Origin of the sequence: Amycolatopsis sp. NPDC051106 (assembly GCF_040682775.1) — a bacterium.
Classification (GTDB): domain Bacteria; phylum Actinomycetota; class Actinomycetes; order Mycobacteriales; family Pseudonocardiaceae; genus Amycolatopsis.
The window spans coordinates 1-47,232 of sequence record NZ_JBFBBQ010000067.1 but is presented as its reverse complement, the minus strand read 5'-3'; the positions used below and the strand labels follow the sequence as shown (position 1 = coordinate 47,232).

The window sequence follows — 47,232 nt, the reverse complement described above, 5'->3', positions numbered from 1 at the left end:
CCCGCCCCTCCGCGCGCGCCGCGGCGGGGGGGGGGCGCTGCGTGAGCTCGCCGCCGACGTCCTGCCGCACACGCCGCTGGGCGCGCCCGGCGGGATCGCCTCCGCCGGGCAGCGGGCCTGGCGCTGGGAAGGCGAAATGGCCGAGATCGCCGAAGCGTGCGCGGACGCCGGGCTCTCGCCCGCGTTCCTGACCGCCGCGCAGGAGCTGTTCGGCCGCTGGCGCGAGCACCGCGACGACGACGGCGTCACGGTGCTCGACCTCCTTCAGGCGCTGGTCACCCGGCCGGGGTGACGTCGATCAGGACCTTCCCGGTCGCCCCCTCCTCGGACGCGATGTGGGCCTTCGCGGTCTCCTCGAGCGGGAAGCGGTGGACCGGCACACCGCGGTCCTCGCCGAGCCGCAGCGCGCCGTCGGCGAGCGCCGCCGAGACGTCTTCGGCGCCGGCGCGGAGCTTGTCCGCTCCCACCGTGTAGAGCACCAGGAACTGGTACCGCGCGTTCAGCCACAGGTTCGCGCCGAAGTCGAGGGTGACCTTCCCGGTACCGCGGTCGTCGCCGTAGATCGCGACCGTGCCGCGCGGGTGCAGGACCTCGGTGTGCAGCGCGGCGTTGACCCCGGCCGCGACCTCGACGACCAGGTCGACGCCGTCCGGGGCGACCTCGCGGATCCGGGCGGCGAGGTCCGGGTCGGGGTAGCGCAGCACGTGCTGGGCGCCGGCCGCGCGGGCGAGCGCGGCCTTCTCGTCGCTGCTGACGGTCGCGATCACCGTCGCGCCGGCCCAGCGGCCGAGCTGGATGGTGGCGTTGCCGACCGCGCCGGCGCCGCCGCTGACCAGCACCGTCTTGCCGTCGAGGGCGCCGGGGGAGAGCCGGGAGGGCCCGTCCTCGGCGACGGTCAGCGCCCGGTGCGCGGTCAGCCCGGGGACGCCGAACCCGGCGCCTTCGTCGAAACCGGCGCGGTCGGGCAGGGGAACGACCTTCTCCGCCGGGAGCACCGTGTACTCCTGCGCGGTGCCGGCCGCCGGGCCGTGGGTGCCGGCGAGGATCAGCCACACGCGGTCGCCGGGGGCGACCCCGGTGACGTCCGGGCCGACCGCGTCGACGACCCCGGCCCCGTCCTGGTTGGGGACCGTGTCGGGCGTCTCGGTCCCGGCTTCCGCGCCGCGGCCGAGCCGGGCCTTCCAGTCGGTGGGGTTGACCGCGGACACGACGATCCGGACGCGGACCTCGCCGGGACCCGGGTCCGCGACGGCCCGCTCCGACACCGACAGCACTTCGGGTCCGCCGTGGCGGCGGTAGACGACTGCTTTCATGCCGGGTGCAATCCGGGTTACCCCGGGGTTATTCCCGGCCGGACGGAAAATGCGGTGACGGTGAATCCGCAGCGTGGGCCACCCGATTGTTCGCCGCCGGGCGAAAACGGCGTGAAAACGGGCGCCGCGTGGGTGATCCCCCGGCCGGGCGATTTTCGGTGCTGCCCGAGCGAAATCGGCCGCCGTCGCAGAAACTGGGCGCGTGGGAGAGGAAAAGCCCGGTCCGGGGGACGAGCGGCCGAAGCGCGACGACGGGGAACCGACGCCGATCTTCGAGGCGGTGTTCAGCGCCACGCGTGCGCGGGCCACTGCGAAAAATCCGCCGGGGGAGCCGGAGAAAACGGGACGCTGAATCGCTTTCGGCGGCGGGGGGAGGGACAGCCAGCGTGCGCGAGGGGTGGGCGTGGCGGGGCTTGGCCGTGACGTTCGCGGCGGTCTCGGCGGCCCAGGCCTACCTCGCGGCGGCGATGGACGTGGCGTGGGCGGCGGCCCTGGCGGTGCTGTTCCTGGCGGCCGCGATCGCGTGCGGGTTTGCCGCCCGCTGACCTGAGGCACATTGTTCGACCTCCGCAGCGAACATGTAGCATGTCGCCCGCACGGGCATCTGCGGTTGAGGAGTGAAGACGTGGCCGGGGTCGTGAACAGCATGATCGCCGCCGAGTACGCGGCGGGCGCCACGATCTCGGAGCTGGCCGAACGCTGGGGCATCGATCCGCGCCAGGTGGTCGAGCGCCTCGCGCGGGTCGACGCCCCTTCCTGAGGGCCGTCGCGAGCCTCAGATAGCGCGTTCTCCCTTGCCCAGCACCACGATCCCGCCTTCGCTGACGTGGTAGTGCCCCCGGTCCCGGGCCAGGTCGACCCCGATGTGTGCTCCGGGCGGCACCACGACGTTCTTGTCCAGGATCGCCCGGCGCACCACCGCGCCGCGGCCCACCCGGGCCCCGTCCAGCAGCACCGATCCCTGGACGACCGCGCCCTGCTCCACCAGTACGTCGGGGGAGAGCACCGAGTCGACGACCTGCGCCCCCGAGATGATGCAGCCGTTGCTGACGATCGACTGGTTCGCCGAGCCGCCCTCGACGAACTTCGCCGCCGCGCGCTGGCCCGGGTGGGCCAGGATCGGCCACTTCCGGTTGTAGAGGTTGAAGATCGGGTGCGTCGAGATCAGGTCGGTGTGCGCTTCGTAGTAGCTGTCGATCGTCCCGACGTCGCGCCAGTAGCCGTGGTCGCGCTCGGTCTCACCGGGCACGACGTTGCCGTTGAAGTCGTACACCGCCGCCTCGCCCGACTTGACGAGCGCCGGGATGATGTCGCGGCCCATGTCGTGGTGCGAGGCCGCGTTCTCGGCGTCCGCGTGCAGCGCCTCGAGCATCACCTTCGTCGTGAAGATGTAGTTGCCCATCGACACGAACGACTCCTCGGGGGAGTCGGGCAGGCCCGGCGGGTCGGCGGGCTTCTCCATGAACGCGTCGATCATCAGGCCGTCGGTGGTCCGGATGACGCCGAACGAGCTCGCCTCCGCGCGCGGCACCCGGATCCCGGCGACGGTGACGCCGGCGCCCGAGGAGATGTGGGTCTCCAGCATCTGCCGGGGGTCCATCCGGTAGATGTTGTCCGCGCCGAACACCGCGATGTACTCGGGATCCTCGTCGTAGACCAGGTTGAGGCTCTGATGGATGGCGTCGGCGCTGCCCTGGTACCAGCGCGGGCCCAGCCGCTGCTGCGCCGGCACCGGTGTGACGTACTCGCCGGTCAGCGCCGAGAGGCGCCACGTCGTCGAGATGTGCCGGTCGAGCGAGTGCGACTTGTACTGCGTCAGCACGCACAGGCGCCGGAACCCGCCGTGCACCAGGTTCGACAGCACGAAGTCGACCAGCCGGTGCACACCTCCGAAGGGCACGGCGGGTTTGGCGCGGTCGGCGGTGAGCGGCATCAGCCGTTTGCCCTCGCCACCCGCGAGCACGATGCCCAGCACGTCGGCTCCAGTGTTCACGACGACCTCCCGCACGCTTCGTAGAGGGCGACCGTCCGCTCGGCGATCGCCTTCCAGCCGAACTCGCCGACCGCGCGCTCGCGGCCGGCGGTACCCATCGCGGTGGCCCGGTCCGGGGACCCCACCACCTCGTTCAGCGCGGCGGCCAGGCCCGCTTCGAACCCGCGCGCGTCTTGGTCGTCGTAGTGCACGAGCAGCCCGGTCCGGCCGTCGTCGACGACCTCCGGGATGCCGCCGACGTCACTGGCCACCACCGGCGTGCCGCACGCCATCGCCTCCAGGTTCACGATGCCCAGCGGCTCGTAGACCGACGGGCAGGCGAACACCGTGGCGTGGGTCAGCAGCTGCACGACTTCGGGGCGCGGCAGCATCTCCGGGATCCAGCGGACGCCGGTGCGCGTCTTCTCCAGCTCGGCGACCAGCCCGCGGAACTCCGCGTCGAGCTCGGGGGTGTCCGCGCCGCCCGCGCACAGCACGAGCTGGGTGCCGGGGTCGAGCGACGCGGCCGCGCGGACCAGGTGCGGGACGCCCTTCTGCCGGGTGATCCGGCCGACGAACAGGACGTACGGCCGGTCGGGGTCGACTCCGTGCTTCGCCAGCGCGTCGGTGCCCGGGTCCGGGCGGTACAGGGTGGTGTCGATGCCGTTGTGGATCACGTGCACCCGCTCGGGCGGCACCGCCGGGTACGCGTCGAGGACGTCGCGGCGCATGCCGCCGCTGACCGCGACGATCGCGTCCGCGGCTTCGTAGGCCTCGCGTTCGATCCACGACGAGACGCGGTAGCCGCCGCCGAGCTGTTCGGCCTTCCACGGCCGCAACGGCTCCAGCGAGTGCGCGGTGACGACGTGCGGGATGCCGTGCGTCATCTTCGCCAGGTGCCCGGCCAGGTTCGCGTACCACGTGTGGCTGTGCGCGAGGTCGTGGCCTTCGAGGGCGTTCGCCATGGACACGGCGATGTCCATCGTCGTGAACGCCGGCTGGCGGTAGCCGTGGGGATCCGTGTGCCCGGTGGCGTCGGGGCGGTCCGCGCCCCAGCAGTGCACGTCGAGATCGACCAGCGGCCGCAACTCCCGGGCGAGGAACTCCACGTGAACTCCGGCGCCGCCGTAGACCTCCGGCGGGTATTCCCGGGTGAGCAGGCCGACCTTCATGACCGAACCCTATGGCCTTCCCGGCCTCCGGCGCAGTCTGGCGTCCAGGCGAATTTCCTTGATCGCTCGGATGAGCAGGGCTCAGAGGCCGTACAGGCGCGTCCAGTTCTCCCGCGAAGTCAGCTCCGGCACGGCGCTCAGGTACCGCTCCTGGACCGCGGCTCCCTCCTTGCGCAGCCGCTGGATCACCCGGATGCCGCGTTTGGCCAGGTCCAGGGTCTTGGCCCGGTCGTAGGACCGGACGCGGACACCGTCCTGGTTCGCGTCGGTGACGACCACGGTGCCGAACAGTGAGGTGTGCCACCAATGGGCTTCGTCGGCGGGGACGGCGCCGAGACCGTACCGGTGGCGGCCCCTGGTCTGGTCGAGCAGCCGCTTGATCAGCACCACGGCGGTCCGGCTCGGCGGCGGCGCGCTGTTGATGATGCCGATGTCGTTGGACGCGATGCCCGGGACGTCGGTGGCCTTGTGGCGCTTGGTCTCCGGGTACTGGTCCCGGATCCGGCGGATCTCCTGCATCGCCTCCACACCACCGTCACGCAGGATCTCCGGCCCTTCGAGGAAGTCCTCGACCGCCTTGATCAGCGTGGCCGACAGCCCGTACTGCATGCCGAGCAGATACCGCACCAGCTGGGCCAGCAGCACCCGGGAGAGCAGATTGAGGTTGAACGGCGAGTGCAACGCCGCGGTGATGATCGAGTTGCGCAGGTTGAAGTACCGGTGCCACTCGTCCCAGTCCTTCATGTGGAAGTCCGCGTGCCACACCCCCGCACCCGGCAACGTCACCGTCGGGAAGCCGTGCGCGCGGGCCCGGTAGGAGTACTCCGCGTCGTCCCACTGGAAGAAGAACGGCATCGGATACCCCGTGGCCTGCACCACCTCATACGGGATCAGGCACGACCACCAGCCGTTGTACCCGGCATCCAGCCGCCGCTCCTGCCGGTTCGGCTTCAACGTCTCCTCGTCCACCCCGAGCAGGTCAGCGGTGGTCAGGGAGTGCTCGACCGGCTGGCCGGGCTCGAGGGTGTTGAGCCGGGCGTATTCGGCGCCGACGTGCAGCTGGTTGGGGTGGAACAGGTTCAGCATCTGCCCGCCGACGATGATCGGGTTGGCGGCGCGGTTGGAGAACGCCGTCATCCGGATCACCAGGTCCGGCTCCAGCAGCACGTCGTCGTCCATGAACAGCACGTTGGCGTGTTCGGTGGCGGTGTGCCCGGCCACCTCGTACAGCCCGCGGGTGAACCCGCCGGCACCACCGAGGTTGGGCTGCTTGATGTAGTGCAGCTTGTCACCGAGGTCCTTGGCGACCTGCTCGAACCCGTCACGAGACTCGACGAGGTCGGTGCCCTGGTCGGCGACGTAGATCGCGTCCAGGGTTTCCAGCGACGACACGTCCGCGGCCAGGGCTTGGAGGTTTTTGAGGCAGTCGTCGGCGCGGTTCATCGTGCAGATGGTGACCGCGGTCGGGCGGATCTTCTCCGGCGCTTCGACCGTCCAGCGGACCTGCTCCACCCGCAGCGTCTGCCCGCCCTCGGTTTCCAGGTCGAGCCAGAGGGCGCCGCCGTCGTAGAACTTGTCCAGTTTCGCGGTCAGCGTGACCTTCGCCTGCTTGGCGTTCGCGACCTGCTCGGCCTCGACCACCCGCGGTTCGCCTTCGACGTCGGAGGCGCCCAGCGACAGCAGGCCGGTGCCGGTCACGACGGCCTCGACCGACACCTCGGTCACGGTGGACCAGCGCTGCCAGTAGGAGGCCGGGAACCGGCCGAAGTACGTGTTACCCGACACCTTCGTGCCCGGCTCCAGCCGGATCGCGTCGCGGTCCCGGACCGCCGCGCCGGTGTGCACCTCCGCGTAGAGGTCCTTGCTGACGATCGGCGCCGGGCCCGTGAACAGGCCGCGCTGCGCGGTGAGGCCGGTCATGCTCAAGCTCCGCTTCCGTTGCCCCGGACGAGATGCAGCTGCTGGGTGCCGGCCCACGGCGACGTCAGCGTCCAGCGGGCCAGCGCACCGGGTGGCGGATCGCCGCGCACCAGGGCGTAGTCGGTGACGATCGGCCGGTCGCCGAAGTCGAAGAACCGGAAGTTGACGTCGACCAGCGCCCGCCCGAGCGCGCCGAGGTGGGCCTCGCGCTCGGTGATGGCCGGCCCGACGGCGCCGCGGTCGTCGAACAGGTCGACGATCGCGCAGCCGCAGCTGTAGGCCAGCACGCCGATCTCACCGCCGCTGCGCACGGTGCCACCGCCGACCAGCCGGCCCAGCTCCGGGCCGATCCGCTCGTAGTCCGCGGTCGCGGCGTGGTTGGACATCAGGGGCGCGAACCGCCGCGGCAGGCCACCGGCCGCGTAGGCGCCGACACCGATCACCAGGACGCCCGCGACCGCGACGGCGGCCGCCACCAGGGCCGGCACGCGCACCGCGGCCGTCGCGGCGGCCGCGAGGAAGAGCGTCGCCGCGACCAGGCTCGGCCCGTAGTACCAGTGGTACGGCGGGACGTGCAGCCGCGCGTAGGCCAGGTAGTGCGCGATCCCGGCGGGCACCAGCGGGGCGAACGGCCGCACCCGGGCCCACAGCGGGCCTCCCCGGGCCGCGTCCGCGACGCAGAGCGCGAAGGCGAGCAGGGCGAGCGCGGCCGGGAGGAACGACGCGACGGTCGCCCCCGGGAAGACGTCCGCGTAGAGCCCGGGGCCGTTGCCGAAGTCCCACTGTCCCCAGGACTTCTGCAGCGTCTTGATGATCACCGTGTCCGGCACCGCCGACCCGAGCACCACCCAGCTGAAGGCGAACCAGGGGAGCGCGACCGCCGCGGCGGCGAGCACCGACTGCCACGCCTTCTCCCAGAACCGGCGCCGCAGCGCGAAGAGCACCAGCGCGACCACGACCAGGTCGAGGCGGACGAGGGCGAGCAGCCCGGTCAGGACGCCGACGGCGGCCGGCCGCCGTTCCGCCGCGAAGACCAGAAGCCACGCGACGCCGGCCGCGCCGAGCTCGACCTCGAGCCCGATCGACGACAGCAGGAGAGGGTTCACCGTCAGCAGCGCGACGGCGACCGGCGCGAACGAGGACGGCAGCCCCGCCCGGTCGCCGGCCCGGCGCAGCGCGAGGACGAGCGCGACCTGGCACAGCACGAACAGCGCGCCGGCGGCGAGCACCGCGTCGCGCACGACCAGGGTCAGCGTGGCGAGGAGCAGGACGTTCAGCGGCGACGTCGCGGTGTTCGACGTCTCCGCCGCGATCAGCCCCCAGTGCCCGTGGAAGGCGAGGTTGCGCGCGTAGGCCAGCGTGATGAACGTGTCGTCGACGAGGTGCGGGCGCACCACCGCGAAGACGAGGGCGGACCCCACGGCCACGGCGGCGGGCAGCACCCAGCGCCGCGGCCGGGACTCCGGGGCCGCGATCGCCCGTGCCGTTCGGTCGCGCCGCTGCGCCACGGTCACGGTTCGCGGGTGAGGGTGAAGTGGCCGACGCCCTTCGCCGCGGACTCCACTTGCCAGCTGTCGGGTCCGGTGGCCGGACCCGAGGCGTACTGCAACCGGTAGTCCGGTTTGCGGGGGGTGATCGAGCGGTCCAGCCAGTGGTAGTTCACCCGCAGCGCGAGGCTCATCAGCGGGTTCGCCGTCGCGATCCGCTGCTCGACCAGCTGCTTCGCGTGGCCGCGGTCGGAGAACTCGTCGATGATGGCGCACTCGCAGTAGTACGCGAGGGTGCCGATCTCCCCGGGGCTGGCCACGCTCGCGCCGTCGAGCCGCGCGCCCAGGGCCGTGCCGACGCGCGCGTAGTCCTGCGCGCTGGCCCAGTTCCCGAAGATGACCGGCGACTTCCACGGCAGTCCCTGTGCGGCATCGACAGCGGCCGCGCTGAGCACCAGCACCCCGGTCAGCCCGAGCGCCAGCAGCGGGGGACCGGTGCGCAGCGCCGTCCGTTCGCGCGCTTGGCCGTACCAGGCACCGAAGGCCGCTACGGCGAACGTGCCCACCGTGGTCGTCGGAGCCACGTAGTACCAGTGGAACGGGCCGACGCCGATGAACGAATAGGCGACGAAGTAGAGGATTCCGCCGGCGCCGAGCGCCGCGACCGGGCCGAGCGCGGGGAACTCCGGCCAGCGCACGGAGAACCGCGCCGCGGCCCATACGGCGAGCGCGACCGCGCCGAGCAGCGCCGGGACGAACGTCACCAGCACGGTGCCCGGGTAGCCGAGGTAGTACATCACCGGCCCGGTGGTGTAGGTCCACGGCGCGAACAGCCCCGCCTGCGTCTGCTTGATCGCCAGCGTGTCGGGCACGAACGAGCCGAAGGCGACCCAGCTGAAGACGAACCACGGCGCGGCCGTCAGCACCGCGGAACCGGCGGCCGGCAGCAGCCGCCGCCGGATCGCGGGCGCGCTGAGCGCGATCACCACGACGAACACGACGAGGTCGAGCCGGGTGAGGACGGTGAGCCCGGCGGTGACGCCGAACAGGATCGGCCGTCCTTCGAGCGCGAAGACCGTCAGCACCAGCAGGACGGCCGGGATCAAGAGGACTTCGAGACCGATCGCGGACAGCACGAACGGGTTGACCAGGACCAGCGCGACCCCGAGCACCCCGGCCGCGGGCGGCAGCGCCAGCGTCCGCCCGATGCGTTGCCAGGCCCAGCCGAGCGCACCGCCGCACAGGACCGTCAGGATCCCGAGCGCCACGACCGGGTGCGGATCGCCCGTCACCCGCGTCACCAGCGTCAGCGCGGCGAGGAGCAGGACGTTCAGCGGTGACGTCGCGGAGTTCGCGGGCGAGCCGGGGATGATGCCCCATTCGCCGTGCACGGCCAGGTTCTTCGCATAGGCGAGGGTGATGTAGCCGTCGTCGGTCAGACTGCCGCGCACCACCAGGAAAAGGGCGGCGCCCAGCACCGCCCCGAAGACGGGCAGCCACCGGCCCCGCGCGTTCTGCTGCTGCGTGTTCGTTTCCGGAAGCACCTTTTCACCCTGGGGAAGCGCCGTCGGCGCCGGATCCGTCATCTGCCCGATCGACATGCCCCGGGGACCGTAGTGACGATTCATTACAGCGGTGCTACGTCACGGTTATGTCCGCGGGCTCTGTCGACCATCACCCGATCGTGGCATGCCCGGGGTGGGCCCGCAGTGTGACGGGACTCCACTGTGGACGACGGCCGGGGAGTCCGCCGGCGGTCAGGAGACGCGGGTGGCCGTGGCCCCGGTGATCGCGGCGTGCGCTGCGGCGAGGTCGGCGTGCAGGGGCAGCACGCGGTCCAGGCCGAGGATGGCCCAGGGCCGGGCGACCGCGATCTCGGCCGCCGCGATGGCGAAGGGGATGTCGTGCGCGCGGGCTTCGCGGTAGGACTCGACCAGGACGCTGAAGACGGTCGAGTCGCAGTAGGTCGTCTCGGTGAGGTCGGCGACGACCGCGGCCGCGCCGCCGCGGAACGGGCTCAGCAGCACGTCACGGAGCCGGGTCGTGGTGGCCAGGTCGAGATCGCCCGCGCAGCGGACGGTCACGACCCCCGCTTCGTTCGTCGTCGCGAAGCGGGGCTGAGTGCGGTTCTCGGTCATCGGGTCCCTCCTGCACCGCGAAGTACCCACCGCGGCCCGGAATGACGCGCCGCGAGGGCGAATCCTTGGGGCATCCGAGGGATAGCGATGCACAAGCGTTGCGAGCGGGTATAGCGTAGTGGTGCGGCACCTCGCCGCGCAGGACTGGGCAGGCCGTGGCGGGTTGCCACACCCCGCGGCCGTCCGGATCCGGTCGACGCGGGCCGGATCCCCGGCGCCGGGCGGCGCCGAGGGGGACGCGGCAGGCCGACGCCCCGCCGCCGCGTCCCCCGTGGCGCCGGGCTGTTCCCGGTGCCCCGCGCCGGTGTCGCCGGTCCGGCTTCGTCGCGTGACGGTGGGCCCCGGCGGCCGTGGCCGGCCCGCTGATCTCCGGACCACCGGCCGGCGATCTCCGCGCCGGCGGCGATCACCGTGTCCCCGCCGGTCAGGTGGCCCGGCCGTCGCTAAGCTGCCCTGAGCGAGGCGAAGGGGAACGGTGGATCCGAAGAACGTCGAGACGGGTGCCTGGGCGCCGGGCAAGGTGGCCGAGCTGCTCGGCGTCTCGCCGGTGACGCTGCGCAGCTGGAGCGCGCGGTACGGGATCGGCCCGTCGGCCGCGGCCACCGGACGGCACCGCCGCTACTCCGACGCCGACGTCCGGCGGCTGCAGCACATGCAGCGGCTCGTCGCGCGGGGGATGCCCGTGCGGGAAGCGGCCGCCACGGCCTTCGCGGCCACGCCCGCCGACCCGCCCGAGGTGCCCGCCGCCCGCCGGGTGCGCGAGCTCGAGGACGCCGCTGAGGAGCTGCGGTCCGCGTCGGTCGCGGGGCTGCTTGACGAGACCCTCGGCACGCTCGGCCCGGCCGCGGCCTGGACCGACGTTTTCGCCCCGGTCCTGCGCGGCCTGGGCGACCGCTGGCAGCGCGGCGACGTCTGCTTCGCGTCGGAATGGGCCCTGACGACGGAGATCTCGCTGGCGTACGAGCGGTTCAGCCGGCGCTTCCCGGCGGCCGTCCCGGGCCGGCCGGTGCTGCTGGCCTGCTGCCCGGCCGAGCGGCACTCGCTGCCGATGGAGGCCCTGCGCGCGACGCTGGCCGAGGCCGGGATCCCGGTCGCCTACCTCGGGCAGCTGGTGCCGGCCGAGACGGTCGCCGACCTGGCGGCGCGCCTCGATCCGGTGCTGGTCCTGCTGTGGTCCCTGGCGGCCCCGACGGCCGACGACCTGCTCGCGGCGCGGGTGCGCGACCTCGGCCGCGTCGTGGGCACGGCCGGGCCGGGCTGGCAGCACCTGGGCGACCGCGGGTTCGCCCGGGTGAACGATCTGGCGTCGGCGGTGGAGCTGGCCGTGGAGCACGCCGAGGGGTAGGGGCGGCGCGGAGTCGCTTCGACGAGGCGGGGAACGCTCAGCCCAGCCCCTCCAGCGCCCGCTTCAGCTCCGGCACCACCGCGTCCCCGAGCCGCTCGAACTCGCGCTTCAAGAAGGGGCTCGCCAGCCTCGCCCACCCGTGGAACACGATCGTGGCGCGGTAGCGGACCATCGTGCCGTCCGGGCCCGCCGACAGGCCGAAGTCGTCCGTCGAGGTCGCCGTCTTGTTCTCGCCCACGAACGTCACGCGGCCGGCGTCGCGCCGGGTCAGGTGGTAGTCCAGCTCCGTCCGCCGGCCGCGGAACTCCGAGACGTTGTGCCATCCGGTGCCGACCGTGATCGGGCCCGCGTCCGTGCGGGTGCACGACACTGTGCCCGGGTCCCAGTCCTCCGTGTGCGCGAAGTCCGCGAGGTACTCCGCGACCCGCGCGACCGGCGTCCGCACGGTGACGGTGCGTTCGACCTGGACCATCGGACCTCCCGGAGCGTTCGTTGCGCAGCCGTTGCAACCGTAACGGGCACCGCTCGGTGGGGCACGGCGAGCCGGTCGCCGACATCGATGTCAACTATTCCGAATTCTTGTCCTCCTTGTCGTCTTGACGCTTCCGAGGCGCACGGCGGAAGCTTCCTGGCAACGTTGTCACCCTCTCTCCGCGGCGCCACCCCGCCAGGTCCGGCCGCCGCTTGCAGATCGGAGTTCGCATGGCGGAGGAGTACGGCATCACCGCGGATGTCGAGCCCGCGGAGGTGTCCGCCGTTTCGCGGCGGCACGTCCTGGCCGCCGGGACCGGGCTGCTGGCCGGGTTCGGCCTCGCGGCGGTCCTGCCCGGGGTCGCGTCCGCGGCACCCGCCGTCGCCGACGGCCGCGCGCCGAAGACCGACCTGGCCCTGTTCCGCCCGGTCCAGGTGTCCTCGACCGACTACGCCGCCACCCCGGCCGAGTTCGCCGTCGACGGCCTCGCCCAGGTCGGCGTGCGGGGCTCCGGCTGGCGCGCCACCCCCGGCGACGGCCAGTGGATCGTCGTCGACCTGCAGGGGGAGTGCCGGATCGACTCGGTCGTGCTCACCTTCGAGGCGCGGCCCGGCGACCCGGCCATCGACGCCGCCGCGTCCCGCTCCCACACGAGCGGCTTCGAGATCCTGTCCAGCTACGCGACGGCGTTCGACCTCGACGTCTCGGGCGACGGCAAGGCCTGGCGCACCGTCCACCACACCGACGCCGGCACCGGCGGCGTCGTGACGATCCCGCTCAGCGCCGTCACCGCGCGCTGGGTCCGGTTCACCGCGTCGAGCCGCTCGACGACCAACCCGCTGGGCCTCAACGGCTTCCAGGTGTTCGGCACCGGCCCGCAGAACCGCCCGGCGGTGCACGGCTGGACCAGCTTCCCGGTCCGCCCGCACGACGACCCGCCCGCGCTCGCCGTCGCGGCCGACGGCACCGTGCCGCTCGAGTCCGGCTGGGTCCTCACGATGGACGACTGGGCGCCGGCCGGCGACGGCAAGGCTCTTTCCGGCGCGGAGGTGGACACCCGCGGCTGGCTCCCGGCGACCGTCCCCGGCACGGTCCTGGCCTCGCTGGTCGAGCAGGGCCGGCTGCCGGACCCGGTGTCCGGCATGAACAACCTGCACGTCCCGGAAGCGCTGTCGCGCCACGCCTGGTGGTACCGCCGCCGCTTCTCGCTCCCGCGCGGTCTGGACACCTCGGCCGGCCGGCACGTCTGGCTCGAGTTCGACGGCGTCAACCACGAAGCGCAGATCTGGCTCAACGGCGCCGAAATCGGCACCCAGAGCCACCCGTTCGGCCGCGGCGCCTACGACGTCACCGCGGCGCTGCGCCGCACCGGCGACCAGGCCCTCGCCGTGAAGATCTCGCCGATACCGAGGCCCGGCAGCCCCAGTGACAAGGGCTCCAACGGCAGTTCGTGGGTCGACGCCGGCAGCACGATGTTCGACAACTCGCCGACCTACCTCGCGGTGTCCGGCTGGGACTGGATGCCCGCGGTCCGCGACCGCGCCTCCGGCATCTGGGACCACGTCCGCCTGCGCTCCACCGGCGCCGCCGTGCTCGGCGACGTCCGCGTCGACACGAAGGTGCCCGACGCCGCCACCGCCGTGGTGACGCTGACCGTGCCGGTGCGCAACGCGGCTTCGACGGCCCAGCGCGTCAAGGTCATCGCCGCGTTCGGCCCGGTGACCGTGTCGAGCACGGTCACCGTCCCGGCCGGGCAGACCACCGACGTCGCGTTCCCGGCACAGCAGGTCAAGAACCCGAAGCTGTGGTGGCCGAACGGCTACGGCGAGCCGAACCTCTACGACCTGACGCTCACCGCGGCGATCGGCGCGTCGACCAGCGACCGGCGGACCACGAAGATCGGCCTGCGCCAGATCGGCTACCAGTACGACCTGCCGATCGTCATCGCCGACGGCCGGGCGACCCAGTCCGTCGACCTCGCCCCGCAGAACGCCCGGTTCGTCCGGATGCAAGGCCTGAAGCGCGCCACGAGCTGGGGTTTCTCGCTCTGGACGATGTCCGTCGTCGACAGCTCTGCGCCGGACACGGACCTCGCGCAGGGCAAGACCGCGGCTTCGCAGTCGGTGGCCGACGGAAACCCGCCGGAGCGGGCCTTCGACGGGGACCCGAACACCCGCTGGACGTCGGCTTACGAGGACAACCAGTGGCTGCAGGTCGACCTCGGCACCGCGACCGCGTTCGACCGGGTCGTCCTGACCTGGGAGACCGCCTACGCCGCGACCTTCAAGATCCAGGTGTCGCAGGACGGCGGCACCTGGACCGACGCCGCGTCGGTCGACAACAGCCCGAAGCCGCTGACCTTCCTCGTCAACGGCGTCAAGGTGTTCGCCCGCGGCGGCAGCTGGGGCTGGGACGAGCTGCTGCGCCGGATGACGCCCGAGCGGACCGACGCCGTCGTCGCGATGCACCGCGACATGAACTTCACCCTGATCCGCAACTGGGTCGGCTCGTCCTACCGGCAGGAGCTGTTCGACGCCTGCGACAAGTACGGCATCCTGCTGTGGAACGAGTTCTGGGACGGCTGGTCGACCGACCCGGCCAACCACGACATCTTCCTGGCGCAGGCCAAGGACACGGTGCTGCGCTACCGCCACCACGCGTGCGCGACGGTGTGGTTCGGCTGCAACGAAGGCACGCCGCCGCCGGTGATCGACAACGCGCTGCGGGACATCGTCCACGACCACACCGACCTGCTCTACCAGGGCAACTCGGCGGGTGGCGTCATCACCGGCGACGGACCCTATTACTGGCAGGACCCCAAGCGGTACTTCACGGGTGAGGCGACCGGCGGGAAGTACGGGTTCTGGAGCGAGATCGGGCTGCCGACCGTGTCGGTCGTCGAGAGCATGCGCAACCTCGTCGGCGAAGGCGACCCGGGCTGGCCGATCGGCGCGCCGTGGTTCCTGCACGACTGGTCGACGAACGGCAACCAGTCGCCGCAGAGCTACCTCGCGGCGATCGACGCGCGGCTCGCGCCGTCGACGAGCCTCGCGGAGTTCTGCCGCAAGGCGCAGTTCGTCAACTACGAGAGCATGCGCGCGATCTTCGAGGCCTGGAACACGAAGCTGTGGGCGGACGCCACCGGCGTGCTGCTGTGGATGTCGCACCCCGCGTGGCACAGCACGGTCTGGCAGACCTACGACTACGACCTCGACGTCAACGGCAGCTACTACGGCGCACGCAAGGGCTGCGAGGCCCGGCACGTCCAGGCCGACCTGACGACGTGGCAGATCCGGGTCGTCAACCACACGCCGGCCGCGTTGAGCGGGGTGACGGTCACCGCGCGGCTGTTCTCGTTGGATGGCGCGGCCCTCGCGCCGGCTCAGCAGCAGAAGCTCGACGTGGCCGCGAACGTCGGCGCGACGGCGTTCACCGTGCCCTTCGACGCGGCGCACCCCGATCTGCACCTGCTGCGGCTGACCCTGACCGACGCCCACGGCGCGGTGCTGTCGGAGAACACGTACTGGCGCTACCGCAGCGACACGGCCATGCGCGCGCTCAACCAGCTGCCGGGAGCGCGGCTCACTTCGTCGTTGAAGGCCGACGGCGACGCGTACACGGCGACCGTGCGCAACGACGGCAGGACGGTCGCGGCGATGATCCGGCTGTCGCTGCGCGAGCGCAACGGCACCGACCGCGTCCTGCCGACCCGCTACGGCGACAACTACTTCTGGCTGCTGCCGGGGGAGAGCCGCACGGTCCGCGTCGAGCCGCGGCGGCGGGTGCCGGGCGCCCGGCTGCAGGTGGAGGCGTACAACGTGGCGGCCAAGCTGATCTAGCCGCGGTTTTTGTCGGACCCCGCCGCTAGGCTCGGGGCTCCGCGAGCGAGGAGTACCGGTGCGTGGCTGTGGGTCGCGATTCCGGAGCGAGTGGAGGAGTGCCGCGCGTTCTCCTCACCGTCCGCCGACGACCAGCCCGGAGCCGATCCGGGTCTCGGTTCTCCTCGCTCGCGGGCCTGAAGTGGGGGAGGGGCGGTCATCGAAGAGCTGTACCGGACAGTGCTGGCGAGGGCGGCGTACCAGGACGCGTTCTTCGCCTGGCCACGCGCGGAGCGGGAGCGCTACGTCGCGCTGCTGCGGACGGCGGACCCGGCGTGGGTACCGGGTTTCCTGCACTGGCTGCGCGTGGAGACCCCGATGCGCTACCCGGCGCTCGTCGGGGCGGCAGCGTTCGTGGCCGGGCGGCTGGAGCGGGGCGAGCACGGGGTGTCGCGGCAGGTGATCGCGTCGGTGCTGCACCGCGCCGACGACCCGGGCCACGTGCTGGCGTACTGGGCGGCGACGTACGGGCCTTCGCTGCCGAAGCCGGTGAAGCGCGCAGTGGCCGACGCGGTGACGCGCTTGTACGACGAGCCGGCCCTGCTGGCGTACGACGACGGCGGGCACCACTTCGAGCTGGGCTTCGTCCGCGGTGACCTGCCCCGCCACGGCGGAATCGGCACGCCCCGCCCGCTGCGGTTCGGCGAGGTGATCAGGCTGGTGCACCCCCGGGCCCGCAACCGTGCGCAGGGTGACCTGTTCCGGTACGCACTGGCCCGGCGCCACGGGAAGGTCCGGACGATCCCGGCGACGATGCCCCTGGCGCGGAGGTGGGCCGGGGTGGCGGAGGAAGCCGGTTCGGGGCCGGTCACGTTGCCGACGGTGAGCGCGCTTCCGGAAGGCGACTTCGGCGGGCGAAGCGCCGACGCGCGGCTTTCCGCGGCCGCCGAGATCGGTGCCGGAGGTGAGGCGGCGACCGAGCCGGTGCGCCAGGGGAGTGGTACGGAGACCGAGGTGAGTGTCGGAGGTCGGGCGCCGCGCTCCAGCCGCGTGGCGCTCCCGCAAGGGGCAGTCGCCGATTCCGCCGCCCGCCAATCAGCCGCCGGGCCGCTGCATGTCCTCGCCGGGCTCAGGTCCGGCGCCGGCCACCCGCCACCCGGGCAGGCCCTCGCCCGGCTGAGGCGAGCCGTGATCCCACCGCACTCCGAAACCGTCCTGGCGGCCTTGCCCCTCGTCGACCTCTTGGCCCAACCCGGCGGCCTGGCCCGCCTGGAACCCCTGATCCCGCACCTGCCCCTCTCCGCGCTCCTCGCCCACCTGCGCCGGCTGGACGCCGCCGGGATCGGGTTCGAAACCGCCATGGCCGTCGCCGCGCGGATCGCCGATCCCGCCGAGGTGCGCGCGTCCGGGCTGGGGCCGTTGCGGTTCGCCGCGGCCTGGGGCGCGGTCGACAGCCGCCGGTGGGAACCCGCGCTGGCCGCCGGTGCCCGGCACAGCCTCGAGTCGCTCCCACGGCTGCGCGGGCGCACCCTCGTCGTCGTCGAACCGTGCAGCGACACCCGGATCGTCTTCGGGCTCGCCCTCGCCCAGCGGTGCGACGAAGCCGACCTCGTCCTCCTCGGCGGCGGCCGGTTCCCGCTCGAACCGGAAGAGTCGCCGCTGCACGCCCTGATCCGCTGGCACTCCACCGACCTCCGCACCGCCGCTCCCGTCGCCGCCGGGCACGACCGCGTAGTCCTCGTCACCGAACAGCTCGGCGAACTCCCCGACGTGCCCGCCGGAATCCCGCTCTACGTTTGGGAGACCAGGCGGCACAACAGGCACGAACACGAGCCGGACTTCGCGGCCGGCTCGGGGCGCGGGTTCTTCCGCGGACTCGGCGACGCCTCCTTCCGGATCATCCCCTGGTGGGAGGAGTTCGTCGCCGGCGACCAACTCGGATGCTGAATTCGTGCCCGCCGACGAACTAGGCTGACGGTTCCGCGCCTAGCTTCGGGAGGTGCTCGTTTCGGTGAACCTGCGCCCGCACGCCAGCCTCGGCCGCGTCCTCGACGACCTGGGCGGCACACTCCTGGACCTCGTGCTCGGCGACGGCGACCGCCCGGGCGGCATCGGCGGCGTCGCCATCCACGACCCCCTCGACGAGCCCGCCCTGCCCCAGCACGCCCTGATGCTGGGCGTCGGCCTCGCCGAACCGGACGAGGTGGTGCACCAGCTGCGGACCCTGGCCCGGCACGACGCGGCCGGCCTCGTGGTCCGCGCGCCCGTCACCGTCACCGCGGCGATCACCGCCGCCGTCGAGGACACCGGCGTCGCACTGCTGAGCCTGGCGCGCGGCGCGTCCTGGGCCCAGCTCGCGGCGATGCTGCGGTCGCTGCTGGCCGAGGGCGACGTCGGCGACGCCGAACCCGAAACCCTGGCCGGACTGCCCTCGGGCGACCTGTTCGCGGTGGCGAACGCGATCGGCGCGCTCATCGACGCCCCGGTCACGATCGAGGACCGCCGTTCGCGCGTGCTCGCGTTCTCGGGACGCCAGGACGAAGCCGACCCGTCGCGGGTCGAAACCATCCTCGGCCGGCAGGTGCCCGAACGGTTCTCCCGGATGCTCGCCGACCGCGGCGTGTTCCGCGAGCTCTACCGCAGCGACCGGCCGGTGTACGTCGACCGGCCGCCGGAAAGTCCCGAAGGCTTCAAGATCCCCCGCGTGGCCGTCGCGGTCCGGGCGGGCGACGAGATCCTCGGCTCCATCTGGGCCGCCGTGCGCGAGCCGCTGACGCCCGACCGCACGCAGGCCCTCTGCGACGCGGCCCGCCTGGTGGCGCTGCACCTGCTGCGCGTCCGGGCGGGCGCCGACGTCGAACGCCGGCTGCGCGCGGACCTGGTGAGCACGGCACTCGAAGGCGGGGCCGCCGCGCGGGAGGCGCTGAGCCGGCTGGGGCTGGCCGACCAGCCGGTCGTCGTGCTCGCGCTGGCGGTGCTCGAGAACGGCGCCGAGGACGCCGAAATCGCCACCGAACGGCAACGCCTGGCCGACGGCCTGGCGATGCACCTGAGCGCGGTGCACCCGCGCTGCGCGGCGGCGCTCGTGGGCGACACCGCGTACGGGCTGGTGCCGGTCACCCGGGACGCCGACGGCGAACGCCGCGCCCTGCGGATCGCGAAGGACTTCCTGGACCGGGTGGGCGACCGTGTCCGGGCCGTGGTCGGGATCGGGCCGGTGGCCCGCAGCGCGGCCGAGCTGCCCGAAGCCCGCGACAGCGCGGACCGGGCGTTGCGGGTGCTCCGCTCGGGCAGCGGCCCGGGGCGCCGGGTGGCGTCGCTGGCCGATGTGCACGTCGAAGCGTTGCTGCTGGAGCTGCAGGACCTGGTCGCCGCCCGCGGCGACCGCCCGACCGGCCCGGTCGCGCGCCTGCTGGACTACGACGAGCAGCACCACGCCCACCTGGTCGAGACGTTGCGAGCCTGGCTCGACGCCTTCGGCGACGTCATCGCCGCGTCGGCCGCGGTCCACGTGCACCCCAACACGTTCCGGTACCGCCTGCGCCGGCTCGCCGAGGTCGGCGGCTTCGACATGACGGACCCGGAGGCGAGGTTCGCGGCCATGCTCCAGCTCCGCGTAGTGGCCCCGCCCGCCTCCTGACCGTGCGCCAAAAGGCCTCACACGTGATCCGAGGGGCATCACGTGTGATCAGCGGGGCATCACTCGTGATTTCACGGGCATGACCGTGATGCCCCTTCCATCACGAGTGATGCCTCTCCAGACACGCGTGATGCCTTTCCGATCACGCGAATTGCCCGGCGTGGCTGTCCGAAATGTCGGTGATTAACTGCCGACTTCTGGTTTGCACTTGGTCAGCTACCTACTTTTCGACCAGTGTGCGACACCTTCGAGGCGTGTGAACCTGCTCGGTCTTCACGTCAGGTGATCAAGCTTTCACAGAGGTGTACCGGGTGTCACGCAACGGGTTATCGCAGGGACGGCGGCGGTGAGCGCGGCCGTTGTCGCGGCGTCGCTAGTCGCGCTGAACTCCCTCGCGATGCCGTTCGGCAGCGTCGTGCGGTCGAGGGCGTCGCCGACGTCAACAACGTCTACACGTTCTTCGGGCAGGCGTCGGACTTCCGACGGCACCGGCAAGGCGCTGCGCGGCACCGTCCGGATCTGCGTCGACGGCGAGTGCCCGTTCGCGAACGCCTTCTGGGACGGCGAGCAGATGGCCTTTGGCGAGGGCGTCACCACCGACGACATCACCGGGCACGAGCTCACCCACGGTGTCACGCAGCACGCGTCCGGACTGAGCGGCGGCCAGGCCGACTCGACCAACGAAGGACTGTCGGACGTCTTCGGCAAGTTCATCGGCATCACCTCGAACGACCCCAAAGACACCGGCGGCAACCGCTGGCTGCTCGTCGCTGGGCGCGATCCGCGACATGAAGGACCCGCGCTCGTCGCTGTCCCCGCAGCCGGACCAGATCTGGTGGGGCGTCGAGAACACGCTCACCCCGAGCGCGACGTTCAAGGACGTCGGCGAAGCCCTCAGCTCCTCCTGCGCGCCGCTCGCCAAGGCGGGCACCGCGGGCATCACCGCCGACGACTGCACCCAGGTCGGCAACGCGGTGAAGGCCACGCACCTGGACCAGGACCCCAGCTGATCGAACCCCGAACCGAAGGCCACTCCGGCCGCCCGGGGTGGCCTTCGGCGTCCGGGCGTAAATCCGGTTGGCGGTGGAGGAAACCGCCGTTACGCTCCCCTGAGTCCAAGATCGCGTCGCAGGAAGGGAGCCGGCCGTGCCCGTCGCCGTCGTCTCCCGTCCGCGGTCCGAGGTGATCCTCGTGTCTTCGCGCTTCCGGTGTCCGCCGCGCGGCTGACACCGCGTTCGTGACGCTCCTCTGTGGACGATCGTCACGGCGAATCGCGCCGCCCCGAACCGGATCGTCCTCGAAGGACCGCGCCATGCGCACGCACGACCTGACCACCGTCCGCAACCTCGGCATCCTCGCCCACGTCGACGCGGGCAAGACCACCGTCACCGAACGGATCCTCCACCGCACCGGAGCCACCCACAAGACGGGTGAAGTCCACGACGGCACCACCGTCACCGACTTCGACCCGCAGGAACGCGACCGCGGCATCACCATCTTCGCCGCGGCCGTCAGCTGTACGTGGCGGGGCCACCGGCTCACCCTCATCGACACGCCCGGCCACGTCGACTTCACCGCCGAGGTCGAGCGGGCGCTGCGGGTCCTGGACGGCGCGGTCGCCGTGTTCGACGCCGTCGCGGGCGTCGAGCCGCAGAGCGAAACCGTCTGGCGCCAAGCCGATCGCCATGGCGTGCCGCGGATCGCGTTCGTCAACAAGCTCGACCGCTCGGGCGCCGACCTCGACACCGCGGTGGCGTCGATCCGGGCGCGGCTGCACCCGGCACCGCTGGTCGTCCAGCTGCCGATCGGGCGCGAGGACGGCTTCACCGGCGTCGTCGACCTGGTCCGCCTGCCGGTGGACGCCTCGGCCGAGGCGCGGCGACGCCGTCGCGTGCTGGAAGAGGCCGTCGCCGAGCTGCATCCGTTGGCGCTGGAGGAGTTCTGTGTCGCGGGGACCATCTCGGCGGAAACGCTGGAGAAGGTGCTGCGGGAGCTGACCCTCAGCGGCGACGGGCTCGTCGTGCTGTGCGGGGCGGCCTACCGCGACCGCGGGATCGAGCCGCTGCTCGACGCCGTCGTGGCGTACCTGCCGTCGCCGGCGGACGTCCCGCCGGTGCGCGCCGACCGGCCCGCCGACCCGGCGGCGCCGCTGGCCGCGCTGGTGTTCAAGGTCGTCTCGGCGGCCACGGGACGGCTGACGTACCTGCGGGTGTACTCGGGAACGCTGCGGAAGGGAGACCAGGTGCGCGACGCGGGGCGCACCGAGCGGATCGCGCGCGTCCTGCGTGTGCAGGCCGACCGGCATTCCGAAGTGGACAGTGCGGTGGCCGGCGACATCGTGGCGGTGGCCGGGCCGAAGGCGGTCCGGGTCGGCGCCACGCTCTGCGCGCCGGACGCCCCGGTGCTGCTGGAGCCGCCACCGACGGCGGACCCGGTGGTCTCGGTGGCCGTCGAGCCGCGCCGGGCCGGCGACGGCGAGCGGCTGACGTCGGCGTTGGCGCGGCTGGCGGAGGAGGACCCGTCGCTGGTCGTGCGGACCGACCCCGAGACCGGGCAGACGGTGCTGTCCGGGCTGGGCGAGCTGCACCTGGAGGTCGCGGTGGAGAAGCTGCGGCGCGACCGCGGGCTCGACGTCGCGGTCGGGCGGCCCTCGGTGGCCCACCGCGAAACCGTGGTCCGCGGGGTGTCCGGGCTGCTGTACCGGCACGTCAAGCAGGACGGCGGGGCGGGTCAGTTCGCCCACGTGGTCCTGGACGTCGCGCCGGCGGCGGAAGGGTTCGAGTTCGTCTCGGCGATCGTGGGCGGCCGGGTACCGCGCGAGTACGTCCGCGCGGTCGAGGCCGGCTGCCGGGACGCGCTGGCCGACGGGCCGCTGGGCGGGCACCCGGTGACGGGCCTGCGGGTGGTGCTGACCGACGGCGCTACGCACCCGAAGGACTCGTCGGAGCTGGCGTTCCGCACGGCGGGACGGCTCGGCCTGCGGGAAGCGCTGCGTTCGTCGGTTCTGCGGCTGCTCGAGCCGGTGGCCGAAGTGGCGGTGACGGTCCCGGCCGACGCGGTCGGCGGCGTGCTCGGCGACCTGGCGGCCCGCCGCGGCCGGGTGGCCGGCTCGGACGTCCGCGGCGGCACGGCGCTCGTGACGGCGACGGTCCCGGTGGCGGAGCTGTTCGGGTACGCGAACCGCCTGCGCAGCCGGACCCAAGGCCGCGGCACGTTCACCGCGCGGCCCGCGGGCTACGCGCCGGTCCCGTAAGCGCCCGGGCTCAAGCGCCCCAATGTGGCCTTCGGTGCGTTCAACGCACCGAAGGCCACATTGGGTGCGTTGGACGCAACCAAGGCCACATTGGGGCGCTTCACGACCAGCCGCGGCGGACCTACCTGCGGGGGACCGACGTGACCCCGGCGAGCAACGCGTCGACGTCGGCTTCCGTCGTGTACGGCGCGATCCCGGCCCGCACCGCGCCGCTGTCCCCGAGACCCAGGTGCCGCGAGCACTCGATCGCGTAGAAACTCCCGGCCGGCGCGTTGACCCCCTGCGTCCCCAAGTGCTCATACACGGCCTGCGAAGCGACACCGTCGACGGAGAACAGCACCGTCGGCGTCCGGCGCCGCCCCGGCCGGCCGTACCGGGTGACTCCCGGAAGCGCCGCCAACCCCGCGTCGAGCCGGGTCAGCAGCGCGTTCTCGTGCTCCTCCAAAGCGGACATCGAGGCGACCAGCCGGGCTCGGCGCGTCCCCGAACCGGGCACGAGTCCGGCGAGGAAGTCGATCGCCGCCGTCGTGCCGGCCAGGAGCTCGTACGGCAGCGTGCCCAGCTCGAACCGCTCCGGCACCGCGTCCGTCGACGGCAGCAGCTTGTCGGGGTGCAGCGTTTCCAGCAACGCCGGCGCCGCCACGACCAGGCCGAGGTGCGGGCCGAGGAACTTGTACGGCGAGCAGGCGTAGAAGTCGGCCCCCAGCGCCGTGACGTCGACCGGTGCGTGGGGCGTCAGGTGGACTCCGTCGACGTACAGCAGCGCGCCCGCGTCGTGCACCGCGGCCGCGATCGCCGGGATGTCCGGCCGGGTGCCCAGCAGGTTGGACGCCGCCGTCACCGCGACCAGCTTGGTCCGCGACGACAGCAGCCCGCTGATGTCCGAAGGGTCCAGTTCACCGGTCGCCGGGTCGAAGGCCGCCCACCGCACCGTCGCGCCGGCGGCTTCGGCGGCCTGGACCCACGGCCGGATGTTCGCGTCGTGGTCGAGGCGGGTGACGACGACCTCGTCACCCGGGCCCCAGGTCTTCGCGAGCGCGCGGGAGAAGTCGTAGGTCAGCTGCGTCATGCTGCGTCCGGACACGACCCCGGCCGGGTCGGCGGCGAGCAGGTCGGCGACGGCTTGGCGGGCCTCGGCGACCACCGCACTCGCCCGGCGCTCGGCGGCCGTGACGACGCCGCGGTTGGCGATGCCGGAGCACAGCGTCCCCGCCACCGCCTCGCCGACGACGTCGGGGACCTGCGAGCCACCCGGCCCGTCGAAGTGCGCGGCGGCGAGGCCGGGGAAGTGCTTGCGGATCGTCCGCACGTCGTAGCTCATGGCGCCAGCGTGCCAGGCGTCAGGGTCTCCGGCCGGGCGCGGCCGCCGTGACCGGCAGCTGGGGCGGCGCGGCCACCGGCCGCCGGACCGGAGCCGGCGGCCGGATGTACCGCCGCAGCCGCTGCGTCGGCTTTTCGACGTACTCCCACGACAGCCGGCCGACGACGTAGGAGGCCGGCACGGCCAGCAGGATCAGCAGCCACACCTGCCGCACCCCGGCGAGGATGAGCAGCTGCTGGATCGGGAAGCCCCAGATGTAGGTGCCGTAACTCCCGTAGACGTGCGGCCCGCCGGCTTCCAGTCGCTTCGGCCAGTGCATCGCGAGCGTGATCGCGCCGTAGGAGGCGCTGATCGCCAGCAGGTACCGGCTGGCCGGAGTCTGGCTCAGCGCCAGGTACGCGGCGAACAGGACCAGCGCCGCCCACGGCCGGAGCGGGATCTTGTCCCGGTAGGCGTGCAGCACCACCCCGAGCACGAACGGCACCAGGAACGACACCGTCGACCCGATCGGGACGAGCAGCAGCGAGCCGCCCGCGCCGTGGTACTCGAACGTCGCGCGCAGCACGCTGTCGGCGTAGACCATGCCGCCGAGGGCGACGAGCACGACCCAGCGCCCCGCACCGGCCAGCACCACCAGGCCGGCGACGAGGACCAGGCCGTAGCCCAGCAGCTCCATCGGCAACGTCCAGATCGCGCCGTTCACCGACCACGGGTACGGGTTGCCGGTGAACACCCCGGGCAGCAGGTGCTGCAGGTAGAACAGCACCGTCGTGCCGACCAGGTAGCGCCACGTCTGCAGGTTCGTCCAGTAGTCGGACGCCGTCGTCACGAGCGGGCCGATGACGAACACGGTCACCAGCAGCACCACGAGCAGCGGGGGCATGATCCGCAGCAGGCGCCGCGCCGAGAACCGCCACCACGACGGGTCGCGCGCCCAGCTGTCCTGGATCTGGTAGCCGCTCATCGCGAAGAACCCCATCAGTGCGATGTAGCCCGGCGACATGTGCCAGGACGCGGGGAAGATCGTCAGCCGCTCCGGGTGCAGCAGCGGCATGCTGTGGTCGACGATGACCGTGATCGCGCCGATCATCCTCAGCCACGCGAAGCCGATGTTGGGATTGGCGTGAATTTTTGACGAGATCCGCACGGTGCGCGATGTTAGCCCATCCGGCCTCCGTGGCAGACCCGAACGGTGGAAATGCCGCTGCGCCTCCGGTCACCGGCCGCGGTTGCGCGCGTGGTCGCGGGCCTGGCGTTCGTTGCCGTGCTTGTAGTTGCCCGTCGCGCGGGCCATGAGCAGCTGCTGGTCGTCGCCGCGGTCGGCCGCGGCCAGGAAGCGCGCGGCGGCGGACCCGCGCAGCGTCCCGGCCGGGCGGCCGTGGTGCGTGATCGTCACGGTGCCGCTTTCGTCGAGGCGGTAGGTGAAGCCGGTCGGTGTCCCCATCCGCTCAGGCTGGCATGGTGGGCAACCTGTTTTCGAGGGCGGAGTTCCGGGGCCGAGTCCGGGGGTTTCCCGGATGGCGCTCCCGCGGGGACCCGACAGAATCCCTAGGATGATCCGAGGGGGACACTGGGTGCGGGCCAAGCTGGGGAACACGTACGTGCTGCTGGGCGCCCACGCGCTCGTCCTGGTGGCGCTGCTCGTGTCGTACGACGACGGCCGGCTGCGGTTCCCCGCGTACCGCGTCGACCTGGACGTCTACCTGCTCGGCTCGGCGGCACTGCTGCGCGGCGACGCGCTGTACGGCGCCCTGCCACCCACGGGTGACGGCCAGCTCCTGCTCTTCACCTACCCGCCGTTCGCGGCGATCGTGCTGGCGCCGCTCGCGGTGCTGCCGTACTGGGCCGCCTGCCTCGTGGTCACCGTGGGCACGCTCGGGCTGCTCGCCTTGGTGCTGGTCACGGTGCTGCGTGCGCTGGGCGCGCGCTGCGACTGGCGCCGGGTCGGCGCGCTGCTGCTGGCCGCCGAGGTGCTCGAGCCGGTCCTGCGCACGGTGTACGCGGGTCAGCTCGACCTGCTCCTGCTCGCCCTCGTCGTCCTGGACGTCCTGGTCGACACCCCGCGGTGGCCGCGTGGCTTGCTGATCGGGATCGCCGCCGCGATCAAGCTGACCCCGGCGATCTTCCTGCTGTACTTCCTGCTCCGCCGGGACACCCGGGCCGCCGTGACCAGCGTCGTCACCTTCCTGGCCGCGACGGCGCTGGGGTTCCTGCTCGCCGGGGCGGATTCGGCGCGGTACTGGACGAGCGCGCTCTGGGACACCGGTCGCGTCGGCGAGCCGACCTACGCCGGTGACCAGTCCCTGCTCGGGCTGCTCGCCCGGGCGGGGGTGCCGGCCGGCGCGCGGACCGCGTGGTGGCTGCCGCTGGTCGCGGTGGTGCTCGTGCTGACTGCGCTGGGCGTGCGACGCGCGCTGGCCGCGGGGGAGCGGACCGTCGCCCTCGGCCTGAATGCCGTCGGCGGGCTGCTCGTTTCGCCGATCTCGTGGACGCACCACTGGGTCTGGGCCGTGGTCGTGCTGCTCGGCTGGGCGGAACTCGCGCGCCGCACCGGGCGACGCGGGTTCGCCGCCGTGGCCGGGGTGGGCGCCGTGCTGTTCGTCACCGGCCCGCAGTGGTGGTGGCCGCGCGGCGGCGAAGTGGAGCGCGACTGGACGTTGCTCCAGCAGCTGACCGGCAACGGCTATGTCCTTTTCGGACTGGCGGTGCTGGTCACGGCGGTGCTCGCGCGGTTCTCGCGGCCGGTGGACGACTTCAGCGGCGCCGTTCCGGCCGTCGCCACAGCCAGCCCGCGCCGAGGATGAGCATCGCCGTGCCCAGGGCGAGCGCGAGGCAGATCCCCGCGGTGTTCAGCGGCAGCGCGTCGGTGACCGCCCGCGGCAGCGGCAGCAGCCCGACGAGCCCGACCACGGCGTAACACGCCCCGGCGATGAGCAGGAACCGGGCGGCCGCGCGCGAGGAGCGGGTGCAGAACACCGCGGCCGCGCCGGTCAGCAGGTGCACGAGCGTCCACGCCCCCGACACCGCGAAGACCCCGAACAGGGCCCGCGCGGCCCCTTCGCCGACCGTGACGCCCGGCATCAGCTCGAGCGCGCCCAGCACCAGGAACAGCAGGCCGATCAGCATGCCCATGCCCTGCACGGGCGCGGGCCCCCGCCTCGGCACCCGAGCCTCGGGTTCGGTGGTCGTCATGTTCTCCAGATTCCCCGTGAGAGCCCGTTTAATGCACTTTCCGCGGGGTTGTTCCGGGGTTGGCCCGGGGCCGGTGGGGTAACCGGGACCCGATCCGACCGCCGACGAGGAGCTGACGATGACCGAGTACCGCCACACCGCGACCGCCGACGTCCCGGCCGACGAGCTGTTCGCCTTCCTGAGCGACCCCGAGAACCTGCCGCGGTACTTCCCGGACATGAAGGTCGCCGAGCCGACGGACGGCGACAGCGTGCACGTCGAGGCCGAGGTCCACGGCAAACGGGTCGCGAGCGAGGCGTGGCTGCACACCGACGCGGCGAACCGCTCGCTGTCCTGGGGCGCGGAAGGTCCCGACGACTACCACGGCGAGCTGCGGATCGCCGAGGACGGCCCGGCGTCGTCGGAGATCACGGTGACGCTGCACAGCGTTCGCGAGGCCGATGGCGGCGAGGTCCAGCAGGGCCTCGAACGCACGGTGGCCGCGATGACCCACGCCGCGACCGCCGACGCCGACGTCCAAGCGGCGGAGGGTCAGGGTGGCTGGACGTCCTACGACGCGAAGAGCGACTCGTCGAGCTGAGGTGGGAAGGGCCCGTAGGCGTTGCCGCGCGCGCCGCGGGTGCGCAGCGCGGGGACGGGGAACAGGAACTTGAGCAGGGCCGGGGGAGCGGTGCCGCGGCCGCGTGCCCGCGCGGCGGCGGCGCGCTTCTCGACCCGCACCTGGCCGGCCTGGACCCGCTCGATCGCGCGGATGCGGTCGGCTTGGACGCCGGCGAGGGCGGCCGGCCCCGCGTCACCGCGGCGCAGGGCCGGGATCAGGCGGTTCGCCGCGGCGACGGCGTCCTGGATCGCCATGAGGATCCCGTTGCCGCCGACGGGGGAGATGACGTGGGCCGCGTCGCCGAGCAGCAGCAGGCCCGGGCGGTACCAGCGCTCGACGCGGGAGATGTCCACCGACAGCAGCGTCGTCTGCGAGAAGTCGGTGAGCAGGTGCGCGCGGTCGGCGAGCCACGGCACGCGCTCGCGGAGGAACGCCTGGATCGGCTCGACCCCGCGTTCGCGCAGGGCCGGGTACGAGCCCTTCTCGATGCTGTAGCCCACCTGCCAGTCGCGGACCCCGCCGAGGACGCCGACGTAGGCGTCGCGCCCGAAGTAGAGGTCGAGGTCGGCGTCGGGTGGATCGCCGGGGGAGCGCGGCAGCCGGAACCAGAGCAGGTCGGTGGTCGCGCCGAGCGGTTTCGCCTCGAGACCGGCGAGCCGCCGCACGGTGGAGAAGCGCCCGTCGGCGCCGACGACCAGCGACGTCGTGAGCTCACCGCCCCGGTACCGGACGCCGGTCACCTTCCCGTCCGTTTCGAGCAGGCCGGTCACCTTGGCGTTCGTCCGCAGCGTGAACGACGGCAGGGCCGCGGCGCGCTCGGCGAGGAAGTCGAGGAACCGCACCTGCGGCATCAGCGCGACGTAGCCGAACGGCGTGTCGAGGCGGTCGTAGTCGGCGCAGCTGTAGACGCCGGACGGCGTGTGGAAGCGGAACGACCGCGCCTTGAAGTGGTCGAGCCGCAGGAGGCCGGTCGCCAGGCCCAGCCGGTCGAGGAGTTCGAGGGTGTAGGGGTGCAGCGAGTCGCCGCGGAAGTCGCGATCGAAGTCGGAGCGCGCTTCGAGCACCGTTACGTCGATCCCGGCGCGGGCGAGCAGGTAGCCGAGCAGCAGCCCGCCCGGGCCGCCGCCCGCGACGGCGACGCTCACGCCGTGTCCACTGTGGTCAGTTTGAGGACCGCCATTCCGTCCAGGTGCTCGAGGATCTGGCTCGGGGTGGCGTCCTGGGGGACGGGGAACGCCTTGACCGCCCACGGCACGGACATCGCGGCCAGGTAGGTCGCGACGACTCCGGCGGCCTCGTCGCCGTCGACGGTCTCCGCGTGGCAGTCCTGCCGTTCGCCGGCCGCGAGCAGCGCGCACTCCGGCGCGTCGAGGAGGTTGGCGACCCAGTCGCGGTCGCGCACGGGCGAGACGAGGTAGCGCCCGCCGTCCCGCGCGACGACGGCCAGCGGCACGCGCCGTGGTTCGCCGGTGCTGCGGCCGCGGGTTTCGACGACGCGCAGCGCGTACCCGCCTTCGGGAGGCGCCTCGCCGGGCGAGCCGATCAGCTTGGCGGTCATTTCGGCGTTCAGCGCTCGGATGTCCACCCGGTTCACGGTAGCAAAACTAGCTAGATTGTCTAGCTACCATAGAATGACCAGGTGGAAGACAGCGTCGCGTACCGGGTGAACCTCGCTCTGCGGGACCTGCTGGCGCTCGCCCACGACGTCCAGCTGGCCCTGGCCCGGCGCCTGGGCCTCGGCGCGACCGACGTGCAGGCCCTGCAGCACCTGGCCTCCGGCACCCCGATGGGCACGGTGGACCTGGCGCACGCGCTCAAGATCCGCTCGGCATCGGCGACGGTCCTCGTCGACCGTCTGGAGGCGGCCGGCCACGTCCGCCGCGACCGCCACCCCAGCGACGGCAGGCGCATCACGCTGGTCATCGCCGACGCGGCCCGCGCGGAGGTCCGGGCCGCGCTGGCCTCGTTGGTCGACGCGGTGACCCGGCTGACGGAGGAGCTGGACCCGGAGCAGGCCGAAGCGGTGGCGAAGTTCCTCGGCGACACGACGGAGGTCCTGCGCGCGTACGCGGCCGAGTCATGACCTCGCGTGGTACGCCGCGAGGACGTCGTCCAGTGAGCTGTGCGCCCGGATCCGGCCCTCGTCCATCCAGAGGGCGGTGGTGCACAGCTCGCGCAGCAGTTCGTCGGAGTGCGAGGCGAACACCAGCGCGCCGGCGCGGCGGGCGAGGTCGACCAGCCGCTCCCGGGCTTTCGCGAGGAACGCCGCGTCGACCGCGCCGAGGCCCTCGTCGAGGATGAGGATTTCGGGGTCGATGGTGGTCACGACGCCGAGCGAGAGCCGGACCCGCATGCCCGCGGAGTAGGTGCGCAGAGGGAGGCTGAGGTAGTCGCCGAGTTCGGTGAACTCCGCGATGTCGTCGACCCGCTTCGCCATCTCCTTGCGGGTCATGCCGAGGAACAGGCCCTGGATCATGATGTTCTCGTGGCCGGAGACCTCGGGGTCCAGGCCCACGCCGAGGTCGAACACCGGCGCGATCCGGCCGGCGACCCGGGCGGTGCCCCGGGTCGGCTCGTAGATGCCGGAGAGCAGCCTCAGCAGGGTCGACTTGCCGGCGCCGTTGTGCCCGACCAGCCCGACGCGGTCGCCGTCGCCCATCGAGAGGGTGATGTCGTGCAGCGCTTCGATGACCGGCACCTTCGCGGTGGTGCCGATCGGGCCGCCGACCTTGCCGAGTACCCGTTTCTTGAGCGACCGGGTCTTGGCGTCGAAGATCGGGAAGTCGACGTACGCGCCTCGGACCTCGATGCTCACCATGTTCGCCCCTCTCGTCGCCCAAATGCGAATGCAAGTTATCATTCGCATCGTCAGAAGATCCGAGGGCGGGAGGTACCGTGAGCCGGCAGTCCGTCGAACCGGGTTTCCGCCCGCCGCAGCAGGCCCGCAGCCGGGAATCCCTGCAGAAGGTGCTGGCCGCCGCCGAGCACGTGCTGGCCGCTCAGGGCCACGAAGAGTTCACCCTCGGGGCGGTCGCCGAGCGGGCCGGGATGTCGGTGGGGACGATCTACCGCCGGTTCTCGGGCAAGGACCAGCTGCTGTACGCCGTGAAGGACCAGTTGCTCGCCCGCCTGGAGATCGGCGTCGGCGAAGCACTGCGCGCGTCAGGTCCCGGGCTGAGCGAGGTCGTCGGCGCTTTCACCGGTGCGCTGGCCCGGACCTTCGCCGGCCATGACCGGATCTTCCCGGAGCTGCTCGACGGCCAGCGCGCCGACGGGCGCGATCGAGGCCTCCAGGCGCTGGCCGCGATCCAGCGGGCGCTCGTCGAAGCCGTTCACCCCTGCTTGGCCGAGGTCCGCCGTCCGGACGCCGCGCTCGCCGTCCGCACGTCCGCCCGGACCGTCATCGGCTCCGGTGTGCACCGCGCCGCCACCGCCCGGTTCTGGCCCGACGGCCTGACCTGGACTGCGTGGGCCATCGAGACGACCGCGATGGCGCTCGCCTACCTCACCTCGCCGGGCGATTGACCGGGCGAAGCCGCGGGAACCGGGTTAGCTTGCGTTATGCGAGAAGAGCCCGCGCTCTGGCTGTTCGCCGACCAGCTCGGGCCGCACTTCCACAGCACTCCCGAGCTCCGCGGCCGCGACGTGCTGCTCATCCGGTCGGCCGCGGCCTTCGCCGCCAAGCCGTTCCACCGGCAGAAACTGCACCTTGTCCAGGCCGCGCTGTACCGGCTCGCCGCCGACCTCGGCGACCGCGTCACCCTGCTCGACGCCCCCGACTACCGCACCGGCCTGCGGCGGTTCGGGCGGCCGGTCGTCGTGCACGAGCCGACGTCGCACGCGGCCGACGCTTTCGTCCGGCGCCTGCGCGAAGAAGGAATCGTCTCGGAAATCCTGTCCACGCCCGGTTTCGTGCTGTCCAAAGAGGACTTCGCCGCGGGGGCCGAAGGGCGCACGCGGTTCGTCATGGAGGACTTCTACCGCGACCAGCGCCGTAGGTTCGGTGTGCTGCTCGAAGCGGACGGCGAGCCGGCCGGCGGGCACTGGAACCACGACCAGGACAACCGGCAGCCGCCGCCGAAGACCACCCGGCTCGACGTGCCCGCGCCCTGGCTCCCGCGGGAGAACGAGATCGACGACCGCGTCCGGGCGGAGCTCGACGAAGCCCAGCGCGCGGGGAAGATCCATCCCGTCGGCGTCGACGGACCGCGGCGGTTCGCCGTCGGGCACGACGAAGCGAGCCGCGCCCTGCGCCGGTTCCTCGAGCACCGCCTGCCCGTCTTCGGCCCCCACCAGGACGCGATGCTCACCCACGACTGGGCGATGGCGCACGCACTCCTGTCCGTGCCGCTCAACCTCGGCCTGCTCGACCCCCGCGACGTCGTGCGGCGGGCCGAAGAGCGCTACGAGGCCGGCGACGCGCCGCTCAGCAGCGTCGAAGGGTTCGTCCGGCAGATCCTCGGCTGGCGCGAGTGGGTGTGGCACTTGTACTGGCACCAAGGGCCGGAGTACCTGCGGCGCAACGCGTTGCAGGCGCGCCGCGAGCTGCCGGGCTGGTGGCGTTCGCTGGACGCGGACGCCGTCGAAGCGGCCTGCCTGCGCACCGCGCTCACCGGCGTGCGCGACCGCGGCTACGCGCACCACATCGAGCGCCTGATGGTGCTCGGCAACCACGCGCTGCAGCGCGGGTACGACCCGGCCGAGCTGAACCGCTGGTTCGCCACCGCGTTCGTGGACGGGTTCGCGTGGGTCATGCCGGCGAACGTGATCGGCATGAGCCAGTACGCCGACGGTGGCATCGTCGGGACCAAGCCGTATGCGGCCGGCGGGGCCTACATCAACCGGATGAGTGACCATTGCCCCGGTTGTGTCTTCGACCCGAAGAAGCGGACCGGGCCGGACGCGTGCCCCTTCACCGCCGGGTACTGGGCGTTCCTCGACCGCAACGCGGGCCGGCTGCGGGGCAACCACCGGATGCGGCAGCCGTTGCGGGGCCTGGAAAGGCTCGCGGACCGTGACGAGGTCGTCGCCCAGGAGGTTGGCCGTCGTCACTTCTGATTTCCCACTATTGGGTAACTAGTCCGGCGGGCCCTGCGCGTTTACGGTGATTGCCTCCCTTTCCCCGGCGAAGGCGATCCTCCGTGCCCGACGCAGATCAGCGCGCTGGCGTGCTGTCCAAACGCGCTCTGGTGACCGCGTCCCACGCGGTCGAGCGCGCCGCGCTCGCCGACGGAACGGGCGCCGACACCGTGGTGTTCGCACTGTTCCAGCGGTTGCCGTACTTCGAACGAGAACGCGACGTGTACGCGCGGATCGCGCGGAAGGCGGCCGTCACGGTCGTCGGCATGGTCGACTCCGGCCGCCCCGACCTCCCGCACGGCGTCACGCCGGTGCTGCTGCGCCCCGACGAGCCGATGGCGCGGGAGTGGTCGGTCGCGGTGCTGTCGCCGACGTTCGGGGCCTCGGTCGTCGCGCAGGACCTGGACGAGATCGATCCGCAGGCGTCGTCGGTCGAGCGGGCGCGGCTGTTCCGCGGCCGCTGGGGACTGCGCCGCGACGAGGCGTACGCGGAGGTCGTCCGGCTCCGCGACGCGATGGGCGACCGGCTGCCCCCGGCGGTCCGCCGGAAGGTCGGCGAAGTCCTGGCGTCGGTGGAAACCCCGGCGGCGGTCGACGTCGAAAGCCGGGCGGAGGCGGCCCTGCGGCACGTGGCGGCCCGGCTGGACGAGGCGCGCGCGTCGGCACCGGCGGTGGCGGGCCCGGCCGTCGACCCGGACACCGGCCTCGAAACCCTGGCGGGCCTCACGCGGTGGCTCGGCGCCGCGACCGACACGGTGCCGCTCGGCCTGGTGCTGGTGGCGGTCGACGACCTCACCGCGGTCGAACGGCGCCACGGCACCCGCGTCCGCATGCACACAGAGCAGAACATCGCCGACCTGCTCCGCCAGGGCCTGCGCCCGCTCGACCGCGCGGTCCGGCTCGGACCGGGGGAGTTCCTGGTGATCCAGCCGGCGGTACCGGCGCCGGAGCTGACCTCTCGCAGTCACCACCTGGAACGCCGGCTGGCGGCGCTGCACGCGACATACCCGTTCGTGGACCTGCATCCCCGCACGACGACGTTGCTGACCCGCCGCCGCCCGTTGCCGCTGCAGAAGCTCCGCGCCCAGCTGCGCGAGGTCCCGGCGGTGACGCTGTGGCCGCCGAGCCAGGGATCCCTGCCGATCCCGCCGGAGCGGCACGGCTTGGTGATGCGCTCGGGAGCGGGCTCCCGGTTCCCCTGACGACGCTTCCGTATAACGACCTATACGGCTAGCGTCTATCCGCCACAATTCCTGGTCGCCGACCGGATCACTGCAAGGAGGACGGGGAGTCCACCAGCGACACCGGCGGCTCAGGGGCCGCACGTTCGATCGCCGATACCAGTGCCCGCAACGCGGCCACCTCCGCGGACAGCGCCCGCCGGCCGGCCGGGTTGATCGTGATCCACGTGCGGGGCCGCTTGCCCTCGTACCCCTTCTCGACGTCGATCAGCCCGGCTTCCTCGAGGATCGTGACGTGGCGCGACAGGTTCCCGGCCGTCATGTCCAGAGTCCGGCGCAGGTACCCGAAGTCGACCTTCCCGGCTTCGGCCGTGATGGTCAGGATGCCGAGCCGGTGCCGCTGGTGGACGGTCTCGTCGAGGCCTGCCGCGGGGTGCTCGCTCATGCGCGGGCCCGCCGCTCGTGCCAGGCCGCGAACGCCCCGCCGGCGAGCAGCACGAGACCCGGCAACAGCGTGTTCATGAACGCTGTCGTGGTCTCGCCTTCGAACCGCGCGAACACGCCGAGGTGGAAGAACATGCTCTGCATGGTGGAAAAGTTCGCCAGCAGCGCCGCGGCGGCGAAGAGCCCGCTGATCACGCCGAGCACGCGGCTGCGTTCCAGCCACGCGAGCCCGATCAGGCCGAGCGCGATCGTGACGAGTGGCGCGTAGGGCCGCGCCGGCGCGAACCGGAGGTCGAGCATCGCGAGGGCGACGAGACCGGAGACCATCGCGGCCGCCGTCGCGATGCCCTGGTGGCGGAGCCTCGGCCGCAGCCACAGCGCACCGCCGAGCGCGAGCACGGCGGCGACCGCCACCGGGACCGTGAACGACGGCCGGGTGAACGGCGACCGCGCGACCCGGTAGGCGAAGGACTCGACCACCGGGAACCCGAACGAAATCGCGAGGACGCCCACGAGTCCGATGGCGAGGTAGCCGCGGACCGGCGTCCGCACCCCGCTGCGCGTGCCGCGGTGCAGGTACCACGCGGCGGTGGCCAGGAATCCGCCGACGACCGCGGCGAGCCAGTAGAGCTGCAGTGGCGTGCCGAACCAGACGTGCGCGACTTCGAAGCGGGGCGGTCCGCCTTCCGCCCACAGGGGAGCCAGCAGCACGAGGACCCCGAAGAGGAACAACGGCGGCACGTACGCGTGGCGGTCCGCCCGCGTCCGGGCCCGCAGGCGGGAGATTTCGTCGAGCAGCGCGGCAGGTTCGGTCATCGGCCCCCCAGATCGTGACTAGTTTATTTGGCAAACCAGATCTGCGAGTGAACCTACCGCAGACCGGGCCGCCGCGGAAGCCGGGTCTGCGATCATGAACGGCGTGAAACCGCGCCGCTGGAACCCGGAAACCGTCGCGCCGCCGCTCGGGCGGTACAGCCACCTGGCCGAGGTGCCCGCCGGGCACCGGCTCGTCTTCCTCGCCGGTCAGCTCGGCGTGGGAGCCGACGGCACCCTCGCCGGGGCGGACGCCGAAGCGCAGGGACGGCAGATCTTCGCCAACCTCGAAGCGCTCCTCGCCGCCGAGGGCGCCGGGCCGGAGCACCTCGTCAAGCTGCTGACGCTGGTCGCGGGCACCGAGCACCTCGCCGGGTTCCGCGCCGCGCAGGCCGAGGTGTTCGCACGCTGGTTCCCGGATGGCGACTTCCCCGCCTCGACGCTCGCGGTCGTGGCGGCGCTGGCGGGGCCGGACTACACGGTGGAGGTCGAGGCGGTCGCCGCCGTGCCCGGCTAGGCAGGCGCGAGGTGCCGGTGGCCAGGTCGCCCTTTGGGTCCGGTTAGGCAGACATCGCCGGCGGCAGCGCGCTGTCGGCGATGAGGTCGCCGTCGGGTCCGGCTAGGCAGAGGCGAGGTGCCGGTGACGGTCGCAGTCGCACCTGGCCAGGCGCGCATCGCCGGCGGCAGCGCGCTGTCGGCGATGAGGTCGCCGTCGCGCCTGGCCAGGCATACGCGAAGAGCCGGGCCCGGCTGGGCGCGCATCGTCAACAGCAGCCCAGGGTCGCCGCCGTGCCCGCTTAGGCGAAGACCGCCAGCGTCAACCCGCCGCCGATGATGAGCGTGCACGCCGCGATCGTCGTGCGCCGGTAGTGGAGGATCAGCGCCGCGAACTCGCGCAACAGTGCGCTCGGCAGGAAGTAGCGAGCCGTCGGCGCGCCCGTCGCGTCGAACGGGAGGCCCAGGCGGCGGCACTCCACCGCCGTGCGGAAGACGTGGTAGTTGCTGGTCACCGCCAGCACCCGGTGCCGCCGTGCGCCGCCGAGCAGCTCCGCGGAAAACTCGAGGTTCTCCTCGGTCGTCGTCGCGCGGTCTTCGCGGCGGATCCGGTCGGCCGGGATTCCCCGCGCGCGCAGGTACTCGTCCATCGCTTCGGCTTCGGTCGTCGACTCCCCGGGCCCGCGCCCGCCCGACACCACCAGCAGCGGGGGAGTGGCTTCCCGTTCGTACAGCCGGATCGCGCGGTCGAGCCGCGCGGCCAGCAGCGGCGTCACCCGGTCGCCGGCCAGGCCGCAGCCCAGGACGATGATCGCGTCGAACCCCGTGCGCCGCCGCAGCCTGCCGTACAGGATCGAATACCCGAGCAGGGACGCGAACAGGAATCCGAAGTAGCAGGCGAGCACCGCCGCCGTGGCCACCAGGGCCGATCCCCACCGGCCGAGCGGCACGAAGAACAGCCCTTCGAGCACCAGGATGCCGACGCCGAGCAGGAACGAGAGCAGGTTCGCGAGAGCCCGGCCTTCGCGCCGCACCATCCGGACGCCGTTGGCGATCAGCGCACCCGGCAGCACCACCGCGACGATGATCCCGACGACCGCCACCACCCCGGCCAGGATCGGCGTCAGCCACTCCAGGTGCAGGGCCGCGCGCAGCAGCCACAATCCCATCAGCAACAGTGCCAGCCCGAGCCAGACGGCGTTGCCGAGCCGGCGCGGTTCGCGGGCCAGGCGGACCGCGAAGACCAGCAGGGCCGCCGCGGCGCAGCCGGGCAACACGGCATTGGTGACGCTCACCCGGCCCACCTCCCCGAAGAGGCCAAGGTAAAGCACGCGGACCCGGCGGGTGCCCACCGGGTCCGCGTCCGCTCCCGGGCCGTCAGGCCTTGCGCTGCATGGCCGACCGCGCCGGGTTGCCCTGGTCCGCGGCCTTCGGGTCGGTCTCGTCCTGCTTGGCGCGCACACCCGACTCGATCCGGTCGCCGACGTCCTTGTCGACGTTGCGCCAGTAGTCGAACGCGCGCGCCAGCACCGGCTCGCTCACGCCGTTGAGCAGGTGCCCGACGACGTTGTCGACCAGCCGGCCGCGGGCGTCCTCGTCGAACACCTCGCGGACCATCGTGCCGGCCTGGCCCCAGTCGTCGTCCTCTTCGCGCAGCGTGTACGCCGTGCGGACCATGTCGCCGTCGGTGTGCCAGCCCGACGGCTGCCCGTACTTGGCCACGTCGGCCTGCGGGCCGCCCTTCGAGTTCGGCGCGTACACCGGGTCCGACACCTTCGTGTACCGCATCGCGCCGTCCTTGCTGTAGCTGTGCACGGGGGCGACGGGCGCGTTGACCGGCAGCTGCTTGTAGTTCGCGCCGATCCGGTAGCGGTGCGCGTCCGGGTAGGAGAACAGCCGGCCGAGCAGCATCTTGTCCGGGCTCGCGGCGATGCCCGGCACCAGGTTGCTCGGCTCGAACGCCGCCTGCTCGATCTCGGCGTGGTGGTCGGTCGGGTTGCGGTCGAGCGTCATCCGGCCGACGTCGATCAGCGGGTAGTCGCCGTGCGGCCACACCTTCGTCAGGTCGAACGGGTTGAACCGGTAGTTCTTGGCGTCGTCGAAGGGCATGACCTGCACCTTGAGCGTCCAGCTCGGGTGGTCGCCGCGCTCGATCGACTCGTACAGGTCGCGCGTGTGGTAGTCGGTGTCGGCCGACGCCATCTGGTCGGCTTCGTCCTGGGTGAACGTCTCGACGCCCTGGTCGGTCTTGAAGTGGTACTTCACCCAGAACCGCTCGCCGGTCGTGTTGACCCACATGTAGGTGTGCGAGCTGTAGCCGTTCATGTGGCGCCAGGTGCGCGGGATCCCGCGGTCGCCCATCAGCCACGTCACCTGGTGCGCCGACTCCGGCGACAGCGTCCAGAAGTCCCACTGCATGTCGTGGTCGCGCAGGTTGTTGTCGGCGCGGCGCTTCTGCGAGCGGATGAAGTGCTGGAACTTCAACGGATCCCGGATGAAGAAGACCGGCGTGTTGTTGCCGACCATGTCGTAGTTGCCTTCGCTGGTGTAGAACTTCACCGCGAAGCCGCGCGGGTCGCGCCAGGTGTCGGGGCTGCCCCGCTCGCCGGCGACGGTGGAGAACCGGACCAGCAGGTCGGTCTTCGTGCCCGGCTGGAACACGGCCGCCTTCGTGTACGCGCTGACGTCACCGGTCACCTCGAACCGCCCGAACGCGCCGCTGCCCTTGGCGTGCGGCTGCCGCTCGGGGACGCGTTCGCGGTTGAACTGCGCCATCTGCTCGATGAGGTAGTTGTCGTGCAGCAGGATCGGGCCGTCGGGGCCGACCGTGAGCGAGTGTTCGTCACTCTCGACCGGGATGCCGGCGTCGGTGGTGGTCGGTCGGGGGTGGGACTGCGTCACGATGATGTCGCTTTCCGGGAAGTGGCGGTACGGCAGCCGGGGCAGACGCCCCAGAAGACCACTTCCGCTTCGTCGAGCAGGAAGCCGTGTGCGTCGCCCGGGGTCAGGCACGGGGCCGCGCCGACCACGCAGTCGACGTCCTCCGTCCGCCCGCAGCGACGGCACACGACGTGGTGGTGGTTGTCCCCGGCCCGCCGTTCGAAGCGGGCCGGGTGTCCCGGCAGCTCGATCCGCCGGATCAGGCCGGCCTCCGCGCACGCGCCCAGGACGTCGTAGACCGCCTGGGTGGACACGGATCCCAGCACCGAGCGGACCCCGGTGCCGATTTCGTCCACTGTGGAATGAGGATGCCCGGTCAGCCACGTGAGCACCGCCCGCCGGGGCGCGGTGACGCGCAGGCCGGCGGCCCGCAGCGTGGTGGTCGCATCGCTCATGGACCCCACCGTCCGCGCTTTTCTGGATTCGGTCAAGTCCTCGGATGGCCGGTTTGAACGGGCGGAAATCGGGTAGTGGCTTACCGTTCTGGCATGGTGGGAGCGTGAGACCGGCCTTCGTCCTGCACGAGCACTGGCGCCCGCGGCACCACTTCGACCTCCGGCTCGAGGAGGACGGCGTGTTGCGGTCGTGGGCCGTGCCGCGCGGCCTCCCGCCGGATTCCGCGGGCAACCGGCTCGCGGTCGCGGTGCCCGACCACGCGATGGACCACCTCGCCTACGAGGACGACACGAAGAAGGTCGCGGACACGGGCTGGTGGGAGGAGCACGACCGGACGGACAAGCGGATCCTGTTCACCCTGCACGGCCGGACGGAATCGGTCCGGTACGCGCTGATCCGGACCGACCGCGACTGGCTCCTGCACCGCACCCGCGACCAGCCGGGAGACGCCGATGGCGCGAGCTGAAGTCCTGTCCGCCACGCCCACGCTCTTCCGCGACGACGGCGCGCTGGACGAGGCGGCCAACCGCGCGCTCCTGACGTGGCTGCACGGTTGCGTCGACGGCGTCTTCGTCGCCGGGACGACGGGGGAGTTCCCCGCCCTCGACCGGGCCGAGCGCCGGCTGCTCACCGAACTCGCGCTGGCGGTGTTCGGCCCGGACCGGACGATCGTGCACGTGGGCGCGGCGAGCACGCGCGAAGCGATCACCTTGGCCGAGGACGCGCTGGGCGCGGGGGCGACGCGCCTGGCCGTGATCACGCCGTACTACCTGCCCGCCGACGCCCAGGCCGTCCGGCGGCACTTCGCCGCCGTGCGCGAGGCCGCCGGGGCCGCGGACGTCTACGGCTACCTCTTCCCGGAGCGCACCGGCGTCACCGTGACCCCGCGGGAGTTCGCCGAGACGGGCCTGCCGGGCGGCAAGCTGTCCGGTGCGGCGGCCGCGGAGTTCGCGGCCTTCCGGGCAGCTCTGCCGGACGCGCGGTTCTACTCGGGAGCCGACACGGAGCTGGCGGCGGTCGCCCGCGCCGGCGGGGCCGGCATCGTTTCGGGCCTCTCCGCGGCGTTCCCGGAGCCGTTCCGGGACCTGGCGGTCGCGGTCGACGAGGGGAACGGCGAAGCCGAGCGGGCGGCTCAGGCGCGGGCGGACGAGGTCCTCGCGGCGCTGGGCGGCACCGTCGAAGGGATCAAGGAAGCTCTGCGGCAGCGAGGCATCGGCAACGGCCGGCTGCGGATGCCGGCGCCCGCACCGGACGTCGGGCGGATCGCGGCCTACGCGCGGAGCTGAACCCCGGCACGCATCGCCCGGTGGGCCCAGTGGCCGAGCACCGCGAGCAGCGCGATCTCCAGGACCATCATCAGCCGCTCGACCAGGCCGGTCGCCACGGTCGGCAGGTGACCGCCGAGGACGACGTTGACCGCGAACGGCACGATGAACGGCAGGTAGAACGGGATCGCCGCCAGCGCCAGCCGGCGCGACCAGCGGGCGAACCGCCGCCAGCGCGGGTCGTCGCGGTGGCGGCGGCCCAAGGCCCAGCCGACGACCGGGAGGCTGAGGCACGTCACGGCCGAGGCGTACAGGTGGATCTTGCCGGTGGCCGTGATGGCGCCGCCCTGGGGATCCTTCGCGAAGACCGCCACCGCGAGCAGGCTGAGGCACCACAGCGCCTTCGCCGCCACCAGCGCCGGGTTGGCCAGCAGGCCGCGGCGGTAGAGCGCGACCAGCAGCAGCGCCGAACCGGTGCTGGTGAGCAGCAGCGCGCCGTCCCACATCCAGCGGCCCGGGCTCAGCGCGTAGTCGCTGAGCATCGTGCTGACCGGGTCGAGCGGCGCGAGCCGCCGGTCGAGGTGCAGCACGGCCAGCAGGACGACAGCGCCGGCGAAGGCGGTCAGGGCTCCCGGCACGAGCAGCCGGGCGCGGAGCGAGGGAAGGACCGGTGAAGGGGACAGCATGCGTTAAGACACTCCGCGACGGCTCGGCTGGTTCAGGCGCAAGCCGAGGACGCTACCTGTGACCTTTCCGTGATCATAGCGGGACACGCCCGAGATGTGATCCGCGCCACTGGCGTCCCTCAGGCGGAGCTTTCACTCGAAAGCTGCGCCTGAGTCAGTGGTAGCCGTCCTGCGGGATCTCCGCCGAGTCCGTCAGCCGGAGCTTGCGGCGCGCCCGCTGGTAGAACGTCGTCATCCCGAGCCGGACGACCCGCGCCGCGCTGGGGCGGGCGTGCAGGTCGAGGCGGTCGCCGGGGGAGACGTACCCCTCGACCTGGCCGTCGACCTCCACCGCCAGCCGGCCGCTGGTCGGCAGCAGTTTCAGCGTCACCTCGTCGTGCACCGACAGCACGATGCCCCGGCTGTACGCGGAGTGCGGCGCCGCCGGCGTGACCAGCAGCGCCTCGACCGACGGGCTGGTGATCGGGCCGCCGGCCGAAAAGCTGTACGCCGTCGAACCGGTCGGGGTGGCGACGACCACCGCGTCCGCCGAGTAGCTGACGAACTGCTGGCCGCCGACGTGGACCGCGACGACCGCGCTGCCGTCGCCCGGCACGCGCACCACCGCGATGTCGTTGAACGCGGTGATCCGGCGCCCCGCCAGCACGGCGTCCACGGCCAGCCGCGGCTCCACCGTGAACTGGTGGTCGTCGATGGCCGAGAGGGCGCCGGGCAGGTCCGGGACGTCGACCTCGGCCAGGAAGCCCAGCTTGCCGAGGTTCACCCCGAGCACCGGCGCGCGCTGGCCGTCGGCCAGCCGCATGGCGCGCAGCATCGTGCCGTCCCCGCCCAGGCTGACCACCAGGTCGGACCGCCGGCCGAGCTCCTCGGGCGTCACCCCGATCGCCGCGCAGTTCAGGCGGACGATCTCGTCGGCGATGCCGAGGATCTCGATGTTCCGCTTGCCCGCCCAGCCGAGCACGGCTTCGACGGCGGCCGCCGAGTCACGGCGGGGGTGCAGCACGAGTCCGGCGGAGTGCATGTCAGCGACCCCGGACAAGCGAAGAGAGCGTCATGCGCTCAGTCTGCCCGCTCCCGCCCGTCGTCGCGAGAAGCGGAGGGCGCCGTCGTCGATCCGGCCGTGCCGCAGCTTGACGACGTCGTGCGCGTAACTCATGCCGAGCGTCCACGGCGCCCGCGAGCCGGCCTTCGGGAACTCGTCGATCGCCCGCAGCACGTACCCCGCGTCGAAGTCGAGCAGCGGCAGCTCGGTGACCGCCGGGTCGTCGTTGACCGGCACGCACTGGTCGTAGCCGTTCCGGTCGAGGTGCCGCAGCAGCCGGACGACGTACTCGCCGACGAGATCGGCCTTGAGCGTCCACGACGCGTTCGTGTAGCCGATCGTGAACGCGAAGTTCGGCACACCGCTGAGCATCATCCCCTTGTAGGCCATGGTTTCCGGCAGCTTGACGGGGTCGCCGTCGACGACGAGGTCGATGCCGCCGAAGGCCAGCAGTCGCAGCCCGGTGGCCGTGACGACGACGTCCGCGGGCAGCTCGTCACCGGACTCCAGGCGGATCCCGTCCTTCGTGAACGACGCGATCCGGTCGGTGACCACCGAGGCGTCCCCGCGCTTGATCGAGCGGAACAGGTCGCCGTCCGGCACCAGGCACAGCCGCTGGTCCCAGGGCTGGTAGCGCGGCTTGAAGTGGGTGTCGACGGCGTACCCGGGCGGCAGCTGCTTCATCGCGGCCTTGCGGATCATCGCCTTGACCACGCCCGGGCGGCGCCGGCTGAGCTGGTAGATCAGCGTGCTCACCGCGACGTTCTTCCACCGCGCGATCGGGTACGCCAGTTTCGGGCCGAGCAGGCCGCGCAGCCGGTTGGCCAGCGCGTCCTCCGACGGCAGCGAAAGGATGTAGGTGGGGGAGCGCTGCAGCATCGTGACGTGCTCGGCGCGGTCGGTCATGGCCGGCACCAGCGTCACGGCCGTCGCGCCGCTGCCGATCACGACGACCTTCTTGCCGGCGTAGTCCAGGTCCTCGGGCCAGTGCTGCGGGTGCACGACGGTGCCGCCGAAGTCCTCGATGCCGGGGAACTCCGGCGTGTGACCGCCCGCGTAGTCGTAGTAGCCGCTGCACAGGTAGAGGAACTTCGCGGTCAAGAGGACGGGCTCGCCGTCGCGCGTGGCCTCGACCGTCCACAGTGCGTCCTCTGTGGACCATTCCGCGCGGACGACCCGGTGCCCGAACCGGATGTGCCGGTCGATCCCGGCGTCGGCGGCGGTGTCCCGGACGTACTGCAGGATCGACGGGCCGTCGGCGATGGCCTTCTTGCTGGTCCACGGGCGGAACCGGTAGCCGAGGGTCTGCATGTCCGAGTCGGACCGCACACCCGGGTAGCGGAAGAGGTCCCACGTGCCGCCGATGGCGTCGCGGGCTTCGAGGATCGCGTACGTCTTGCGCGGGAACGCCGTGCGCAGGTGGTGGGCCGCGCCGACGCCGGACAGGCCGGCCCCGACGATCAGGACATCGACGTGCTCGGTCATCGGATGGCCTCCGTCCGCCGCGGGCGCCTCAGCAGGCGCGTCAGCACGGCGTTGTAGTGGGTGGGGGTGACGCGGGCGAGCGCGTCGAACAGGTAGGCGTCGGGGCCGACGAGGATGCGGGCCTTGCCGCGGTCGACGCCGGTGTGGATGATCGCCGCGGCCTTGTCCGGCGACGTCATCGTCATGGCCTCGAACTGCGCGGCCATCTCTTCGCGGCTGCGGCCCAGCCCGGCGGGGTCCCGGCGCACGCGGGCGTTGCGCGCGATGTTCGTCGTGATGCCGCCCGGGTGGACGGTGATCGCGCGGACCGCGCTGCCGGCCAGCTCCTGCCGCAGCGACTCGGTGAAGCCGCGGACGGCGAACTTCGCCGCGCAGTACGCGCTCTGGTAAGGCACTCCGAGCAGGCCGTACACGCTGGAGGTGTTGACGATCGCGCCTTCGCCCTGCTCGACGAGGATCGGCAGGAACGCCCGCGTCCCGTGCACCACCCCGCGGAAGTTGATGTCGTGCAGCCAGTCGTCGTCCTCGGGTACCGCGTCGAGCACGCTCGAGGTGACCGCCACGCCGGCGTTGTTGAAGACCGCGGCCAGCGGTGCCGGGAGCCACTCGCGCACCTCGGCGGCGAACCGGAGCTGGTCTTCCGCGTCGCGGACGTCGAGCACCCGCGTGAGCACGCGGCCGTGCAGCGCCGCCGCGGTGGCCTTCAGCCCGTCCGCGTCGACGTCGGCCAAGGCGACCGGCGAGCCGAGCCGGGACAGCCGGGTGGCCAGCGCGCGGCCGATGCCGGAGGCGGCGCCGGTGATCACCACCGGGCGCCCGGTGATGCTACGGGGCCGTGACATCGCTGCTCCTCACGTGCTTGTCGATGAGGTCCAGCAGGGTGGGCCACGCGCCCGAGGGCAGGTCGTGACCCATGCCGCGGACGGTTTCGAGGCGGGCGCCGCGAATCGCGCGGGCCGTGGCGGCGCCGCCGGTGGGGTGGACCATCCGGTCGCGGTCGCCGTGGATCACTAGCGTCGGCGCGGTGATTCTCCGCAGCAGCGGCGTCCGGTTGCCGGACTTGAGGATCGCGCCGAGCTGACGGCCCACGCCGCCGGCCGTCGGATCGCGGTCCCAGCCGGTCCCGGCCAGCTCGCGGACCCGGGCCTCGTCGAACGGGAAGCCGTGGGAGCCGATGTGCCGGAACATCCGGACGGCGCTTTCGACTGCCTCCTCACGGGACTTCGGCGGCTTCGCGCCCATCATCCGCAACGTCGAGAACGCGGGACGGCCGAGCAGGCGCGACCCGGTCGTCGACATGATCGACGTCAGGGTGCGAATCCGGTCCGGGTGCAGCGCCGCGACGGTCTGGGAGATCATGCCGCCCATGGAGACGCCCGCGATGTGCGCGGTCTCGAGGTCCAGGGCGTCGAACAGGCCGATGGTGTCGGCGGCCATGTCCGTCAGGTCGTACTGCTGCGCGGGGAACCGGCCCGCGAACATGCCGGGGAGGCTCGCGGGCCGGAAGCGCGGGTGCGTCGAGCGCCCGGCGTCGCGGTTGTCGAACCGGACGACCTCGAAGCCGCGCTCGGCGAGCTGCGCGCAGAACGCGTCCGGCCAGCTGTGCAGCTGCTGGCCCAGCCCGGCGACGAGGACCAGCGGCTCGGCGCCGCGGTCCCCGATCCGTTCGTACGCCAGGGAAATGCCCCGGCCGGCGTCGGCGCTCTCTTCGGTCACTGCTCTCCTCCGGTGGTTCGGCGGCGCACGACCGCGCGGCCGCCCTTGGCGGGGGCGTAGGCGACGCCCCGCGAGTGCCAGCGTTCGCCGGGCGCGGTCGTCGGCACCAGCGTGAAGTCCCGCAGCAGGGTCCGCAGCACGACGGTCATCTCCATGGTCGCGAACGCCGCGCCGAGGCAGCGCCGCGTCCCGCCGCCGAACGGGATCCACTGGTAGAGGTCCGGGCGCGCGCCTTCGAAACGGTGCGGGTCGAAGGTGGCCGCGTGCGGGAACACCGCGTCGTCGTCGTGGATCAGGGCGATGCTGACGAGGACCGCGTACCCCTTCGGCAGCGTCCAGCGGCCCAGCCGGAAGCCGTCCTGCTTGACCTGCCGGGCGGTCAGGTCGATGACCGGGCGGGTGCGCTGGACCTCGAGGATCGTCGCGTCGAGCAGCTTGCCGTCGTCTTCCTGCAGTTCCTCCAGCAGCGCGGGGTGACGGCGGAGGCGTTCGACGGCCCAGGCCAGCGTCGTCGCGGTGGTTTCGTGGCCGGCCGTGAGGAGGGTGAGGAGCTGGTCGGCGATCTCGTCGCGGCTCAGCCCGGAGCCGTCGTCGTAGCGGGTCTGCAGCATCATCGCGAGGACGTCGTCGCCGTCCGGGCGGGCCTTCGCGATCAGGCGGTCGACGATCGCGTCGTACTCGCGGCGCATCCGTTCGAAGCGGCGCCACGGGTTGAAGCGGCCCTTCTTGGAGATCGGCGCGACGGCCAGCCGGGAGCCGAGGGTGACGAACGGCGGGAGCAGCTTGCGCAGCTCGGCGAACTCGGCCCCTTCGGCGCCGAACACCGCGCGGAGGATGGCGTTGAGCGTGATCCGCATCATCGACGGCAGGGTGGCGAAGGCTTTCCCGTCCGGCCAGCTCGCGAGTTCGCGGATCGTCTCTTCCTCGACGATCTTCTCGTAGGCCGCCAGTCGCCGTCCGTGGAAGGGCGGAACGAGGAGCTTGCGCTGCCTTTTGTGCTCGGCGCCGGACAGCGCGAACATCGAGTGCGGCCCGAGCACCCGGCCGAGGTTGACCTCGAGGTTGTCGACGAGGTCGGGCCCGGAGGTGAAGAGCTGCTTGATCTCGCCCGGGTCGCTGAGCACGACGGCGTGGCCGAAGATCGGCACGTTGACGGTGAAGGCGTCCCCGTACCGCTCCTTGAGCCGCCGCATGCCCCGCAGCGGTTGCGTGAGCGCGTACGCGCCTTGGACGGCGCGGGGCGCGGCCGGCCCCGGCGGCAGCGTCACCGCGCTGGTCATGGTCGTCATCGACCCTCCCGAAAGTGGTGGTACGCGGACGTACCATCGGTACGGTACGCCGGTGTACCATCGCGTTTCAAGAGGGAGGACGGTAACTTGGCTGTCGTGGACGTCGACACCCGCCGCCAGCGGCTGCTGGACGGCCTGGCCGCGTCGATCACCGAGGCCGGCTTCCGCGAAACGACGGTCGCCGACGTCGTCCGCCGCGCGCGCACGTCCCGCCGCACGTTCTACGAGCACTTCTCCAGCCGTGAAGAGTGCTTGATCGCGCTGCTGGCGGACGCGAACCGCGCGATGATCCAGCAGATCTCCGACGCGGTCGACCCGCGCGCACCGTGGGCTCTTCAGGTGCGCCAGGCGATCGAGGCGTGGATCGCGTGCGCGGAGTCCGAGCCGGCGATCACGCTGAGCTGGATCCGCGACGTCCCGGCGTTGGGAGCGCCTGCCCGCGACCTGCAGCGCGACGCGATGGAGGGGTTCATCGCGATGACCCAGCGGTTGACGGACACCCCGGAGCTGCGCGCGGCGGGCATCAGCCCGCCGTCCCGCCAGCTGGCGATCATGCTGCTGGGCGGTCTGCGGGAGCTGATCGCGACCACGGTCGAGGACGGCGGCCGCGCCGGCGACATGACGGAGGTTGCGGTGCGGGCGTCGCTCGCGCTGCTCGGCCCGGCCTGACCCCAGCGCCCCAAGGTGGCCTTGGTTGCGTCTGACGCACCCAAGGTGGCCTTCGGTGCGTCAGACCCACCCAAAGCCCCCCCAGGGG

The 47,232-nt window shown here is 72.5% G+C and carries 45 protein-coding genes and 1 pseudogene; 20 read left to right on the top strand and 26 right to left on the bottom strand.

Annotated elements, in window-relative coordinates; genetic code table 11:
* A partial coding sequence (locus AB0M83_RS35685) for a DUF1932 domain-containing protein (protein ID WP_364523966.1) occupies nucleotides 1–292 on the top strand: 292 nt, incomplete at its 5' end.
* Here AB0M83_RS35685 and AB0M83_RS35680 read toward each other — a convergent pair.
* Entirely contained in the window at nucleotides 276–1,313 is a 1,038-nt protein-coding gene (locus AB0M83_RS35680) for an NADPH:quinone reductase (RefSeq protein WP_364523963.1), read from the bottom strand. The genes AB0M83_RS35685 and AB0M83_RS35680 overlap by 17 nt on opposite strands.
* Nucleotides 1,314–1,699: 386 nt before the next feature.
* On the opposite strand from AB0M83_RS35680, the gene AB0M83_RS35675 reads away from it, so the two are divergent.
* The gene (locus tag AB0M83_RS35675; protein WP_364523961.1) at nucleotides 1,700–1,858 is read left to right on the top strand and encodes a hypothetical protein; all 159 of its coding nucleotides are present in this window, start codon (nucleotides 1,700–1,702) and stop codon (nucleotides 1,856–1,858) included.
* A gap of 80 nt (nucleotides 1,859–1,938) precedes the next feature.
* Nucleotides 1,939–2,073, top strand: a complete 135-nt coding sequence (locus AB0M83_RS35670) for a hypothetical protein (RefSeq protein ID WP_364523960.1) — start codon at nucleotides 1,939–1,941, stop codon at nucleotides 2,071–2,073.
* A gap of 15 nt (nucleotides 2,074–2,088) precedes the next feature.
* On the opposite strand, the gene glgC is transcribed toward AB0M83_RS35670, so the two are convergent.
* From glgC to AB0M83_RS35640, 6 genes are all read right to left on the bottom strand, one after another.
* Nucleotides 2,089–3,306 (bottom strand): glucose-1-phosphate adenylyltransferase, encoded by a 1,218-nt coding sequence (gene glgC / locus AB0M83_RS35665; RefSeq protein WP_364523958.1) that lies wholly within the window; start codon nucleotides 3,304–3,306, stop codon nucleotides 2,089–2,091.
* The gene (glgA, locus tag AB0M83_RS35660) at nucleotides 3,303–4,457 is read right to left on the bottom strand and encodes a glycogen synthase (RefSeq protein ID WP_364523956.1); all 1,155 of its coding nucleotides are present in this window, start codon (nucleotides 4,455–4,457) and stop codon (nucleotides 3,303–3,305) included. Before glgA ends, glgC begins: the two co-directional genes overlap by 4 nt.
* Before the next feature lie 81 nt (nucleotides 4,458–4,538).
* Entirely contained in the window at nucleotides 4,539–6,377 is a 1,839-nt protein-coding gene (locus tag AB0M83_RS35655; RefSeq protein ID WP_364523954.1) for a glycosyltransferase, read from the bottom strand.
* Between the two features lie 2 nt (nucleotides 6,378–6,379).
* Nucleotides 6,380–7,891 (bottom strand): hypothetical protein, encoded by a 1,512-nt coding sequence (locus tag AB0M83_RS35650; protein WP_364523952.1) that lies wholly within the window; start codon nucleotides 7,889–7,891, stop codon nucleotides 6,380–6,382.
* Entirely contained in the window at nucleotides 7,888–9,408 is a 1,521-nt protein-coding gene (locus AB0M83_RS35645) for a hypothetical protein (RefSeq protein WP_364523950.1), read from the bottom strand. The genes AB0M83_RS35650 and AB0M83_RS35645 overlap by 4 nt, the downstream gene beginning before the upstream one ends.
* Before the next feature lie 213 nt (nucleotides 9,409–9,621).
* On the bottom strand, nucleotides 9,622–10,002 hold the full coding sequence (locus AB0M83_RS35640) for an STAS domain-containing protein (protein WP_364523948.1): 381 nt from the start codon (nucleotides 10,000–10,002) through the stop codon (nucleotides 9,622–9,624).
* Between the two features lie 475 nt (nucleotides 10,003–10,477).
* On the opposite strand from AB0M83_RS35640, the gene AB0M83_RS35635 reads away from it, so the two are divergent.
* Nucleotides 10,478–11,347: a MerR family transcriptional regulator gene (locus tag AB0M83_RS35635; protein WP_364523946.1), complete on the top strand. Its 870-nt coding sequence runs from the start codon at nucleotides 10,478–10,480 to the stop codon at nucleotides 11,345–11,347.
* Between the two features lie 37 nt (nucleotides 11,348–11,384).
* Here AB0M83_RS35635 and AB0M83_RS35630 read toward each other — a convergent pair whose 3' ends face one another.
* Complete coding sequence (locus tag AB0M83_RS35630) at nucleotides 11,385–11,819, bottom strand: SRPBCC family protein (RefSeq protein ID WP_364523944.1); 435 nt, start codon at nucleotides 11,817–11,819, stop codon at nucleotides 11,385–11,387.
* Nucleotides 11,820–12,049: 230 nt separating this feature from the next.
* On the opposite strand from AB0M83_RS35630, the gene AB0M83_RS35625 reads away from it, so the two are divergent.
* From AB0M83_RS35625 to fusA, 6 genes and pseudogenes are all read left to right on the top strand, one after another.
* A complete protein-coding gene (locus AB0M83_RS35625; protein ID WP_364523942.1) occupies nucleotides 12,050–15,658 on the top strand; it encodes a discoidin domain-containing protein in 3,609 nt (1,202 codons plus the stop codon).
* 219 nt (nucleotides 15,659–15,877) lie between these two features.
* On the top strand, nucleotides 15,878–17,584 hold the full coding sequence (locus tag AB0M83_RS35620) for a hypothetical protein (protein WP_364523940.1): 1,707 nt from the start codon (nucleotides 15,878–15,880) through the stop codon (nucleotides 17,582–17,584).
* 52 nt (nucleotides 17,585–17,636) lie between these two features.
* Nucleotides 17,637–19,277 carry a helix-turn-helix domain-containing protein gene (locus tag AB0M83_RS35615; RefSeq protein ID WP_364523938.1) on the top strand — a complete coding sequence of 547 codons (1,641 nt, stop codon included), beginning with the start codon at nucleotides 17,637–17,639 and terminating at the stop codon, nucleotides 19,275–19,277.
* Nucleotides 19,278–19,674: 397 nt separating this feature from the next.
* A pseudogene (locus AB0M83_RS35610) lies at nucleotides 19,675–19,857 on the top strand (hypothetical protein); the annotation flags it as partial.
* 208 nt (nucleotides 19,858–20,065) lie between these two features.
* Entirely contained in the window at nucleotides 20,066–20,287 is a 222-nt protein-coding gene (locus tag AB0M83_RS35605; RefSeq protein WP_364523968.1) for a hypothetical protein, read from the top strand.
* Nucleotides 20,288–20,589: 302 nt separating this feature from the next.
* The gene (gene fusA / locus AB0M83_RS35600) at nucleotides 20,590–22,530 is read left to right on the top strand and encodes an elongation factor G (RefSeq protein ID WP_364523936.1); all 1,941 of its coding nucleotides are present in this window, start codon (nucleotides 20,590–20,592) and stop codon (nucleotides 22,528–22,530) included.
* A 121-nt stretch (nucleotides 22,531–22,651) separates the two neighbouring features.
* On the opposite strand, the gene AB0M83_RS35595 is transcribed toward fusA, so the two are convergent.
* The 3 genes from AB0M83_RS35595 to AB0M83_RS35585 all read right to left on the bottom strand — a co-directional run bounded on the left by AB0M83_RS35595 (nucleotide 22,652) and on the right by AB0M83_RS35585 (nucleotide 25,295).
* Entirely contained in the window at nucleotides 22,652–23,851 is a 1,200-nt protein-coding gene (locus tag AB0M83_RS35595; RefSeq protein ID WP_364523934.1) for a cysteine desulfurase-like protein, read from the bottom strand.
* Nucleotides 23,852–23,870: 19 nt separating this feature from the next.
* Nucleotides 23,871–24,998 carry an acyltransferase gene (locus tag AB0M83_RS35590; protein ID WP_364523932.1) on the bottom strand — a complete coding sequence of 376 codons (1,128 nt, stop codon included), beginning with the start codon at nucleotides 24,996–24,998 and terminating at the stop codon, nucleotides 23,871–23,873.
* A gap of 69 nt (nucleotides 24,999–25,067) precedes the next feature.
* A complete protein-coding gene (locus AB0M83_RS35585; protein ID WP_364523930.1) occupies nucleotides 25,068–25,295 on the bottom strand; it encodes a hypothetical protein in 228 nt (75 codons plus the stop codon).
* A 109-nt stretch (nucleotides 25,296–25,404) separates the two neighbouring features.
* Between AB0M83_RS35585 and AB0M83_RS35580 the strand changes: the two genes are divergently transcribed.
* Nucleotides 25,405–26,655, top strand: a complete 1,251-nt coding sequence (locus tag AB0M83_RS35580; protein ID WP_364523928.1) for a glycosyltransferase 87 family protein — start codon at nucleotides 25,405–25,407, stop codon at nucleotides 26,653–26,655.
* On the opposite strand, the gene AB0M83_RS35575 is transcribed toward AB0M83_RS35580, so the two are convergent.
* Nucleotides 26,606–27,043: a DUF4383 domain-containing protein gene (locus AB0M83_RS35575; protein ID WP_364523926.1), complete on the bottom strand. Its 438-nt coding sequence runs from the start codon at nucleotides 27,041–27,043 to the stop codon at nucleotides 26,606–26,608. The two genes, AB0M83_RS35580 and AB0M83_RS35575, sit on opposite strands and share 50 nt — an antisense overlap.
* Before the next feature lie 118 nt (nucleotides 27,044–27,161).
* On the opposite strand from AB0M83_RS35575, the gene AB0M83_RS35570 reads away from it, so the two are divergent.
* Nucleotides 27,162–27,623, top strand: coding sequence for an SRPBCC family protein (locus AB0M83_RS35570; RefSeq protein WP_364523924.1), 462 nt, complete (start codon nucleotides 27,162–27,164; stop codon nucleotides 27,621–27,623).
* Here the strand turns inward: AB0M83_RS35570 and AB0M83_RS35565 are convergent.
* Together AB0M83_RS35565 and AB0M83_RS35560 are read right to left on the bottom strand one after the other, a co-directional pair.
* Nucleotides 27,593–28,789 (bottom strand): FAD-dependent oxidoreductase, encoded by a 1,197-nt coding sequence (locus tag AB0M83_RS35565; RefSeq protein WP_364523922.1) that lies wholly within the window; start codon nucleotides 28,787–28,789, stop codon nucleotides 27,593–27,595. The two genes, AB0M83_RS35570 and AB0M83_RS35565, sit on opposite strands and share 31 nt — an antisense overlap.
* Nucleotides 28,786–29,229 carry a nitroreductase family deazaflavin-dependent oxidoreductase gene (locus AB0M83_RS35560; protein WP_364523920.1) on the bottom strand — a complete coding sequence of 148 codons (444 nt, stop codon included), beginning with the start codon at nucleotides 29,227–29,229 and terminating at the stop codon, nucleotides 28,786–28,788. The genes AB0M83_RS35565 and AB0M83_RS35560 overlap by 4 nt, the downstream gene beginning before the upstream one ends.
* 54 nt (nucleotides 29,230–29,283) lie before the next feature.
* On the opposite strand from AB0M83_RS35560, the gene AB0M83_RS35555 reads away from it, so the two are divergent.
* Nucleotides 29,284–29,727 (top strand): MarR family winged helix-turn-helix transcriptional regulator, encoded by a 444-nt coding sequence (locus tag AB0M83_RS35555; protein WP_364523918.1) that lies wholly within the window; start codon nucleotides 29,284–29,286, stop codon nucleotides 29,725–29,727.
* On the opposite strand, the gene AB0M83_RS35550 is transcribed toward AB0M83_RS35555, so the two are convergent.
* Nucleotides 29,722–30,462, bottom strand: coding sequence for an ABC transporter ATP-binding protein (locus AB0M83_RS35550; protein WP_364523916.1), 741 nt, complete (start codon nucleotides 30,460–30,462; stop codon nucleotides 29,722–29,724). The two genes, AB0M83_RS35555 and AB0M83_RS35550, sit on opposite strands and share 6 nt — an antisense overlap.
* A 77-nt stretch (nucleotides 30,463–30,539) precedes the next feature.
* Here AB0M83_RS35550 and AB0M83_RS35545 point away from each other — a divergent pair, with 77 nt between their 5' ends.
* The 3 genes from AB0M83_RS35545 to AB0M83_RS35535 all read left to right on the top strand — a co-directional run bounded on the left by AB0M83_RS35545 (nucleotide 30,540) and on the right by AB0M83_RS35535 (nucleotide 33,925).
* Nucleotides 30,540–31,169, top strand: a complete 630-nt coding sequence (locus tag AB0M83_RS35545) for a TetR/AcrR family transcriptional regulator (protein ID WP_364523914.1) — start codon at nucleotides 30,540–30,542, stop codon at nucleotides 31,167–31,169.
* A 36-nt stretch (nucleotides 31,170–31,205) separates the two neighbouring features.
* On the top strand, nucleotides 31,206–32,702 hold the full coding sequence (locus tag AB0M83_RS35540; RefSeq protein WP_364523912.1) for a cryptochrome/photolyase family protein: 1,497 nt from the start codon (nucleotides 31,206–31,208) through the stop codon (nucleotides 32,700–32,702).
* 83 nt (nucleotides 32,703–32,785) lie between these two features.
* A complete protein-coding gene (locus AB0M83_RS35535) occupies nucleotides 32,786–33,925 on the top strand; it encodes a DICT sensory domain-containing protein (RefSeq protein WP_364523910.1) in 1,140 nt (379 codons plus the stop codon).
* A gap of 67 nt (nucleotides 33,926–33,992) precedes the next feature.
* Here the strand turns inward: AB0M83_RS35535 and AB0M83_RS35530 are convergent, their stop codons facing one another.
* Nucleotides 33,993–34,349, bottom strand: a complete 357-nt coding sequence (locus tag AB0M83_RS35530) for a transcriptional regulator (protein ID WP_364523908.1) — start codon at nucleotides 34,347–34,349, stop codon at nucleotides 33,993–33,995.
* Nucleotides 34,346–35,164, bottom strand: a complete 819-nt coding sequence (locus tag AB0M83_RS35525; protein WP_364523906.1) for a hypothetical protein — start codon at nucleotides 35,162–35,164, stop codon at nucleotides 34,346–34,348. Before AB0M83_RS35525 ends, AB0M83_RS35530 begins: the two co-directional genes overlap by 4 nt.
* 103 nt (nucleotides 35,165–35,267) lie before the next feature.
* Here AB0M83_RS35525 and AB0M83_RS35520 point away from each other — a divergent pair, with 103 nt between their 5' ends.
* Nucleotides 35,268–35,678, top strand: coding sequence for a RidA family protein (locus AB0M83_RS35520; RefSeq protein ID WP_364523904.1), 411 nt, complete (start codon nucleotides 35,268–35,270; stop codon nucleotides 35,676–35,678).
* A gap of 280 nt (nucleotides 35,679–35,958) precedes the next feature.
* Here AB0M83_RS35520 and AB0M83_RS35515 read toward each other — a convergent pair whose 3' ends face one another.
* The 3 genes from AB0M83_RS35515 to AB0M83_RS35505 all read right to left on the bottom strand — a co-directional run bounded on the left by AB0M83_RS35515 (nucleotide 35,959) and on the right by AB0M83_RS35505 (nucleotide 38,991).
* Complete coding sequence (locus AB0M83_RS35515; protein WP_364523902.1) at nucleotides 35,959–36,951, bottom strand: YdcF family protein; 993 nt, start codon at nucleotides 36,949–36,951, stop codon at nucleotides 35,959–35,961.
* A gap of 82 nt (nucleotides 36,952–37,033) precedes the next feature.
* On the bottom strand, nucleotides 37,034–38,557 hold the full coding sequence (locus AB0M83_RS35510) for a catalase (RefSeq protein WP_364523900.1): 1,524 nt from the start codon (nucleotides 38,555–38,557) through the stop codon (nucleotides 37,034–37,036).
* Complete coding sequence (locus AB0M83_RS35505) at nucleotides 38,554–38,991, bottom strand: Fur family transcriptional regulator (RefSeq protein WP_364523898.1); 438 nt, start codon at nucleotides 38,989–38,991, stop codon at nucleotides 38,554–38,556. The genes AB0M83_RS35510 and AB0M83_RS35505 overlap by 4 nt, the downstream gene beginning before the upstream one ends.
* Nucleotides 38,992–39,095: 104 nt before the next feature.
* Between AB0M83_RS35505 and AB0M83_RS35500 the strand changes: the two genes are divergently transcribed.
* Together AB0M83_RS35500 and AB0M83_RS35495 are read left to right on the top strand one after the other, a co-directional pair.
* Complete coding sequence (locus tag AB0M83_RS35500; protein WP_364523896.1) at nucleotides 39,096–39,458, top strand: DNA polymerase ligase N-terminal domain-containing protein; 363 nt, start codon at nucleotides 39,096–39,098, stop codon at nucleotides 39,456–39,458.
* Nucleotides 39,445–40,278, top strand: a complete 834-nt coding sequence (locus AB0M83_RS35495; RefSeq protein WP_364523894.1) for a dihydrodipicolinate synthase family protein — start codon at nucleotides 39,445–39,447, stop codon at nucleotides 40,276–40,278. Before AB0M83_RS35500 ends, AB0M83_RS35495 begins: the two co-directional genes overlap by 14 nt.
* On the opposite strand, the gene AB0M83_RS35490 is transcribed toward AB0M83_RS35495, so the two are convergent.
* The 6 genes from AB0M83_RS35490 to AB0M83_RS35465 form a co-directional block, all read right to left on the bottom strand.
* Nucleotides 40,263–40,943, bottom strand: a complete 681-nt coding sequence (locus tag AB0M83_RS35490) for a DUF998 domain-containing protein (RefSeq protein WP_364523892.1) — start codon at nucleotides 40,941–40,943, stop codon at nucleotides 40,263–40,265. The two genes, AB0M83_RS35495 and AB0M83_RS35490, sit on opposite strands and share 16 nt — an antisense overlap.
* Nucleotides 40,944–41,097: 154 nt before the next feature.
* Nucleotides 41,098–41,964 carry an NAD(+)/NADH kinase gene (locus AB0M83_RS35485; RefSeq protein ID WP_364523890.1) on the bottom strand — a complete coding sequence of 289 codons (867 nt, stop codon included), beginning with the start codon at nucleotides 41,962–41,964 and terminating at the stop codon, nucleotides 41,098–41,100.
* Between the two features lie 30 nt (nucleotides 41,965–41,994).
* Nucleotides 41,995–43,470, bottom strand: a complete 1,476-nt coding sequence (locus AB0M83_RS35480; protein ID WP_364523888.1) for an NAD(P)/FAD-dependent oxidoreductase — start codon at nucleotides 43,468–43,470, stop codon at nucleotides 41,995–41,997.
* Nucleotides 43,467–44,312, bottom strand: coding sequence for an SDR family NAD(P)-dependent oxidoreductase (locus AB0M83_RS35475; protein WP_364523885.1), 846 nt, complete (start codon nucleotides 44,310–44,312; stop codon nucleotides 43,467–43,469). The genes AB0M83_RS35480 and AB0M83_RS35475 overlap by 4 nt, the downstream gene beginning before the upstream one ends.
* A complete protein-coding gene (locus AB0M83_RS35470; protein WP_364523883.1) occupies nucleotides 44,296–45,186 on the bottom strand; it encodes an alpha/beta hydrolase in 891 nt (296 codons plus the stop codon). Before AB0M83_RS35470 ends, AB0M83_RS35475 begins: the two co-directional genes overlap by 17 nt.
* The gene (locus AB0M83_RS35465; protein WP_364523881.1) at nucleotides 45,183–46,475 is read right to left on the bottom strand and encodes a cytochrome P450; all 1,293 of its coding nucleotides are present in this window, start codon (nucleotides 46,473–46,475) and stop codon (nucleotides 45,183–45,185) included. The genes AB0M83_RS35470 and AB0M83_RS35465 overlap by 4 nt, the downstream gene beginning before the upstream one ends.
* An 87-nt stretch (nucleotides 46,476–46,562) precedes the next feature.
* On the opposite strand from AB0M83_RS35465, the gene AB0M83_RS35460 reads away from it, so the two are divergent.
* On the top strand, nucleotides 46,563–47,144 hold the full coding sequence (locus AB0M83_RS35460) for a helix-turn-helix domain-containing protein (RefSeq protein WP_364523879.1): 582 nt from the start codon (nucleotides 46,563–46,565) through the stop codon (nucleotides 47,142–47,144).
* Nucleotides 47,145–47,232: the final 88 nt, after the last annotated feature.

Excerpts from the sequence above, each read along its gene's own strand:
- AB0M83_RS35680 (WP_364523963.1), bottom strand. The coding sequence starts at position 1,313 with ATGAAAGCAGTCGTCTACCGCCGCCACGGCGGACCCGAAGTGCTGTCG.
- glgA (WP_364523956.1), bottom strand. The coding sequence starts at position 4,457 with ATGAAGGTCGGCCTGCTCACCCGGGAATACCCGCCGGAGGTCTACGGC.
- AB0M83_RS35655 (WP_364523954.1), bottom strand. The coding sequence starts at position 6,377 with ATGACCGGCCTCACCGCGCAGCGCGGCCTGTTCACGGGCCCGGCGCCG.
- AB0M83_RS35640 (WP_364523948.1), bottom strand. The coding sequence starts at position 10,002 with ATGACCGAGAACCGCACTCAGCCCCGCTTCGCGACGACGAACGAAGCG.
- AB0M83_RS35630 (WP_364523944.1), bottom strand. The coding sequence starts at position 11,819 with ATGGTCCAGGTCGAACGCACCGTCACCGTGCGGACGCCGGTCGCGCGG.
- AB0M83_RS35625 (WP_364523942.1), top strand. The coding sequence starts at position 12,050 with ATGGCGGAGGAGTACGGCATCACCGCGGATGTCGAGCCCGCGGAGGTG.
- AB0M83_RS35605 (WP_364523968.1), top strand. The coding sequence starts at position 20,066 with ATGAAGGACCCGCGCTCGTCGCTGTCCCCGCAGCCGGACCAGATCTGG.
- fusA (WP_364523936.1), top strand. The coding sequence starts at position 20,590 with ATGCGCACGCACGACCTGACCACCGTCCGCAACCTCGGCATCCTCGCC.
- AB0M83_RS35595 (WP_364523934.1), bottom strand. The coding sequence starts at position 23,851 with ATGAGCTACGACGTGCGGACGATCCGCAAGCACTTCCCCGGCCTCGCC.
- AB0M83_RS35585 (WP_364523930.1), bottom strand. The coding sequence starts at position 25,295 with ATGGGGACACCGACCGGCTTCACCTACCGCCTCGACGAAAGCGGCACC.
- AB0M83_RS35580 (WP_364523928.1), top strand. The coding sequence starts at position 25,405 with ATGATCCGAGGGGGACACTGGGTGCGGGCCAAGCTGGGGAACACGTAC.
- AB0M83_RS35575 (WP_364523926.1), bottom strand. The coding sequence starts at position 27,043 with ATGACGACCACCGAACCCGAGGCTCGGGTGCCGAGGCGGGGGCCCGCG.
- AB0M83_RS35570 (WP_364523924.1), top strand. The coding sequence starts at position 27,162 with ATGACCGAGTACCGCCACACCGCGACCGCCGACGTCCCGGCCGACGAG.
- AB0M83_RS35550 (WP_364523916.1), bottom strand. The coding sequence starts at position 30,462 with ATGGTGAGCATCGAGGTCCGAGGCGCGTACGTCGACTTCCCGATCTTC.
- AB0M83_RS35540 (WP_364523912.1), top strand. The coding sequence starts at position 31,206 with ATGCGAGAAGAGCCCGCGCTCTGGCTGTTCGCCGACCAGCTCGGGCCG.
- AB0M83_RS35530 (WP_364523908.1), bottom strand. The coding sequence starts at position 34,349 with ATGAGCGAGCACCCCGCGGCAGGCCTCGACGAGACCGTCCACCAGCGG.
- AB0M83_RS35525 (WP_364523906.1), bottom strand. The coding sequence starts at position 35,164 with ATGACCGAACCTGCCGCGCTGCTCGACGAAATCTCCCGCCTGCGGGCC.
- AB0M83_RS35505 (WP_364523898.1), bottom strand. The coding sequence starts at position 38,991 with ATGAGCGATGCGACCACCACGCTGCGGGCCGCCGGCCTGCGCGTCACC.
- AB0M83_RS35495 (WP_364523894.1), top strand. The coding sequence starts at position 39,445 with ATGGCGCGAGCTGAAGTCCTGTCCGCCACGCCCACGCTCTTCCGCGAC.
- AB0M83_RS35490 (WP_364523892.1), bottom strand. The coding sequence starts at position 40,943 with ATGCTGTCCCCTTCACCGGTCCTTCCCTCGCTCCGCGCCCGGCTGCTC.
- AB0M83_RS35485 (WP_364523890.1), bottom strand. The coding sequence starts at position 41,964 with ATGCACTCCGCCGGACTCGTGCTGCACCCCCGCCGTGACTCGGCGGCC.
- AB0M83_RS35480 (WP_364523888.1), bottom strand. The coding sequence starts at position 43,470 with ATGACCGAGCACGTCGATGTCCTGATCGTCGGGGCCGGCCTGTCCGGC.
- AB0M83_RS35475 (WP_364523885.1), bottom strand. The coding sequence starts at position 44,312 with ATGTCACGGCCCCGTAGCATCACCGGGCGCCCGGTGGTGATCACCGGC.
- AB0M83_RS35465 (WP_364523881.1), bottom strand. The coding sequence starts at position 46,475 with ATGACGACCATGACCAGCGCGGTGACGCTGCCGCCGGGGCCGGCCGCG.